The organism is Candidatus Mycalebacterium sp. (assembly GCF_977828045.1).
Genome location: NZ_CDWCUL010000017.1, coordinates 1 through 57,671 on the forward strand (window position 1 = coordinate 1; position 57,671 = coordinate 57,671).

General features: G+C 50.6%; 54 protein-coding genes (1 of these 54 running past the window's edge). 20 read left to right on the forward strand and 34 right to left on the reverse strand.

Annotation, left to right across the window (positions count from 1 at the left end; genetic code table 11):
- Positions 1-66: 66 nt before the first annotated feature.
- Genes ACY430_RS05605 through ACY430_RS05620 form a run of 4 tightly spaced genes read left to right on the forward strand, consistent with a single transcriptional unit; the run spans position 67 to position 5,162 of the window.
- Entirely contained in the window at positions 67-1,650 is a 1,584-nt protein-coding gene (locus ACY430_RS05605) for an MFS transporter (protein ID WP_462137969.1), read from the forward strand.
- A gap of 48 nt (positions 1,651-1,698) precedes the next feature.
- The gene (locus ACY430_RS05610) at positions 1,699-2,910 is read left to right on the forward strand and encodes an ABC transporter permease (RefSeq protein WP_462137909.1); all 1,212 of its coding nucleotides are present in this window, start codon (positions 1,699-1,701) and stop codon (positions 2,908-2,910) included.
- Between the two features lie 3 nt (positions 2,911-2,913).
- Complete coding sequence (locus ACY430_RS05615) at positions 2,914-4,023, forward strand: glycosyltransferase (RefSeq protein WP_462137910.1); 1,110 nt, start codon at positions 2,914-2,916, stop codon at positions 4,021-4,023.
- On the forward strand, positions 4,020-5,162 hold the full coding sequence (locus ACY430_RS05620) for a glycosyltransferase (RefSeq protein ID WP_462137911.1): 1,143 nt from the start codon (positions 4,020-4,022) through the stop codon (positions 5,160-5,162). Before ACY430_RS05615 ends, ACY430_RS05620 begins: the two co-directional genes overlap by 4 nt.
- A gap of 33 nt (positions 5,163-5,195) precedes the next feature.
- Here ACY430_RS05620 and ACY430_RS05625 read toward each other — a convergent pair whose 3' ends face one another.
- Positions 5,196-6,506 carry an oligosaccharide flippase family protein gene (locus tag ACY430_RS05625; RefSeq protein WP_462137912.1) on the reverse strand — a complete coding sequence of 437 codons (1,311 nt, stop codon included), beginning with the start codon at positions 6,504-6,506 and terminating at the stop codon, positions 5,196-5,198.
- A 17-nt stretch (positions 6,507-6,523) separates the two neighbouring features.
- Positions 6,524-7,717, reverse strand: a complete 1,194-nt coding sequence (locus ACY430_RS05630; protein ID WP_462137913.1) for a glycosyltransferase — start codon at positions 7,715-7,717, stop codon at positions 6,524-6,526.
- 89 nt (positions 7,718-7,806) lie between these two features.
- Here ACY430_RS05630 and ACY430_RS05635 point away from each other — a divergent pair, with 89 nt between their 5' ends.
- Genes ACY430_RS05635 through ACY430_RS05655 form a run of 5 tightly spaced genes read left to right on the forward strand, consistent with a single transcriptional unit; the run spans position 7,807 to position 10,331 of the window.
- On the forward strand, positions 7,807-8,901 hold the full coding sequence (locus ACY430_RS05635) for a glycosyltransferase family 4 protein (RefSeq protein WP_462137914.1): 1,095 nt from the start codon (positions 7,807-7,809) through the stop codon (positions 8,899-8,901).
- Positions 8,898-9,149 (forward strand): methyltransferase domain-containing protein, encoded by a 252-nt coding sequence (locus ACY430_RS05640; RefSeq protein ID WP_462137915.1) that lies wholly within the window; start codon positions 8,898-8,900, stop codon positions 9,147-9,149. Before ACY430_RS05635 ends, ACY430_RS05640 begins: the two co-directional genes overlap by 4 nt.
- Positions 9,136-9,660 (forward strand): hypothetical protein, encoded by a 525-nt coding sequence (locus ACY430_RS05645; protein WP_462137916.1) that lies wholly within the window; start codon positions 9,136-9,138, stop codon positions 9,658-9,660. Before ACY430_RS05640 ends, ACY430_RS05645 begins: the two co-directional genes overlap by 14 nt.
- 18 nt (positions 9,661-9,678) lie before the next feature.
- On the forward strand, positions 9,679-10,041 hold the full coding sequence (locus ACY430_RS05650) for a cytochrome c-type biogenesis protein (RefSeq protein ID WP_462137917.1): 363 nt from the start codon (positions 9,679-9,681) through the stop codon (positions 10,039-10,041).
- 59 nt (positions 10,042-10,100) lie between these two features.
- Entirely contained in the window at positions 10,101-10,331 is a 231-nt protein-coding gene (locus tag ACY430_RS05655; protein WP_462137918.1) for a type II toxin-antitoxin system HicB family antitoxin, read from the forward strand.
- 78 nt (positions 10,332-10,409) lie between these two features.
- Here the strand turns inward: ACY430_RS05655 and ACY430_RS05660 are convergent, their stop codons facing one another.
- From ACY430_RS05660 to ACY430_RS05715, 12 genes are all read right to left on the reverse strand, one after another.
- The gene (locus tag ACY430_RS05660; RefSeq protein WP_462137919.1) at positions 10,410-10,688 is read right to left on the reverse strand and encodes a hypothetical protein; all 279 of its coding nucleotides are present in this window, start codon (positions 10,686-10,688) and stop codon (positions 10,410-10,412) included.
- Entirely contained in the window at positions 10,681-11,418 is a 738-nt protein-coding gene (miaA, locus tag ACY430_RS05665; protein WP_462137920.1) for a tRNA (adenosine(37)-N6)-dimethylallyltransferase MiaA, read from the reverse strand. Before miaA ends, ACY430_RS05660 begins: the two co-directional genes overlap by 8 nt.
- Entirely contained in the window at positions 11,337-13,439 is a 2,103-nt protein-coding gene (locus tag ACY430_RS05670; protein ID WP_462137921.1) for a polyribonucleotide nucleotidyltransferase, read from the reverse strand. The genes miaA and ACY430_RS05670 overlap by 82 nt, the downstream gene beginning before the upstream one ends.
- Positions 13,440-13,467: 28 nt before the next feature.
- Positions 13,468-13,737 carry a 30S ribosomal protein S15 gene (gene rpsO, locus ACY430_RS05675; protein ID WP_462137922.1) on the reverse strand — a complete coding sequence of 90 codons (270 nt, stop codon included), beginning with the start codon at positions 13,735-13,737 and terminating at the stop codon, positions 13,468-13,470.
- Positions 13,738-13,757: 20 nt separating this feature from the next.
- A complete protein-coding gene (gene truB, locus ACY430_RS05680; protein WP_462137923.1) occupies positions 13,758-14,669 on the reverse strand; it encodes a tRNA pseudouridine(55) synthase TruB in 912 nt (303 codons plus the stop codon).
- Positions 14,666-15,643, reverse strand: a complete 978-nt coding sequence (locus ACY430_RS05685; protein WP_462137924.1) for a DHH family phosphoesterase — start codon at positions 15,641-15,643, stop codon at positions 14,666-14,668. Before ACY430_RS05685 ends, truB begins: the two co-directional genes overlap by 4 nt.
- A complete protein-coding gene (gene rbfA, locus ACY430_RS05690; RefSeq protein WP_462137925.1) occupies positions 15,640-16,002 on the reverse strand; it encodes a 30S ribosome-binding factor RbfA in 363 nt (120 codons plus the stop codon). The genes ACY430_RS05685 and rbfA overlap by 4 nt, the downstream gene beginning before the upstream one ends.
- A gap of 25 nt (positions 16,003-16,027) precedes the next feature.
- On the reverse strand, positions 16,028-18,409 hold the full coding sequence (infB, locus tag ACY430_RS05695) for a translation initiation factor IF-2 (protein ID WP_462137926.1): 2,382 nt from the start codon (positions 18,407-18,409) through the stop codon (positions 16,028-16,030).
- Between the two features lie 18 nt (positions 18,410-18,427).
- Positions 18,428-20,221 (reverse strand): transcription termination factor NusA, encoded by a 1,794-nt coding sequence (nusA, locus tag ACY430_RS05700; RefSeq protein ID WP_462137927.1) that lies wholly within the window; start codon positions 20,219-20,221, stop codon positions 18,428-18,430.
- Between the two features lies 1 nt (position 20,222).
- A complete protein-coding gene (locus ACY430_RS05705; RefSeq protein WP_462137928.1) occupies positions 20,223-20,723 on the reverse strand; it encodes a ribosome maturation factor RimP in 501 nt (166 codons plus the stop codon).
- Between the two features lie 137 nt (positions 20,724-20,860).
- Positions 20,861-22,873: an excinuclease ABC subunit UvrB gene (gene uvrB, locus ACY430_RS05710; RefSeq protein WP_462137929.1), complete on the reverse strand. Its 2,013-nt coding sequence runs from the start codon at positions 22,871-22,873 to the stop codon at positions 20,861-20,863.
- Complete coding sequence (locus ACY430_RS05715) at positions 22,870-23,472, reverse strand: Spy/CpxP family protein refolding chaperone (RefSeq protein ID WP_462137930.1); 603 nt, start codon at positions 23,470-23,472, stop codon at positions 22,870-22,872. Before ACY430_RS05715 ends, uvrB begins: the two co-directional genes overlap by 4 nt.
- Positions 23,473-23,573: 101 nt before the next feature.
- Between ACY430_RS05715 and cobA the strand changes: the two genes are divergently transcribed.
- Positions 23,574-25,124: a uroporphyrinogen-III C-methyltransferase gene (gene cobA, locus ACY430_RS05720; RefSeq protein WP_462137931.1), complete on the forward strand. Its 1,551-nt coding sequence runs from the start codon at positions 23,574-23,576 to the stop codon at positions 25,122-25,124.
- A gap of 1 nt (position 25,125) precedes the next feature.
- On the opposite strand, the gene ACY430_RS05725 is transcribed toward cobA, so the two are convergent.
- The 10 genes from ACY430_RS05725 to ACY430_RS05770 form a co-directional block, all read right to left on the reverse strand.
- Entirely contained in the window at positions 25,126-26,517 is a 1,392-nt protein-coding gene (locus ACY430_RS05725) for a DNA methyltransferase (RefSeq protein ID WP_462137932.1), read from the reverse strand.
- A gap of 196 nt (positions 26,518-26,713) precedes the next feature.
- Complete coding sequence (locus tag ACY430_RS05730; protein WP_462137933.1) at positions 26,714-27,937, reverse strand: c-type cytochrome; 1,224 nt, start codon at positions 27,935-27,937, stop codon at positions 26,714-26,716.
- Complete coding sequence (locus tag ACY430_RS05735; RefSeq protein ID WP_462137934.1) at positions 27,938-29,842, reverse strand: heme lyase CcmF/NrfE family subunit; 1,905 nt, start codon at positions 29,840-29,842, stop codon at positions 27,938-27,940.
- The gene (locus tag ACY430_RS05740) at positions 29,839-30,252 is read right to left on the reverse strand and encodes a cytochrome c maturation protein CcmE (protein ID WP_462137935.1); all 414 of its coding nucleotides are present in this window, start codon (positions 30,250-30,252) and stop codon (positions 29,839-29,841) included. Before ACY430_RS05740 ends, ACY430_RS05735 begins: the two co-directional genes overlap by 4 nt.
- A 23-nt stretch (positions 30,253-30,275) precedes the next feature.
- The gene (locus ACY430_RS05745; protein ID WP_462137936.1) at positions 30,276-30,404 is read right to left on the reverse strand and encodes a hypothetical protein; all 129 of its coding nucleotides are present in this window, start codon (positions 30,402-30,404) and stop codon (positions 30,276-30,278) included.
- A gap of 91 nt (positions 30,405-30,495) precedes the next feature.
- The gene (locus ACY430_RS05750; protein WP_462137937.1) at positions 30,496-32,289 is read right to left on the reverse strand and encodes a M3 family oligoendopeptidase; all 1,794 of its coding nucleotides are present in this window, start codon (positions 32,287-32,289) and stop codon (positions 30,496-30,498) included.
- Positions 32,286-32,654, reverse strand: coding sequence for a dihydroneopterin aldolase (locus tag ACY430_RS05755; RefSeq protein ID WP_462137938.1), 369 nt, complete (start codon positions 32,652-32,654; stop codon positions 32,286-32,288). Before ACY430_RS05755 ends, ACY430_RS05750 begins: the two co-directional genes overlap by 4 nt.
- Positions 32,651-33,370, reverse strand: a complete 720-nt coding sequence (locus ACY430_RS05760; RefSeq protein WP_462137939.1) for an SDR family oxidoreductase — start codon at positions 33,368-33,370, stop codon at positions 32,651-32,653. Before ACY430_RS05760 ends, ACY430_RS05755 begins: the two co-directional genes overlap by 4 nt.
- A 21-nt stretch (positions 33,371-33,391) precedes the next feature.
- On the reverse strand, positions 33,392-34,360 hold the full coding sequence (locus ACY430_RS05765; protein ID WP_462137940.1) for a hypothetical protein: 969 nt from the start codon (positions 34,358-34,360) through the stop codon (positions 33,392-33,394).
- Positions 34,361-34,381: 21 nt separating this feature from the next.
- Positions 34,382-35,827: a hypothetical protein gene (locus tag ACY430_RS05770; RefSeq protein ID WP_462137941.1), complete on the reverse strand. Its 1,446-nt coding sequence runs from the start codon at positions 35,825-35,827 to the stop codon at positions 34,382-34,384.
- A gap of 160 nt (positions 35,828-35,987) precedes the next feature.
- Between ACY430_RS05770 and tkt the strand changes: the two genes are divergently transcribed.
- The 4 genes from tkt to ACY430_RS05790 all read left to right on the forward strand — a co-directional run bounded on the left by tkt (position 35,988) and on the right by ACY430_RS05790 (position 41,240).
- A complete protein-coding gene (gene tkt / locus ACY430_RS05775) occupies positions 35,988-37,967 on the forward strand; it encodes a transketolase (protein ID WP_462137942.1) in 1,980 nt (659 codons plus the stop codon).
- The gene (locus tag ACY430_RS05780; protein ID WP_462137943.1) at positions 37,964-39,673 is read left to right on the forward strand and encodes a hypothetical protein; all 1,710 of its coding nucleotides are present in this window, start codon (positions 37,964-37,966) and stop codon (positions 39,671-39,673) included. Before tkt ends, ACY430_RS05780 begins: the two co-directional genes overlap by 4 nt.
- A 71-nt stretch (positions 39,674-39,744) precedes the next feature.
- The gene (gene rpiA / locus ACY430_RS05785) at positions 39,745-40,473 is read left to right on the forward strand and encodes a ribose 5-phosphate isomerase A (RefSeq protein WP_462137944.1); all 729 of its coding nucleotides are present in this window, start codon (positions 39,745-39,747) and stop codon (positions 40,471-40,473) included.
- Positions 40,473-41,240, forward strand: coding sequence for a sulfite exporter TauE/SafE family protein (locus ACY430_RS05790; protein WP_462137945.1), 768 nt, complete (start codon positions 40,473-40,475; stop codon positions 41,238-41,240). Before rpiA ends, ACY430_RS05790 begins: the two co-directional genes overlap by 1 nt.
- On the opposite strand, the gene ACY430_RS05795 is transcribed toward ACY430_RS05790, so the two are convergent.
- The 4 genes from ACY430_RS05795 to ACY430_RS05810 form a co-directional block, all read right to left on the reverse strand.
- Complete coding sequence (locus ACY430_RS05795) at positions 41,237-43,114, reverse strand: ABC transporter ATP-binding protein (protein ID WP_462137946.1); 1,878 nt, start codon at positions 43,112-43,114, stop codon at positions 41,237-41,239. The genes ACY430_RS05790 and ACY430_RS05795 overlap by 4 nt on opposite strands.
- A complete protein-coding gene (locus ACY430_RS05800) occupies positions 43,111-44,844 on the reverse strand; it encodes an ABC transporter ATP-binding protein (protein ID WP_462137947.1) in 1,734 nt (577 codons plus the stop codon). Before ACY430_RS05800 ends, ACY430_RS05795 begins: the two co-directional genes overlap by 4 nt.
- Before the next feature lie 38 nt (positions 44,845-44,882).
- The gene (gene sucD, locus ACY430_RS05805; protein WP_462137948.1) at positions 44,883-45,758 is read right to left on the reverse strand and encodes a succinate--CoA ligase subunit alpha; all 876 of its coding nucleotides are present in this window, start codon (positions 45,756-45,758) and stop codon (positions 44,883-44,885) included.
- 90 nt (positions 45,759-45,848) lie between these two features.
- Positions 45,849-46,721, reverse strand: coding sequence for a YicC/YloC family endoribonuclease (locus ACY430_RS05810; protein ID WP_462137949.1), 873 nt, complete (start codon positions 46,719-46,721; stop codon positions 45,849-45,851).
- 98 nt (positions 46,722-46,819) lie between these two features.
- Between ACY430_RS05810 and dapB the strand changes: the two genes are divergently transcribed.
- From dapB to dcd, 6 genes are all read left to right on the forward strand, one after another.
- The gene (dapB, locus tag ACY430_RS05815) at positions 46,820-47,602 is read left to right on the forward strand and encodes a 4-hydroxy-tetrahydrodipicolinate reductase (protein WP_462137950.1); all 783 of its coding nucleotides are present in this window, start codon (positions 46,820-46,822) and stop codon (positions 47,600-47,602) included.
- 117 nt (positions 47,603-47,719) lie between these two features.
- Positions 47,720-48,088 carry a preprotein translocase subunit YajC gene (gene yajC / locus ACY430_RS05820; protein ID WP_462137951.1) on the forward strand — a complete coding sequence of 123 codons (369 nt, stop codon included), beginning with the start codon at positions 47,720-47,722 and terminating at the stop codon, positions 48,086-48,088.
- A gap of 3 nt (positions 48,089-48,091) precedes the next feature.
- Positions 48,092-49,678 carry a protein translocase subunit SecD gene (gene secD, locus ACY430_RS05825; RefSeq protein ID WP_462137952.1) on the forward strand — a complete coding sequence of 529 codons (1,587 nt, stop codon included), beginning with the start codon at positions 48,092-48,094 and terminating at the stop codon, positions 49,676-49,678.
- Positions 49,679-49,688: 10 nt separating this feature from the next.
- The gene (gene secF, locus ACY430_RS05830; RefSeq protein ID WP_462137953.1) at positions 49,689-50,606 is read left to right on the forward strand and encodes a protein translocase subunit SecF; all 918 of its coding nucleotides are present in this window, start codon (positions 49,689-49,691) and stop codon (positions 50,604-50,606) included.
- 14 nt (positions 50,607-50,620) lie between these two features.
- The gene (gene pheS, locus ACY430_RS05835; RefSeq protein WP_462137970.1) at positions 50,621-51,640 is read left to right on the forward strand and encodes a phenylalanine--tRNA ligase subunit alpha; all 1,020 of its coding nucleotides are present in this window, start codon (positions 50,621-50,623) and stop codon (positions 51,638-51,640) included.
- 24 nt (positions 51,641-51,664) lie between these two features.
- Entirely contained in the window at positions 51,665-52,228 is a 564-nt protein-coding gene (dcd, locus tag ACY430_RS05840; protein ID WP_462137954.1) for a dCTP deaminase, read from the forward strand.
- A gap of 16 nt (positions 52,229-52,244) precedes the next feature.
- Here the strand turns inward: dcd and argF are convergent, their stop codons facing one another.
- The 6 genes from argF to xerA form a co-directional block, all read right to left on the reverse strand.
- Entirely contained in the window at positions 52,245-53,171 is a 927-nt protein-coding gene (argF, locus tag ACY430_RS05845; protein ID WP_462137955.1) for an ornithine carbamoyltransferase, read from the reverse strand.
- Positions 53,168-54,367 (reverse strand): aspartate aminotransferase family protein, encoded by a 1,200-nt coding sequence (locus ACY430_RS05850; protein WP_462137956.1) that lies wholly within the window; start codon positions 54,365-54,367, stop codon positions 53,168-53,170. The genes argF and ACY430_RS05850 overlap by 4 nt, the downstream gene beginning before the upstream one ends.
- Positions 54,364-55,236 carry an acetylglutamate kinase gene (argB, locus tag ACY430_RS05855; RefSeq protein ID WP_462137957.1) on the reverse strand — a complete coding sequence of 291 codons (873 nt, stop codon included), beginning with the start codon at positions 55,234-55,236 and terminating at the stop codon, positions 54,364-54,366. The genes ACY430_RS05850 and argB overlap by 4 nt, the downstream gene beginning before the upstream one ends.
- A 63-nt stretch (positions 55,237-55,299) precedes the next feature.
- Complete coding sequence (gene hslU, locus ACY430_RS05860; protein ID WP_462137958.1) at positions 55,300-56,676, reverse strand: ATP-dependent protease ATPase subunit HslU; 1,377 nt, start codon at positions 56,674-56,676, stop codon at positions 55,300-55,302.
- Positions 56,676-57,224 (reverse strand): ATP-dependent protease subunit HslV, encoded by a 549-nt coding sequence (gene hslV / locus ACY430_RS05865; RefSeq protein WP_462137959.1) that lies wholly within the window; start codon positions 57,222-57,224, stop codon positions 56,676-56,678. Before hslV ends, hslU begins: the two co-directional genes overlap by 1 nt.
- Position 57,225: 1 nt before the next feature.
- Positions 57,226-57,671, reverse strand: partial view of a site-specific tyrosine recombinase/integron integrase gene (gene xerA / locus ACY430_RS05870; protein WP_462137960.1) — the final stretch only. The gene runs 475 nt beyond the window's last position; the window shows 446 of its 921 coding nt (coding positions 476-921); its start codon lies beyond the right edge, outside the window; it ends in the stop codon at positions 57,226-57,228.

A 57,671-nucleotide genomic window follows, 5' to 3' on the forward strand; every position in this document is an offset into this window, starting at 1 on the left:
CCTCCCTTTACAACCCCCGTTCAACCTCATAACATTCACTATCCACCCCGCCTGAATCAAAGACGTATGGACACGCTGAGGAAGTTTTTCACCAAAGATTTTGTTGGGATTTTTAAACAGTTGCGGCTGAGCTACATACCGCCGCTTCTGGTTTATCTGGCGGCCGGAATTTCCGGGCTTACGGGGATTGTCGCCACTTTTTTTGTCAAAGACTATCTCGACTTATCCGCCGCATTTCTCGCGACACTCGGCTTCTGGGCCGGGCTTCCGTGGGCTCTCAAAATGCCGGTCGGACATCTGGTTGATCTGGTTTGGCGCTGGAAATCCGTTCTTGTTTTTATCGGCGCGGCTCTCATCGCGGTGGGGCTGCTTATCGTTTACGCGCTGATAGCCCACACCGAATATATGCAGGAAATCTGGCCCGTTTCCAACTGGTTTATCGCAAGCGTAATTATCAGCCCCGTTGGTTATGTGCTTCAGGACGTTGTTGCGGACGCAATGACGGTTGAAGCCGTTCCCACCGTGGACTCCCGGGGCGAAAAAATCAGCGAAGAGGAACTCAAATCCGCGCACACAACAATGCAAACGCTCGGCAGATTTGCCGTTATCGGCGGCACGGTTCTGGTTTCAATCATCAACATAGTCGCCTTTAATGACACATCGGAACTTTCCCAGCCGGAAAAAGCGCGGGTTTACGGCGAAATCTACCTTATGGCTCTCGCCATTCCGCTTGTGTCCGTCATAGGCGTTGTTCTCGCCGAAATCCTGAAAAAAACCGGGCATATAACCGGCGAGCAGGAACTCCGGCCCCCAACCGCGCCGAACTGGTGGATTCTGTGGGGAAGTCTCGCATTTGTCCTTTTCAGCATCGGAACGGGGCTTTCAAAAATTCCCTATTCGGAGGAAATAGTGTTCACGGGCTCAATGGCGATAGTGATTTTCCTTATGCGGAAACTGCTCCCCGAACTGCCCAAAGATAAACACGCCACTCTGATAGGAACGGCAATAATCATTTTTTTCTTCCGTGCCGTGCCGACTGTGGGTCCGGGAAACGGCTGGTTCCTAATAGACCAAATTGGATTTGACGAGCAGTTTTTCTCATATCTGTCGCTCATCGGCTCCACTCTCACACTCGCGGGCATATTTATTTTTCTGCCCGTTATGAGCAGATTCAGAATAGCGTGGCTTATCGTTTTTCTGTCTCTGGTGTGGGGCGTTTTGTCGCTTCCGGACATCGGGCTTTTCTACGGTCTGCATGAATGGACTGCGGCGCGCACGGACGGCATCGTGGACGCGAAATTTATAGCGATTGTGAACACGGCACTTGAATCCCCGCTGGGACAGGTGGCGATGATTCCGCTTCTCGCGTGGATAGCTAAAAACGCGCCGAACCACCTCAAAGCGACTTTTTTCGCCGTGTTCGCGTCTTTTTCAAATCTCTCACTTTCAGCCGCAAGCCTCGGCTCAAAGTATCTGAATGAAATCTTTGTCATAACGCGTGAGGTAAGAGACGAAGCGCAGAAAATCATTACCGCCGCGGACTATTCGGAACTGGGAACACTCCTGATAACCGCCACAGTAATTGGCGTGGCGGTGCCGTGCCTAACGGTTGTTATCATTCAAAGAGGACGCTATCGCAGTTTGGATTGAAGCACGCCCTCTTTTTTCCTCAAACTTCTCCCTTTATAATCAACTCCAATGCAGCCATTCAGGTCTTTAACAATCGCTTACAGGGCAATCATGTCCAACAAGGCGCGCTCAATGCTTACCTCACTCGGCGTGATAATAGGTGTGGCGGCGGTGGTTGCGCTTGTCTCAACAACACAAGGGGCGAGCAAAATGATAAACGAGCAGTTTGAGCGCCTGGGCGGGAAGTCAATGCTTATCACACCCGCGCACTCGGGCGGCGGGAACCTGCTCAAGTTCACCGCCGGCAAGCCGCTCACCGTCAAAGACGCGGACGCCATAAGGGAGTTGCCGGATGTTGAGTTTGTTTCGGAAATCATCGGCACGAACAAAACGGTCATACACGGCAAAAACCAGTGGAACGCGCGTATTGTCGGCGTGTCGCGCGATTTTACATTTATCAACGACTGGTTTCCGCAGGTGGGCACTTTTTTCAGCGCGGACGACATTGAAAACTCGCGGCCGGTGTGCGTGATAGGCAAAACGATTGAGGAAAAACTGTTCACCGCGACATCGGCCATCGGCAAAAAAATCAGAGTGGCAAATGTTTCATGCGAGGTTGTCGGCACAATGCAGAAACTCGGAACAAAACCGAGCGGCGCGGACCAGGACGACATAATTCTTATGCCCTACTCAACCGTGCAGAAGAGAATCCTTTCGGTAAGAAACATCTCAAAAATCTCGCTCGCGGTCAGAAGACCGGAAAGCATAGAGACGGCTTTGAGAGAAATACACGGGGTTTTGAGAAAAAATCACAAAATCGGGTTGGACGAAAAAGACGATTATTCCATCAGAAACAACGCGCAAAACCTTGAACGCATAGCGGACGTAACGAGCATTTTGAAAATCCTGCTTGTAAGCATAGCGTCAATATCGTTGATAGTCGGCGGAGTGGGAATTATGAACATAATGCTTGTTTCGGTAACAGAAAGAACAAGGGAAATAGGGATCCGAATGGCGGTCGGCGCGAGGCAGATAGACATACAAAAGCAGTTTCTGGTTGAAGCGCTTGTCCTGTCACTCGCCGGGGGAGCGATGGGCATAGTGCTTGGAGTTATAATTTCCAAAACCGCAGCCCTGTTCACCGGTTGGCCCGCCGAAATATCACTTTCAGCCATTGTGGTCGCCTGCCTTTTCTCCGCGCTGGTGGGAATTTTCTTCGGTTTATATCCGGCGCGCAAAGCGGCAAAACTCAACCCCGTTGAAGCGCTGAGGCACGAGTAACGAATGAAAATTATGCTTGTTTCACCTCACCTGAATCTCGGATACGGGGGTGGAAGTGAAAAACAGATAATCGCACTTGCAGGCGGTTTCGCCCGCAGTGGATGCGAAGTTACCGTTTTTCTCACGGACGGAGAGGGAGACTTAATCGCCGACCTGCCGGAAGGCGTTGAAACCGTTCTCGGCAGGGCAAGCGGCTTTTTCTCAAGGTTGTGGGCGATATATCAAACGGCAAAAGCAGAAAAGCCCGACATTCTCTACGGCAGACTGTGGAGAATTAAACCGGCTTTGGTTCTCGCCGGAAAAACTCTCGGAATAAAAACGGTTGTTGTTGAAGACAACAATCCGGAGGAAAAAGCCAAAGCCGTCCGTCCGTTCACAAGAGCAATAAACATTGCGGCAAAATCACTGTGCTATAAAAGCGCGGATGCGGTAATTTCAATATCGGAGGAAGGTAAAAAACAGATACTCAAGGTTTTTGGCGTTGAAACCCGAATGATACACAACGGCATAGATACGGGCGGCATAGAAGAACTGTCGGAAGAAGAGGCAAATCACAGGTGGTTTTCCGATGATATTCCAATCGCGATTGCCGTGGGGCGGCTTGTTGCACAAAAGGGTTATGAAAACCTTGTTGAGTCGGTTGGGTTGGTCAACAAAACAACTCCTCTGCGTCTTTTGGTAATAGGCGGCGGCAACAAAAGCCATATCGTGGACGAGGCGGAAAAACTCGGCATCGGGAAAATGGTTGATTTTACGGGCGCGGTTCGCAATCCCCACAAATACACGACCCGGTGCGACATTTTTGTCTGCTCATCGCTGTTTGAGGGTTTCGGTCTTGTTCTTGCCGAAGCGATGGCTCTGGCAATGCCCGTTGTGTCAACCGACTACAGACACGGGGCGGCGGAAATTGTTGAAGACGGCGCGAGCGGAATTCTTGTTCCGGTGGGAGACTGCGGGAAAATGGCGGATGCCATATTAAAACTGATAAAAGACAGACCTCTTGCCGGAAAAATGGGGGAAGAAGCGAAAAAAAGAGCGGAGAATTTCGGCATTGAAAAAATGACGGAAAAAACTCTGCAAATTTTCAAGGACGTTTTGGGAAAACAGGCATGAGGATTATGTTTGTGAACCAGAGCATGCAGGCCGGCGGAGCGGAGCGGCAAATCTTCACAATGGCGAAACAGTTTGCCACAATACCGGACATGGACGTTTCAATTTTTCTGCTGAAGAAAGACGGAAGTCTCGGGAAAGACATTGGTTCGGAAATGCGGTCCAAAATAACATACTCAGATATCTATCTGACGGAGAAATGGCCTCTAAAACCAATTCTGCGCATAGCAGCGGTAATAAAAGCGGCAAAACAAATAAAGCCGGACATCATATATGCGCGGGTCATGCCCCTGCCCTGCGCGATTGCGGGAAAATTTCTCGGAATACCCGTTGTTGTGGTGGAAATTAACAATCCGGCAAAATCCATTGAATACATCAAATCCGCGCCGAAACGTTTTCAAACTTTCCTTGTCAGGAAAATATCAAGAAAACTCGCGACCTGCGTGGCGGCAAACTCTTCCGCGCTTGCGGACGAGACGAAAAAATACTGGAATCTAAAATCAAGACCGTCTGTAATTCATAACGGACTGGAACTGGAACGGATAGAAAAAAAGAGCGGGGAACAGGCAACTCACCCGTGGATTGCCGATAAAAAAACTCCCCTTATAGTGTCAGCCGGAAGGGTCGTCCCGGCAAAAGGTTTCGGGGATTTGATTGACGCTTTCGCAATCGTGCGAAAAACGGTGCAAACCCGTCTGATGATAGTCGGAGGAAGGGAAGACTGGAAGGAAAAAGAAAGACTTAAGGCAAAAATTGAAAAACTGAGCCTTGCGGACTGCGTTTCATTCACGGGAGATATACCCAATCCCTACCCTCTGATGAAGGCAGCAGATGTTTATGTCTCTTCATCGCTGTTTGAGGGCTTTTCAAACTCAATTCTTGAAGCCCTCGCTCTGGGCGTTCCGGTTGTCAGCACAGACCACAAATTCGGAGCGAATGAGATTATTGAAGACGGCAAAAGCGGACTCCTTGTTCCGGTTTCAAACCCGGAACAAATGGCTGAGGCAATTTTGCGAATTCTTGGTAACGGGGAAATTGCCCGGAATCTTTCCGTCAATGCGAGAAAAAGAGCGCAAAACTTTACGATTGAAAAAACCGCTACTGAATACGCAAAACTTTTCCGGGAAATTGCCGGGAGTTGAGAACCCTCAAATAAACGCCGCTTGAAAACGACCCTATCCGGCTCTTCTTTTTATATCCCTGAAAAGAATTACTGCGACGGGCAGGAATGTCAGAGGGAGAACCAGTTTTGCCAGAGCCGCTCCCTCAATGGAGTGGGCGGATGCCAGGTAGAACAGCGCGGCAGTATAAAGCAGTGTGCTCACAAGTGTCAGCCCCGTTCTGAACCATGTCCTTCCCAGAGCCAGACAGACGGAGCCAACCCAGAAAAAAAGTAAGGCGAAAGTCTCCACGACAATAATTATTCTCATTGCGGTGGCGGCGGGGACATATTCCGCGCCGAAAAAAATGAGGAGAATTGTGTCAGCGAATATAAAAAACAACCCCGCGACCGGAACAAACAACTTTGCCAGAAACCGGACTGAATAGGAGATAATCCGCTTGAAGTCTTCGTAGGACTTTCTCTCCTGGAGGCTCACAAGAGCGGGATACAGGGCTCTTGACGCCGGAGTTTTTAATTTTCCAATTATTTTCAGGAAAACGGTGGCAGTTTTATACAGACCCGAAGCCTCGCTTCCGGAAAAATATCCGAGAACCAGTATCGGGAAATTTCTGCTGAACACATTGCTGGCAAAACCCACAAAGGTTGAATTCAGAACAAAAAGCATTACGTCTTTAATCTCATTTTTCACCATGCCGACTTCGGCGGAAAACCATCTGCCGAGCCCCTCGGCTCTGAGAGTGCGGTTGACAAAAAACTGAAGAAAGCAGAAATTCGCAAATTTCCCGATAACATAAGCGACAAAAACGCCTTTTATACCGAATCCGGAAAGAAGAGCGGCAATAACAAGAGAAACCCTCAAAACAACTCCGGCAACTTCGAAAAGCGCGACACTGTCAAACTTTTGAAAAACTTCCAGAAGCGAGCGGGAGTTCACATTGACGGTTGAAACAAAAAGACTGAATGAGTAGATAAAAACCAGCTCAATGGCATTTTCCGACTTGATGAAAAGACTGTTTGCTATGCCCGCGAGCAGAACAGCCGCGACAAAAGCCACCGCGCCCGACAAAAAATCAATCAGATAGAAAAGTTTGACAAAAGAAAGAGTTTTAACACTGTCTTTTGCCTCCCGATATTTTCCGACATATCTAATAACCGCTTCGCGAACATTGAAATCCACAATGCCGTTGACGATGTTCACATAAGAAACGACTATGCTGAAAAGACCGAACTGCTCCAGACCCAGAAAACGGGCAAGAACTATCACCTCCAGCGCTGCGAACACCGAACCGATAATATCGCTGCTGAAAAGCCATGAGGCGTTTTTCAGCAGTCTCTTTTTTTCATTTGAGAATGAGTTTGACATTGTGGACAAACAACCGTTTACAAGAGAGAGTCCATAAAGTTTTTAATTTTCACGGCTCTGTTATCCCAACTGTTTGAGCGGGCAAGGTTGAGGGCATTTTCCGTTATTGAACTTACAAAGCGGGAATCGCTCAAACACTTTTTTATTCCCTCCGCAAGAAGCCGGGTGTCGTCCGGGGGAACCAAAACGCTGTTCTCTTCGGACAGAACTTCCCTGATGACGGGAAAATCGCTTGAAACAATGGGGTTCCCGGAAGCCATATATTCAATCATTTTAATCGGTGAAGCGCTCTGTTGAAGATTCCAGTCTTTGGAATAAGGCATTATGAGAACATCCGCCCCCATCTGATACGAGGGAATTTGGTATGACGGCTTGTGCCCCTCAAGTTTCACTCTGTTCTGCAAATTGTTGTTTTGAACTATTGCGCCGAGCCGTTTCAAATCTTCCGGCAATCCTCCCACAATCAAAACCAGCGCGGAGTCGTCAAGAAACTTTGCGCTCTCAATCAAGGTTTCCACCCCTCTTCCTTCGTATGGCTTGCCCGTATAGACAACAAGACTCTTTTCAAGTGGAAGAGACAGTTCCTTTCTGATATGCTGTTTGGAAACCCGCCGTTTTTCTTCATATGTTCCAAAGTTAACGCCGCTCGGAGCAGTTAACACTTTTTCGGGTTCCAAGCCCACATCAATCAACTGACGGCGCAACGTTTCTGTAATAGCAATAACCCCTCTCATCTTTTTCAGAAAGTTAATTTCCTGCGCAGCAGATTTCAGTGGCACATGAACTTCACAGAAAAAAGGAATTCCGCTCTTGCAAACGTAATTAGCCATTACCCTTCCCGATACTGCGGAATATCTGTAATAAACCGCCGCTCTTTCGCCATATCGTTCGCAAAGTTCGGAAATTTCCCTGCCAAGCGAGCGTTTGTAGACAAAGTCCAGACTGACAGGCAGAAAACTCAGGGAAAACAGCGTCTTGATATTCAAATCCTTGCTCAGCCCGAAGTAGTCTTTGATTTTATCCGTCAATCCCTTGTCATACCTCCTCAGCAGGAGAGAGACATCCATACTGTTGTTTGAGAAAGCGTCTATCATCATTGCAATCGCGACGTGATGGGCTTTCGGACCCGGAAACCGGGCGCGGTGAACATATGCCAACTTCTCTATGGAGTTCCGTGCGGTTTTGATATGTGTGTTGTTGAAATCCGTCATTACTTAACGGGGTCTGGTGGGCAACTACCTGAAAAAAGCGACATTTATGTTATTATACACTTTAACTTACTCCCTTACCCAAACAGAAAATGAAGATTTCTTTTTTTCAAGTTACTTCCGGAAAACGCGAAGGCGGTGGACTAGAAACCTACTGCTGGGAACTGGGAAAAACTCTGGCACAGCGCGGACACGAAGTAACAATTCTCGCCGGCGGACAGGGTTTCAAGCGCAATGAATTCGTTAATTACGAGGGTTTCCCCTTCCGTTCCCGCGAAGATTTTCCCAATCTTGGACAGGTCTTCCGCAAACTTCTGGAAAGAATCTCTTTTGCAAAGTCCGCCCTTCCCTCGTTGCTTACGGGCGGATATGACATAGTAATAATCAACAAACCCACCGATTTTCCCGCAATGTGGTGGGCAAAACGCAATGGGCTGAAGGCAAATGTCGTATTCAGCTCAGGAGGCAGAGACTTCTATCTGGGAGACGGACTTTTTGCGGGGTCTGTTGACACATGGGTTTCATGCAGCGATGAGAACTCCCGTAAAATCGGGGAACGTTATGGACGCAATGTAACCACCATCTATAACGGAGTTGATACCGGACTTTTTTCTCCGGGACCACAACCTGTGGCGTTGAGGAAAAAACTTGGGTTGGGGGACGGATGCAAAGTGATAATGAGTGTTGGACGGCTGGTTGACTGGAAGGGGCTTGATACAGTAATTCGCACTCTCGCACATATATCAGACATATACTATGTGGCTGTGGGCGGAGGACCCGCCCGTAACAGACTGGAAAATTTGGCGAAAGAGGTGGGAGTTGGGGAGCGTGTTATTTTCACCGGAGTTGTAGACAACAGCGAACTTGTAAACTTCTACCGTCTCGCCGATATTACTGTTCAGCCGTCTGTGAACAAAGAGGCGTTCAGCATTGCTCTTCTTGAGGCAATGGCTTGCGGTGTTCCGGTGTTGGCGGCCGCGAATATGGGCATGGAGGAAAGTGTCATTAATAATAAGACCGGCAGACTGGTGAATTCCCGCGACCCCCGAATATGGGGCGAAACCATAAAAGAAATGATTAAAAACGGCGGTATTCAAACTATGGGAATAGCTGCCAGAAAGAGAGTGGAGCGGCATTTTACCTGGGATATCAACGCTGACAAACTGGAAAAGTTGATTGCAAAATGAGTCTTGCCAATTTTAAAAAATATGACAGCAAGTTTTACAAAAAGCGTGGGAGCGAAGAATTCCCTTATTCGGCAAATATCATCTTGGGAATCGCCCTTAAAGTGCTCCCGCACGGCAAATCAGTTGTTGATGTGGGATGCGGAACAGGAGTATGGCTCCGAAGTTTGAAAGAAAACTACAAAACCGAAAAAATCGCAGGAATTGACGGCGAATGGATTGATCGCCAATATCTCAATGATTCCCGATGAGAATTTTATTAAAGCAGACATCTCAAAAGAGTTCCCTAAATTCAAAGAAAAATTTGATCTCGCAATCAGCCTTGAGGTTGCCGAACACTTGCCACCAGAAAGAGCGGAGAGTTTTATCAACTATCTAACAACTCTCTCAGATTTTGTTCTGTTTTCAGCGGCAATTCCATTGCAGGGTGGGATAAATCATTTCAATGAACAATGGCAAGACTACTGGGCGGATTTGTTTGAAAAAAAGGATTATGTCCCTTTTGATATTGTAAGGGCGAAGATTTGGAATAACGAAAAAATAAAAAACTGGTACAAGCAAAATATTATTCTTTATGTAAAGAAAAATGAAATCCACAGAATAAAAACTGAATATATACCAAAGAAAAATCTTGCTCTCTCTGTTGTCCACCCCTCCTACTATGAACACAGACTCTCAACAAAAAGTGTTCTTTGGAAAGGACAATTGAGAAACACTCTAAAAATATCCATTAAAAAAATCCTGAAGAATCTGTGGAAATAGGATTTTCCTCAAATCATTATGAAATTTTTATTTTTTATTCTCCTCCTCTCCGCCCCGTCCGCTTCCGCCGTGAGCGTTATAGACCGCACGGACGCAATCGCGCGGCAACTTATGTGCCCCGTTTGCGCGGGGCAGAGCGTTGCCGAGTCAAACTCAGACCTTGCGCGTGATATGCGGAAAATAATAAGAAAGAAGATTAAAAACGGGGAAACCGATGAGGAAATTATCCTGTGGTTTCAGGGAAAATACGGAGACACAATCCTCGCCAAGCCGCCGCTGAAAGGATTTAACCTTGTCATCTGGCTTCTGCCCATCACCGCCGCAATTGCGGGAGGTGTTTTCGCTGTTTTGTATGTGAGGAAAGAACAGAACTTGAATTGATTGATAGCTTGTCTTATTTGTATTGTGTTATTGCTTCAAATTACAAGGGGGTTCCGAGCATGCAACAGTTTTCAGTTCTTGTATGGCAGGAGAAAAATGCTTTCGTTTCAAAGCTTGAGGGGACAAACATCTCAAGTTACGGTGGAACGGTTGAAGAAGCGATAGAAAGCCTCAAAGAAGCGGTTGAACTCTACTTTGAAAATATGGCTGAAGATGAAAAACAAGAAGTCCTTGAATCTGCCGAACCCTTTGATGATAGAGAAAACACTTACCCTCTGTCTATTCATTAACAAGGCATAAACATTGAGTAAAAGACTTGTTCCTTGAAACAGTCGGGACTCGCAAGAAAATATTTCCTCAAATAGTCCTCACAAACCGAAAAATTCCCGGCACTCCTCAACCGCTTCATCAAGATTTTCAACTGGAAACCACCTGATGTCTTTTTCTTTTCTGAGCCATGTCATCTGTCTTTTGGCAAAACGCCGGGTGTCCGTGGAGGCGTCTTCAACCGCTTGCGTTTTCGTTATCTCCCCGTCAATCAGCATATTGGCCTGACGATACCCTATCGCTTTCATCGGCTTTACGTCCTTTGAATATCCCATGCCGCGAATTTGTTCGGTTTCTTCGACAATTCCCTTGTCAAACATCTCTTGCGTTCTGCTGGTTTATTTTTCCGACAAGCGCGTCCCTGTCAGTCGCGAGACCGATTTTGAGGCAGTCAAAACTGCCGTCCGAAAACCCGTGAGCGCGCCGAATTTCCGAAGCGGGCGCGCCTGCGGAATAAAAAATCTCAAGCGCGCGCCGTATGCGCACGGAATCGCGCTGATGAATCGCGGCGGCGGAAACGGGATCCGCATCGCGCAATTTTTCATAAAGCCAGTCGATTCCGTAGGTTTTTTCCTCGTCTTCAAGCCGCTTTCTTATTTCCGGGTCTGAAGGGCTTTCTATCAGCCCTTCAAGCAGGGCTCGAACATAAAGAAAGGTTCCGCCAACCACAATCGGCGGCGTTTTTTCCGCGCAAAGTTTTTCAAGTATGGGATTTGCCAGAGTCCGGTAGTCGCCCGCGTTAAACTCATCGTCCGGCTCGGCAACATCAATCATAAAGTGCGGAAACGCGCTCATCAAGTCGGCGGACGGCTTAGCGCTTCCTATGTCAAAATGTTTGTAAACCTGAAGGGAATCCGCGCCAACCACGGCTCCGGACAGTTCAGAGGCGAGGCGGAACCCGAAATCGGTTTTTCCCGATGCGGTAGGACCAACAACCGCGATAATCCGCCCGTTTTCGCACTCCGCGGTTATCTGTAATCCTCTATGTTTTCTCCCAACGCTTCCCTGCGGCTGAGCCGTATCTTGCCGTCTCTCTCTTTTGAAATGCACTTGACGAGAAGCTCGTCCCCTTCGTTTATCACATCGGTGACTTTTTCAACTCTTCCCTCTTCCAACTCCGAAATGTGCACAAGCCCGTCCCTGCCGTTGTCCATCTCCACAATCGCGCCGAAATCAAGCAGCCGTTTGACCTTTCCGAAATAGACTTTTCCGGGCTCTATCTCCTCAATGATTTTCTCTATGCGCTTAATCGCCATCTCGCATGACTCTTTGTCGGGAGAGGAAATAAGCACTTTTCCGTCGTCCTGAATGTCTATCTGAGCGCCGGTTTCTTCAATGAGTTTGTTGATTACCTTGCCGCCCGAACCGATTACATCGCGTATTTTGTCGGGATGAATTTTTATTGACATTATGCGCGGGGCGTGGGCGGAAATATCCGAACTGGGAATGTTTATTGTTTTGCCCATCTCGGCAAGCACGTGAAGCCGCGCTTCTTTCGCCTGCATGAGGGCGTCTGAGAGAATTTCCTTTGTAACGCCATCTATTTTGATGTCCATCTGCAACGCGGTGATCCCGTTCTCCGTGCCGGCAACTTTGAAATCCATGTCGCCCAAATGGTCTTCATCACCGAGAATGTCCGACAGAATGACGAGTTTATCCCCTTCTTTTATAAGCCCCATCGCTATTCCGCCAACGGCGGCGCGAAGAGGAACTCCCGCGTCCATAAGAGACATTGAAGCACCGCAAACGGTCGCCATTGAGGACGAGCCGTTTGATTCAAGAATTTCCGAAACAACCCTGATTGTGTAGGGAAAATCCTCTTTTGAGGGAAGAAGCGGCTTCACCGCCCTTTCCGCAAGTGCACCGTGCCCTATCTCCCTGCGCCCCGGAGCGAGGCGGAAACTCGTCTCGCCCACCGAATACGGCGGGAAGTTGTAATGAAGCATAAAACTCTTCTTCAAATCACCTTCAAGGGAGTCAATCCTCTGCTCGTAATATGAAGTTCCCAGCGTTGTGGCGACAAGCGCCTGTGTTTCGCCGCGAGTGAAAAGCGCGGAGCCGTGAGAGCGGGGAAGAAGCCCCACCTGTGAATCTATGTCACGTATGGTTTTGTGGTCGCGCGAATCCGGACGCACGCCGTCATTCACAATCAAAGAGCGGACGACCTCTTTGGTGGCTTTGTTAAAAGCGTCCGAGATGCGCCCTTCGCTTTCGGGGAAATCATGCCCGACCGCCTCAACTGTTTCGGCGCGCAGTTTTCCTATTTCTTCACTGCGCGCCTCCTTGGACGGCTTGACGACCGCGCCTTTAAGACGCTCCGAGGCAAAAGCCGCGACCGCCGAAGCAACCGCTTCATCCGCCGAGGGGTCATCTTCGTCAAGAACGCGTTTTTCGGCGGCAATGCCAGAAGCAAGCTCCTCCTGCATATTCACAAGCTCCTTTATGCGTTCGTGAGCGAACATAAGCGCGTCAATCATGTCCGGTTCGGGAACCTCGTTCGCTCCGCCTTCAACCATTACAATCGCGTCTTTTGTTCCCGTAACCACGATTTCCATGTCGCTTGATTCAAGATCCTCGTATGAGGGGTTACAGACCAACTCCCCGTCTATTCTTCCGACTTTCACTCCGGCGATGGGTCCTTCAAACGGCACGTCCGAAAGAACCAGAGCGGCCGAAGCGGCTGTCGCTGAAAGCACTCCGGGGTCCGCTTTTGAGTCCGCCGAAAGAACAGTAATCATCACCTGCGTGGAATAGGTGAACTTCTTTGTGATAAGGGGCCTGATTGAACGGTCTATTAGCCGTGAGGTAAGAATTTCCTGCTCACTGGGCCTGCCTTCCCTTCTGAAAAACCCGCCCGGAATCTTTCCCGCGGCGTATGTTTTTTCCTGATAATTCACGGTCAGCGGAAGAAAATCTTCATTGATTTTTTCGCTTTCCGCGACCACCGTGGCGAGAACAACGGTGTCTGAACAACTCATCAAAACCGAGCCGCTTGACTGTTTCGCCATTTTTCCGGTCTCTATTTTGTAGTTTGAGCCGAAAAGTGTTTTTTCAACTGTTTTGTGTGCCAAATTAAATAGTCCTCCGATTCACTCTTAATTAATGCCTGAGTCCGAGTTTGTTAATCAACTCGGCGTATTTGCGGGGGTCTGAACTTTTCAGGTAGTTCAGCAATTTCCTTCTTTTCGCCACAAGCCGCACAAGCCCCCTGCGCGAGTGAAGATCTTTTTTCATTTTGTTCGTATGGGCGGATATCTGCTCTATCCTTTTGGAAAGTATGCCAATCTGCACTGTGGAAGAACCGACATCTCCGGGTTTTTCCGCGAACTCCGCGATAACCTTCTGTTTTTCATCTTTGTCCAAAGTCAAATTAAAATCCTCCGAATTTTTTAATGCGAACCGAACACCCTTATCTGTTTGAGCGCCGGTGCGTCTTTCAAATTTTCAACTTCCCGGGTGTCCGACACAAACTCCGCTATGGACACCACTGCGCCGTTTCTCATCAGTTTTACAACCTCTCCTTTGCGGAAATCGCACTCGCACTCGGGCAGATGCTTCGTACTCAAAAATCCACCGCTACGGACAACCCGCGCGGCATCTTCATCTATGCAAACCAATTTCATATGCGAAAGAGCGTTATCAACGCTTATCAAAGTAAAATTCCCGGCTTCAAGGTCTTGCAAAGTCGCTGATTCTTCAATGGAAAACCTTCCGCTGCCGAGCCGCCTGAGCTGAACCAGATGAGCCATACAACCGAGAGTCTCGCCCATTTCGGATGCCAGCGCCCTGACATAAGTCCCGCGCGAGCATTTTACGAAAAACCTCACCAGAGGCGGTGAAAACTCAAGCAAATCCAGAAACTCAACCGTTACCCTTCTGGCGTTTCTCTCAACCTCCTTGCCAAGCCGGGCAATCTCTGAAAGCCTCACCCCGTTCTTCTTGACTGCGGAAAACATAGGCGGAACCTGCAAAAAAGTCCCCGTGTTTTCCTTGAAGCATGAGACTACATCATTACGCGAAACTTTTCCAACATCGCCCTCGCGCGTAATTTTTCCGGAAAGGTCAAAGGTGTCAGTCGCAACTCCCAAACGCATCGTCGCCTCGTACTCTTTGAACGATTCGTCAAGGTGGGGAATCACCTTTGTCGCCTCTCCCAGACAGACGGGAAGAACCCCCGTGGCGAACTTATCAAGCGTGCCCGTGTGCCCCGCTTTGCGGACTTTGAGGATTTTTTTAACCCTGTTCACAACATCGCTTGAGGTCATGCCGTCCGGCTTGTCAATTATAACCATTGCGTTCATGTCAACTTTATCTCGCCAAGTATTTTTCCGATTACACCGTCAAAATTGCCGTCAAAATTAAACCCCGCCGCGTTTTTATGCCCACCGCCGCCGAACTTCGTCGCCACCGCGCAAACGTCAATATCGCCGCGCGACCTTATGCTCCCCTTCCACGCCGGAGATTGCCCGCGCGCGGAGGTTTCCCTGAAAAACATCGCGACCTCAATCCCCTTCAAACTCATAGGATAATCAACCATTCCCTCGGTGTCTTCGCTTGATGTTCCAGTCGCTTCAAACATTTCACGGTCAACACAAACCCACGCGATCTTTCCCGTTTTATCGGTTTTGAGACTCCCCAGAACGCGGGAGAGAAGGTCTATTTTTCCGGTGGACTGGTTTTCGTAAACCGCGCTTGAAATCCGTTGCGGGTCGGCGCCGCACGAAACCATCTCGGACGCTATGGCGAAACACTGCGCCGTGGCGTTGGAAAACCTGAACGAGCCCGTGTCTCCCGAAATCGCGGCAAAAATGCAAGTCGCGCTCTGCTGCGTGAAGTCAGCGCCAAAAGATTTGAAGATTTCATAAACAAGAACGCCGGTCGCCGGCGCCGAGGTCTCAACCCATTTCACTCCGCCGCTCTCCATTTTGGTGTGGTGGTCAATGATGACAACTTCCGAGCCCGAATCTGCGGCGTATCGCTCAAAATCCGCACCCGCGCGCGAAACAACGGGGCAGTCAAGAACGATGAGCGCGTCAAAACCGTCTTTCGGGGTGTCCGTGAGCGTTGTCCGCACCCTCTCCGAATCCGGAAGAAACTCAAGGAATGAAGGAGCGCTGCTTGCGTTATAGAGAAAAACGGACTTGCCAAGCGATTCAAGTAAATTCGCAAGCGCGAGCATTGAGCCCAAAGCGTCCGAATCGGGATTTTCGTGAGAGGTCAGTAAAAAACCGCTTCCTTCCTCAAAAATATTCTTTATTTGAGCGGGGAAATTCAACTGTCAAAACGCCTTATGATGTCATCAACCCGGTGAGCGGAAAGCAAAACTTCATCGGGTTTAAACTCTATTGAAGGGACTTTTTTGAGATTGAGGCGGGACGCTATCTGTTTGCGGAAAAATCCCGACAGTTTATTCAGCGCCTCAAGCATTGGTTCGGACGAGCCGCCTTTGAGGTGGGTAAAAAACACTTTCGCGGAAGACATGTCTCCTGACAGCGAAATACGGGTTACCACGGCGCGCGCGACCCGTGTATCTCTGATGTTTCCCTCGCTAATTATGAGCGCTATCTCCCTGAAAATAAGATCTTTCACGCGCTCGCGCCTCTCGTAACTGAATTCGTGACCTTTTGTTCCCACAACAACCCTCTGCCGCCACGCCGTCCTACAACTGCTGCGCGGTCTCCTTTAGTAAATAAATCTCAAGCACATCGCCCACTTTCACATCGCTGAAATTCTCTACGGTAAGACCGCACTCAAAGCCCGACTGCACCTCTTTCACATCGTCTTTGAACCTCTTGAGAGAGCCGACCTTGCTTTCGTAAACCACGGAACCGTCACGCACAACCCTGACGCTTTCACCCCTCAACACCTTACCGTCATCAACGAAACAGCCCGCGATTGTCCTCTGCCCGGACATGCGAAAAATCTCCATAACGCGCGCGTGCCCAAGCGTTTCCTCCTCAACCAGCGGGTCAAGCAGACCCTCCATAATCCGTTTTATCCTGTCAATCACCTCATACACAATCTGATATGTCTCAACCAGAACCCCGCTCTCCGCGGCATCCGAAGCGGCTTTTGAGTCCGGTCGGACGTTAAACCCGAGAATTGATGCGTTTGTAACATTAGCGAGTTCAACATCGGTGCCGCTTATACCGCCGACCCCCGAATGAACGATTTTGACCGAGCATTTGTCCTGATCAATCTTCTCAATGGAATCCTTAACTGCCTCAACCGTGCCACGGGTGTCGGCTTTGATTATGAGAGACAACTCCTTCGCGGAGTCCTCCGCTTCCTCCTCCGTATTCTCAGGAGCGTCAAAGGAAATCTGAGACACATGCGGAACCTGAGGCGTCTCGCTCCGCACCAACTCCAACTTTCTGTTTTCAACTATCGCCCGCGCTGTTTTCTCATCGCGCAGAACGTAAATATTCTCGCCCGCTTCCGGCACGCCCGAAAGCCCCATAACCTCAACGGGAATTGACGGTCCCGCGCTTTTGAGTTTTGCACCGTTCTCATCTGAAATAGCCCTGACCTTGCCACTAAAAAGCCCCGCTATGACATAGTCGCCCACTTTCAAACTGCCCTTTGTAACAATCACATTGGCGAGTGCGCCGCGCCCTTTGTCAAGCCGCGATTCAAGAACAATCCCTCTGGCAAGCCCCTTTTGCGGCGCTTTGAGTTCAAGAATATCCGCTTGAAGAAGAATCAGTTCCAGCAACTCTTTGAGGCCCTGCCCCGTTTTTGCCGAGATCTCAACAAAAAGCGTGTCGCCTCCCCATTCATCGGAAACAAGCCCGTGCTCGGAAAGCTGTCTTTTCACGTTTTCGGAGTCGGCAGTGTCTTTGTCAACTTTGTTAATCGCCACAATGGCGGGCACGCCCGCGGCTTTGGCATGATTTATCGCCTCAACGGTCTGCGCCTTCACTCCATCATCGGCGGCGATTACAAGAATCGCCATGTCATTGATTTTCGCGCCGCGCGCACGCATTGAAGTGAAAGACTCGTGACCGGGCGTGTCAATGAAAACAACCGTTCCACTACCCGAAGCGACCTTATACGCGCCGATATGCTGTGTGATTCCGCCCGCCTCCCCCGAAGCAACATTTGACTTGCGCAGGTTGTCAAGAAGGGTTGTTTTTCCGTGATCAACATGCCCCATAACACTGACAACCGGAGGGCGCGGAGCCTCGTCTGAAAAGCCCGCCTCTTTTTCGTCCAAAAATGCCGCTTCGTCAAACCTGTCAACATCAACCTCAAGTCCGTATTCGGCGGCGACAAGCGTGGCGGTCTCATAATCAATGGAATCCTTCGGAGAGGCTTTCAGCCCGATGCTTCTAGCCTTTTCCCTCACATAGCGCATTTTTACATCCATTCTGTGTGCGAGTTCTTCAAGCGTTATGGTTTCGCCGATTTTGACGCTTTTTTTGCCGGCCGGCGGAGAATCCGTCACCTTTTTGGCGGCAGAGGGGGAATGGCGAGGCAATTTTTTCCGTCTGATGTCCTGTCTTCTGCGGAAACTCTTTTCGTCAACAACGTATTCCTTTTTCTTGGCGACAAGTTTTGGTGCGAGCGAGTCCTGAATCTGCTGTGCGAGTTGCTCCTTCTCGGGGTCGGGCGCGGCGGGCTTTTCTTTTTCGGCTTTTTTCTGCGGCACAGACTCGGGTTCTTCGGCGGGTTTCTTTTCAGGTTCTTCGGGTGTGGGCTCGGCGGCGGCTTCAGACTCAAGTGCGGCTTGCGGCTCGGCGCTCTCTTCGGGCTTTTCCTGTTTCTTTCTGCGCCTTACGACCCGCTTTGTGCCTCTGATTTCAGTAACGTCCCCGGATTTGGATTTGACAACCTTTGTCTCGCTTTTGGAAGGTTCCGCGTCGTCCTCATCGTGTTTGGACAGAGAAGAAAAAACGCGTCTGATTTTTTCAACAGTCTCCAAATCCACCGTGTTTGAAGCGGTTGAAAGGTTGACGCCCATCTCATTCGCGGTTGCCATAATCTCCTTGCTGGAAACGCCGAGATCTTTAGCCAGTTCGTGTACTCTTGTTGACTTCATCTTATATGCGGTGCGCTATCAGGACTGCCCGTCTTCCTCCGGTTTCTTTTCGGCTTCTTCGGTTTCTCCGGCGGACTCGGACAATTGTTCGGGTTGCTCTTCGGTGGTTTCGGGTTCAGACGCCTCTTGTTCGGGCTCAGTTTCCGTTTCAGGAACAGATTCAGAAGACGCCTGTTGTTCGGGCTCAGTTTCCGTTTCAGGAACAGATTCAGAAGACGCCTGTTGTTCGGGCTCAGTTTCCGTTTCAGGAGCAGATTCAGACGCCTCTTGTTCGGGCTCGGATTCCGTTTCAGGAACAGATTCAGAAGACGCCTGTTGTTCGGGCTCAGTTTCCGTTTCAGGAACAGATTCAGAAGACGCCTGTTCAACCGGCTTTTGCGCGGCTTCGGACTCAGGTTTTTGCTCAGACGCGGCGGATTTGAATGCCTGCCCGGTTTGCTCTCCGGCGGCTTCAGACTCCGGAACAAGCTCGGACGCCTGCTGCTCGGTCTGCTCCTTCACGCTCTCCTGAAATGCCATTCGCGCGAACGCAATTATTTCCTCAATCTCTTTACCTTCCATCTCACTGAGAACAGTTTTTATGCTTTCGGGATCGGCGAACACAATATCTTCAAGCGTGCGAAAGCCCTCGTTGAAAAGAAGAGTTGCCACCACATTACCAACCCCCGGAAGTTGATTGAGCATCGCGAGCGACTGCTCTTTCTCTTTCTTCATCTGATCCTCGGTCTTGATATCTATTTTCCAGCCGGTCAGGTTTGACGCAAGACGCACATTCTGTCCGCCGCGCCCGATGGCGAGCGTAAGCTGGTCTTCATCAACAACGACCTCCATCTGGTTATCGGCTTCGTCAATGATGACTTTGTTCACAACCGCAGGGGAAAGCGCGTCCGAAACAAAACGCCCCAGATTCGCCGACCACGGCACAATGTCTATCTTTTCGCCCTGCAACTCCTGAATCAGATTCTGAACCCTCGCACCGCGTATTCCCACGCACGCACCGACGGGGTCAACATCGGGATCGTGCGAATAAACTGCAATTTTCATTCTTGAACCGGGGTCCCGCGCAATGGCTTTAACTTCGATTATGCCGTCCGCAATTTCGGGAATCTCGCCCTCAAAAAGCCTTTTGACAAAATCCGGCGAGATACGGGAAAGTATGAGGCGCGGCACTCTTTTTTCCGTATCAATTTCAAGCAGAAGCGCCTTTATTCTATCTTTGGGCTCGTAAAACTCTTTGGGGGCTTTGTGCGAATACGGCAAAATTGCTTCGGCTCTGCCGAGGTCAATCACAAGCGTTCTCCTCTCAATCCGCCTAACAATCCCGTTCACGAGCCGCCCTTTGTAGTTTATGAACTCCTCATAAATGACCCTGCCTTCGGCTTCCCTGACCTTCTGCAGGATTTTCTGTTTTGCGTTGTGAATTGCAACCCGCGTGAACCCTTTGTGGGAAAACATGCCGTCGCCATCGCCGCTTTCAGAATCGTCTTTGTCCGACATGGCGTCCGAAGTCCAGACCATTACGCCGATTTCTTCGCCCGCTTCAACTTCAGGGTCAAGCTCCTTCGCCTTGCCAATCTCTATCTGCGTTGCGGGGTCGGACACTTCAGCAACAACGTCCTTGTAGCGGAAAAGCTCCACAACGCCGTTGTCGTAGTTGTATTGCACCTCAAAACCACTCTCTTCATATTCCTTCTTTGTGATGCTTTCAACCGCACTTACAACCGCCTCTTCAATGGCTTTGACGACTTCCTCTTTCTGGAGATTTTTCTCCTTTACCACTGTCTCAATGACTCTGTTCAGTTCAGTTGACATTTTACAACTCCCGTTTCAGATTTGCCTTTTCTATACCGTCAAAAGGTATTGAAAAAACTTCTCCGTCCGACTCCTCGCCAAGCAGTTTTACAAAACCGCTCTCAATTCCTTCTATGCGCCCCGTAAAAACCCTGCGTCCTTCAAGGGCGTCTTTCGTTCTGATTTTCGCCCTTTTGCCGTTGAACCTGTCGTAATCACCGGGTTTTACAAGCGGTCTTTCCACCCCCGGAGACGACACTTCAAGCGTGTATGGTGATTGCATAATCTCCTCAATATCTATCAAAACACCTATTTCCCTGCTGAGTTCGGCGCACTCACCGACGTTTACCCCGCCCGGTTTATCAATAAAAACAGACACCTTTCCGCCTCCGGCAAGGCGCAAATCCACAAGTTCAAGCGGGCTCGGCGCGACAACTCTCTCAACGATTTCAGATAGTCTGGCAGCCGTTCCACCCAAGTCCGAATCCGCATCCGCCCGTGTTTCAATACGGTTTTGCATCATTTTCTTCCCGCTACCAAACAAAAGCGGGCTCGGAAGCCCGCTTCTGCAAAAACCAGTAGCTGTTACATGGGCATTTTACAGAAAGACGGGGTTTTAAGCAAGACGCGCGGGCTCTAAAACCCTGAAACGCGGCAGTTTTAGCGGTGGTTTTTCATTTCCGCGATGTATTCCGCTTCCATATCTTTGAGTTTTTTTATACGTTTTTTCAAAGACGCCGCCTTTTCAAACTCCAAATCTTTTGCGCTTTTTTTCATCTCCAAAGTAAGCGACTTGATTGTGCCCGGAATCTCTTCCGGAGCAATTTCACCGGGCAAAACCGCTTCCGCCGAAATGTCAACATAATCCGCTTCGCACATAAGCCCCATCGCGCCTTTAAGGTTTTTTCTTACGGCGGACGGCGTTATGCCGTTTTCTTTGTTGTATTGAATCTGTATTTTTCTACGCCGTTCAGTCTCGTCCATCGCCGCCTTCATTGAGCGCGTTACCTCATCGCCATACATAATCACCCTGCCCGCGGTGTTTCTTGCCGTCCTGCCAAACATCTGGATCAGAGAGGTTTTACTGCGCAAATACCCCTCGCTGTCTGCGTCAAGCACGGCGAACAGAGCGACTTCGGGAATGTCCAGCCCCTCACGTAGAAGGTTGATTCCCACAAGCGCGTCAAACTCACCGGCGCGCAAATCGTGAATTATGCGAACCCGCTCAAGAGTCTCTATTTCCGAATGCATATAGCGCACCCGAACACCCGCGTCCCTGTAATAATCGGTCAGATCCTCAGCCATTTTCTTCGTGAGCGTGGAAACAAGAACCCGCTCGCCCGCCTTCGCGGCTTTACGGATTTCGCCGAGCAAATCGTCAACCTGTCCGCGTGCGGGTCTGACCTCCACCTCCGGATCGGCAAGCCCCGTGGGACGGATTATCTGTTCCGCCACCTGCCCGGACGATTTTTCAATTTCATACTCCGCCGGAGTCGCCGAAACATAAATTGTCTGCCCTTTCTTCTCTGTGAACTCTTCAAAATTGAGCGGGCGATTGTCAATCGCGGACGGAAGCCGGAAACCGTGCTCAACAAGCGTTTCCTTGCGGCTTCTGTCCCCCGCGTGCATGCCGCGAATCTGCGAAACGGTCTGGTGGCTCTCGTCTATAACGCAGATAAAATCGTCCGGAAAATAGTCAAGCAGCGTGAACGGCGGCTGTCCCTGCGCCCTGCCCGCGAGGTGGCGCGAATAGTTTTCTATTCCGGGGCAGAACCCCATAGTTTCAAGAAACTCCAAATCCCTCAGGGTACGTTCCCGGATTCTGTTTTTTTCCTCATCCATTCCGCGCGATTCAAACAGTTTGATTGTTTGCCTGAGTTCGTCTTTTATGGATTGGACGGCGGCAAGAAGTTTTTCCCTCGGAGCAACATAGTGAGACGCGGGGTAAAAAGACGCTTTTTCAATTGCGCGGAGAACCGAGCCCGTTTCGCGGTCAACCACACTCACCGAATCAATCTCATCGCCGAAAAACTCAACCCTTACCGCCTCGTTATCGCCGTGCGAAGGTATAACGTCAACAACATCGCCGCGAACCCTGAAGGTGCCCCGTTCAAGCGCGTGATTGCTCCGCTTGTATTGAATATCGGCGAGTTTTGACAGAAAAACATCCCTTTCCATCCGCGCGCCGACCTCAATAAAATTCATCATTCCGTAGTAGTCCTCTGGCGCGCCGATGCCGTAAATCGCGCTCACGCTCGCCACAACAACAATGTCGCGCCGCTCAAAAAGCGCGGTGGTTGCCGCGTGGCGCATTTTGTCTATGTGCTCGTTAATCGCGACATCTTTCTCAATGTATGTGTTGCTGTGCGGAATATACGCTTCGGGCTGATAGTAGTCGTAATAACTTATGAAGTAGTGAACGGCGTTTTCGGGAAACAACTCGTGGAACTCGCCATAGAGCTGGGCGGCGAGGATTTTGTTATGCGCAAGAATAAGCGCGGGGCGGTTCACGCGCGCTATGGCGTGAGCGATTGCAAAGGTTTTTCCGCTACCCGTTACTCCGAGCAGAACCTGATCCGAAATGCCGTCATCAAGCCGCGAGACAATCTGCTCAATCGCTTCGGGCTGCCCCCCGGCGGGGTTGAATTCACTGTGAAGTTTGAAATCGCTCAATACCGTCCGCTTTTCCCCTCAAACCCGCAACCTTTGCGCCTTTTGTGCTTCAAAACGGATAAATCCTTTCTTTGCTCCGGCGTGAGAACATCGCGCATGGCGAGAAGCATCTCCAACCGCGCGGATTTTTTCTCCGTCATCGCGGCGTATTTCTTTTTCGCCGCCGCTTTGATTTCATCGGCGGACGAATCAGGATTTTTCATAACCTTTTTGAACCGATGTTTCGCTTCGGCCCCTTTTTCGTATGCATCCGCGATTTCTTCATAGCTTGAAGCGGCAATTTCGTCCAACTGCGCAATTTGCCCGTCGCTGAGACGCAGACGCTCCGCCATGTCCGCGCTTCTCCACCAGAACGCGCCCATGCCGTGCTTGCCGTGTCCGTATTTTTTGTGCCCGTATTTACCGTGCCCGTATTTACCCTTGTGGCAACCGGATTTTCCTCCGTGCTCTTTGTCTCCGCCGGTGATTTTGTTCCGAAAACTCTTTTCACCGCCTTTTTTTGAATAGGGGCAATCCTCGTTCGCGAGGGAAAATGACGGCGAAAACACGACGGCGCAAAAAACCGCCGATGCCACATAAAGAATAGTTTTCCTGCTCATACTTCTGACCTCCGGTAACTGTCCAGATGCCGTAATGGTAAAAAAAAGTTGCGTGTTGTCAAGCGCGTATCTTGACAACATCGCGCTCGTTGTTATTGCTAATGGGTCAGATGAAAAACAGCAAAACAGCAAAAAACAGACCGGCGGTTTATCTGGTCGGCGCGGGACCGGGAGACCCGGGGCTCATAACCGTCAAAGGGATGGAAACCCTGGCGTGCGCCGATGTGGTTATTTACGACGCGCTGGCAAACAATTCTCTTCTGGAATTCGCCCCGCGCGGCGCGGAGATGATTTTCGCGGGCAAGAAAAAAGGGTTCAAAACTCTTGAACAGAAAGAAATCAACCGCTTGATGATAAACAGGGCGCGGCGGGGCAAAACGGTTGTGCGCCTCAAAGGCGGAGACCCTTTTGTGTTCGGAAGGGGCGGCGAGGAAACCGAAGCGCTGCTGTCCGCCGGCATTGTGATTGAGATTGTTCCGGGGGTGAGTTCGGTTCATTCCGTTCCGGCGTATTCGGGGGTGCCTCTTACTCACAGGAATTTCAATTCGTCTTTTACGGTCGTAACCGGGCATGAGAAGCCCGGCAAAAAATCTCGCTTGAAATGGAAAAATCTCGCGGGAATGGAGACCATCATTTTCCTTATGTCGCTGAACAATATTGAGGAGATAACAAAAAAACTCATACAAAATAAAAAACCGCGCAAAACCCCTGTTATGGTTACCTCGCGCGGAACAACGGGAAAGCAGAAAACCATTGTGGGAACGCTTGAAAACATAAGCGCGAAAATACGCGCCGAAGGAGCGGATTTCGCTCCGGCGGTCGTGATGGTGGGCGGCACGATTGGAATGAGGAAAAAACTGAACTGGTTTGAAACAAAGCCGCTTTTCGGCAAAAAAATTGTCGTTACGCGCCCGGCCGGGCAGTCGGCGGATTTTGTAAAACTGTTGCAGCAGCGCGGCGCGGAGGTTATCTCGTTTCCGTGCATTGAGATTGTTCCGCCGCGTTCGTGGACGGATGCCGACCGGCTTATTAAAAATCTTTCCCTGTGCGATTTTCTCGCGTTCACAAGCGTGAACGGCGTTGAGCGGTTTTTTGAGAGAATGAAAAAGAAGGGGCTTGATTCAAGGGCGCTTGCCGGGGTTCAAACCGTGGCAATAGGAAGCAAAACCGCCGAAGCCCTGAACGGCTTTGGCGTGGCGGCGGACATAATTCCGAAAAAATACACCGCCGAGGGAGTACTTGTGGAGATGAAAAAGCACAAAATTCGCGGAAAAACCTTTTTCATTCCGAGAGCCGAAAAAGCCAGAGACGCGCTTCCCGAGGGCTTGAAAAAAATGGGCGCAAAGGTTCAAACCGCGCCGTGCTACCGCACGCGGGTTCCGAAACACAGCTCCGCCGAAATTAACACAGTCGGGCGCGAAATGCTTGATGGCGCGGTGGATATGGTTGTTTTCACAAGTTCGTCCTCGGCGACAAACTTTCTCGCCATTTTCAAAAATGCGAAAGAGATTTTGAGCAAATCCGCAATCGGCTGCATCGGACCAATAACCAAAAAAACCGTGGAAGACGCGGGCTTCAAACCGTCCGTTGTCGCGAAAAAGCACACCGCCGAAGGTCTGGCGGACGCGATGAGCAGGTTTTTTGAGAAATAAATCAGCGGTATTGAACGCCCGCGTCTTTGAGTTTGACGATTAACTGCTCCTGAGTTCCCGCACCTTTCGTTGAGTTGCACGCTCCGCAGAGAAGTTGCAGATTTTCTATTTCGTGTCCACCGCCGTCGCTTTGCGAAACTATGTGGTCAACAGTCATATTGCGATAAGGAAATAAAACACGGCAACCGGTGCATTTTCCCTCTTGCCGTCCGTATAAAAATTTTTTCTTGTCGGGGTCTCTGTAATTTTCCGCGCCTGTTTTTCTTTTTGGTATATCCGTGCGATGAATCAAATTAAACCTGTCAAAAAGCGTGGTTTCTTTTTTCATCCGTATTTTTACAAGGTCAACGGCTTTTTCCGAAAGGTCTATGCCAATCCATCTGCGATTTAACTTTTCGGCGGCGATGAGAGCCGTAGCGCAACCACAAAACGGGTCAAGCACAATGTCGCCTTTTTTACTGGAAGCCAAAATTATGCGTTCCAAAAGAGCAAGCGGTTTTTGCGTTGGGTAACCGATTCTTTCCTTTGACTGAGATGACAAACGAGCAATATCGTCCCATAGATTTTTCAAAGGGTGTCCTTTGTTTTCTGACGGACGCAGTTTGCGAAAAGGATTGCCTTTGTTGTTCCATCCGAGATTTCCTGCAACATCAAGTTTTTCAAGACTTGACCTTACCATCCGCCACCCGTAATCGGGTCTGTAGCCTTTGTATTCGTATTCCTGATTAGGTCTTCTGCCCATACTGCCAGAGAGCGTTATTGGTCCCGGATAATAATTTCCATATTCGTCTTTGTGTTTGTACTTATCAGACATCTCTTTTTCAGACAGTGGTTTTCTTGCGTTGTCAAGATAAAGAACACATTCATCGCTTTTTGCGTAGCAAAAAATCGAATCTGTATCAACTCCGTAGGATTTTCGTCCTGTTTTCAAACCTTTCGGGTTGTCTGTTCTCTTCCACACAATTTCCCCTCTGAAATTGTTTTTCCCAAACACCGAATCCATCAACATTTTCAAATAATGGCTCGCGGTCGGGTCGCAATGCAGATAGATGTTTCCGGTTGGTTTCAAAATCCGCTTCATTTCCATCAGGCGAACCGCCATCATAATCAGATATGACTTCATTCCCTTGCTATGCGTAAGCTCGCTTGCGGAAATTGCTTCATAAACGGCGGGGGTTTTTTCGGCGATTTCGCCGTGCCATGCGTTATCAACATCAGAGAGCGTCCAAGTGTCTTTGAACGCCGCGCCTGCGGCTTCGCTTCCGATTGGAGCGGAATATGTGCGGTTGGAGTTGAAAGGCGGGTCAAGATAAATCAAATCAACGCAATCGTCTTCAAGTCCGCGCAAAATGGGCAGATTGTCGCCCGTCCAGATTGTCTGGTTTTTGAACATCGGTTGTTGCTGAACCGACTTTTAGGAGCCGGGTCCAGCAACAACTCAACAGAAGTTAAGGAGTTCCGCTTATTTCCCGAATGCAGGGGATCAAGCCCACATTTTAATCAGGTCTTTTATTCAACGGAAGACCCGACAACGGGTCTTCTGTTGAGTTGTTGCTAACCCTTATTATAAAAAGTATTGGGAAGGCAGTTCAATCGGTTTTACGCACTTTGCGGAATAAAACCGCAAATGCAAGAACAAGCGCGAACACCATCGCGGGCAACAGCCATACGGGTTTATCGGGCGGGGGCGATTTGACTGAAATTTTAACTTTTGCGCCTTTGACAAGTTTTTTTGATTCCCATCGGAGAAAAACCCTTCCGTCTTCGCCACTTACCTGTTTCTTCTCTCCAAGCCCTCGAACCTCAACGCCTTGCAGAGCGGACGAAATCACGACAAATGACGAAGTGTTGTATTCAAGCGTTTTTGTGAACGCGGTTTGTTTCGTGTTTTGGAACGGAACAAGGTAGGAAAACACAATTTTTTTCAGACCCGGAAGCACCGGCAACACAAATGAACCGGTTCGCGCCGAAACACTTGAGGAATCCGCGCCGTGAATGAAATTCAGATTTTCCGCGCCTTCGGGAATGCCGAAACGCAAAGTTGCGGAGTTTTTATCATCATTGTCCGCGACAACGGCGAGTTTGTTTCTGTTCACAAATTCAACAAATTCGGCGACCCTGATTCCGCCCTCAAACGGCTCAACAATCATGTGCGCGAGCTCAAGCCCTATCGCGCCGCCGTCCGTTGTGGTTTCGTATATCGGCAAAGTGGTTTCAATCTCGCGCCGGCGCGGAGCGAAAACCATTTTGTCCGTTTCGTATAAAACGCCGTCTTTTTGGATTGAGATTTTGTGAGAGGCGCTCCACGACAGCCCTTCAAAGCGAAAACCACCCTGTTTGCCGCTGGTTTCGGAGCGCTCTGAAATCAGACGTTCGGCAATGAATGAGGAGAGCAAAATGTTTACGTCCGCCGCCGGTTTTCCGGTTGTTTCGTTCACAACTTTTCCGGAAAACACTCCGCCGTCCGGCGCGTCAGAGGAGACATTGCGCAGGGAAAACAGATAGTCCGCGATTTTTTCCGCTTCGCGCGGGCTTACATTGGTCGGGGGCATCGGAGGATAGCCCTCGTTCACCGGAGCGCCGCCGCGCGCTTCGTAAACGGCGGAAGGGTCTGTTATCCAGAGGGCAATTTCATCTTTTGAATACCTGTCAAAAACGCCTTTAAGGTCGGGACCGGCGAACCGCCCGCGCCCGATTGTGTGGCAACGGACACAGCCGCGCTCAACAAAAAGCGCCTCGCCCCCGTTCGCTCCGCTTTCGCCCGAAAAAAGAAACAGCACGGCAAAAAATGCGGAAAGGATGACAAATCTCATTCAAACCCGCCCCCGCCGCGCGCGCAAAAATGACATCGCCGCGCCAAGTAGCGCGACAACGCCGCCCGCCCAAATCCACGACACCATCGGGTTCAAAACCGCGACCATCAAAACAGAATCGTCATTGTGCTCTTCCGCAAGAACGACATACAAATCGTCTTTCCATGTTGAGATTAACCCCACTTCCGTTTCGCGGTTAATCTCCCTGTTGCCCTCGTATAGATACAGATTTTTTTCAGCCGTTAGAAATCCCGTGGGAGAGCCGTTTTTTGAAACCTTAACGCGCACGGATATAACCTTTTTGGCGGGCGTGGAGCTGCGATTGATTGAACTGTATTCCAACTCGTAGCCGCCGACCGAAAAACTTTGCCCCGGAGCGAGGAGCGCTTCGCTTTTTGTCGCAAATACCGAAGACGCCGTAATGCCCGCAACTATGAGAGCGACCCCTATGTGCACAACGTATCCGCCGACGGCGCTCGCTGATTTCGTGCCTTTGTATATGCCGCGCACGGCGGATGACGCCGAAAAAACGCAGAGCGAAAACGCGGCGAGCGCGGTGATTTCAGTCATTCCGTAAAACAAAAGAACCGCAAGCGTTGCCGCCGCCAAAACAAGCGGAACGGCAAACGCGCGCAAAAAAGCGGGAATCGGGGTTTTGCGCCACGGCAGGAGGGGCCCTATGCCCATCAGTGTTATCAGCAAAAGCCCTATGGGGACGTTAAGCCGATTGAAATACGGGGGGCCTACGAGTATGCGGTTTCCGGTTACGGCTTCGGAGAGAATGGGGAAAACCGTTCCGAAAAAAACCACAAAAGCCGCCGCAAGAAACAGCACGTTGTTGAACACAAACGCGCTCTCGCGCGAAAGCGCGGAATCAAATCCGCTCTCGCGCTTAAAGCCGTTTTTGCGCAGGAAGAACAGCGCGGACGAAAAAACCGCTATAAAAAGCAGAAAGCCCGCGAACAGGGGCCCTATGTCTGAAACGGCGAATGAGTGAACGGATGAAATAAGACCGCTGCGCGTTATGAAAGTGCCGAAAATTGAGAGGAAAAAAGTGATTGCGAGAAGCCAGATATTCCATTTCATAAACATATTTCTTCTCTTTTGAACCATTATGGAATGCAAAAAAGCCGTTCCGGAAAGCCACGGCATAAACGCCGCGTTTTCAACGGGATCCCACGCCCAGTAGCCGCCCCACCCAAGCTCCAGATAAGCCCACCGCGCTCCAAGCAACAGACCAAGGCTGAGCGCACCCCATGAAAAAAGCGTCCACTTGCGTGACAGATTTACCCACGCATCGTCCACCTTGCCGCAAAGCAGTGCGCCCATGCCCAAAGCGTATGGAACGGTTATGCCCACGTATCCGATATACAACGCAACCGGATGAATCGCCATATATGGGTTTTGGAGAATGGGGTTGAGCCCCCTGCCCTCCTGCGGAGAAAACGGAAGCGTTTCAAACGGACTTTCAACAAAAGCGATTAGAAAAAGAAAAAACGCGGACACACACGAGAGAACTCCCGTAACGTTCGCCTTGAGCGGCTCGGGCGCGTCTGAACGCAGAACAAACACGGCGGCATACGCCGCGAGCACAAAACACCAGAGCATCAGCGACCCCGCCTGCCCCGCCCACAAAGAGGTGAAGCGGTAGATAACGGGCAGGTCTGAACTCGTGTTCATAGCCACGTATTTCAGTTCAAAGTTAAGCGAAACAAGTTCGGTGAGCAAAAGCGCGACCGCCGCGCAAAGCAGAACAAAACCGGCGACCACGCCGTTTTCCGCGCTTTTCACCAGAGCGCGGCCGCGACCGCGCAAAGCACCTCCGGCGAATGAGCAGACGGCGCAGTAAATGGAAAGCAGAAAACAGAAAATGACCGCGGACGAGCCCAGCTCAGGAAGGTTCATCTGGATTTGCCACTCTCCGGATATAAACCGTCCGCCGATTCATATTTTGTGGGGCACTTTGCCAGAAGAAGGTCGGCTTCAAAACTTTCAGAGCCGCGATAAATCCCCTCAACAACGGCTTCAACCCCTTCGGTGAAAGTGTCCGGAACCTCGCCCCGGTAGGAAACTTTAAGACTGTCCGCGCCGCCGTTTATGGAAAAACGCACCTCTCCGTCCCGTTTCCTGACTATGCTTTTTTCCTTAACGGGTCCCGAAACTCTGTATCTTTTTCCTTCCTCCGCACTCCGTTTGAGTTCGGGAACGGTCAGATAGTAGACCATTGTGTCGGTAACGCCGTCATAGACGAGATATGCGGTTGAAAGCAGAACCGTTAATACCAGAACGGCAATTTTAATTCCGGGGGATAACATCGCGGCATACGGGGAACAAACTTTTAGTCCTTGCTCGAAAATCCGCCTTCAGAGGCGCGGGAGCGCAAACGGCGGCCACGGGAAAACAGAATCAGAACATACGCTCCGAGAACCAACCATGTAACAACGCATGAAGCGATAAAGTATCCCAATTTCAAAAACCTCCGGCGGGAGACCGCACTAAACTAACATAGAAGCGCGTTGTTTCAATGCGGACGGCGCCTTTTATTTCCGCGCCCGGTCTCAGGCGAGGGAAACGGCTTCTTCAAGCAGTTCTTCAAGCAACACGACCCCTTTGCGCCAGAAACCCGGCGCGTTTATGTCAACTCCGGTTTTGTGAATAAGCGCTTCGGGGCTGTCGCTTCCGCCTGAAGACAGGAGATCCATATAACCCGAAACAAAATCGCTTCCGCGCCGCGTGTATTCCTCGTAAAGAGACAGAACAAGAATCTCCCCGAACGAATACGAGTAGCAGTAAAAAGGCGAGTGTATGAAGTGAGGAATATACATCCACCACAGCCCGTAATCCGCCGTAAGCGTAACGGAATTGCCAAACATCGCACGGTTGGCATCCAGCCACAACCCGCTCACGCGCTGAGGAGTGAGTTCACCCTCATCGCGCCGCGCTGAGTGAAAAGACTGCTCAAACCGCGTCATAACGGTCTGGCGGAAAATGGTCGCGAAAGACTCTTCAAGTTTTCCGCATAGAAGAGCGAGGCGGTCTTTTTCGGAACATTCGCGTTTTAGTTCCTGAAAAACAAGCATCTCCGAAAAAACGCTCGCGGTTTCCGAAGTTGTAAGAGGCGCATCGCAGTGGAAATATCCGTTTTTTCGCGAAAGAAACTGGTGTATTCCGTGTCCGAGTTCATGCGCGAGAGTCATCACATCGCGCGGGGTTCCCTGATAGTTCATCAAAATATACGGATGCGCGGACGGAACGGTTGAGTGGCTGAACGCGCCTCCGTATTTGCCGTCGCGGCACTCGGCATCTATCCAGTTGTTTGTGAAAAAAGTCCGCGCCACGCGCTCCATTTCCGGGGAAAATCTTTTGAGGGAGCGCAGAATAATTTCCCTCGCTTCGCCGTAGCCGATTTTCCCACGCGCCGCCGCGACCGGAGCGTAACGGTCATAATCGGCAAAACTTTTCAACCCCAGCAGTTTTTTCTTGAAGCGGTAGTAACGCTTCACAATTCCGTAGCCCGCTTCACACGCTTCAAGCAGACTCTCAACAAGTTTGCCGTCAACTTCGTTGCCCAGGTTCCGGGACGACATGGGGTTTTCATAAGCGCGCATTCTGTCATCCAGCCAGTGGTCAACGGCGAGCGTGTTGAAGATAAAAGAGAGGGTTTTTGAGTTTTCACCAAGCCCTTTTGTCAGGGCACGCGCGGCGGACTGTCTTACTTTTCTGTCAGGATTGTAGAGCAACGAAAGGGTTTCAGTTTCGTTGAGTTTTTCGGTTTTTTTGCCCATTTTGACCTCAAAACGCATGTCGGCGAGGAGTTCGTCAAAAAGCCGCTTGAACGCCGATGAGCCCGTAATGGATTTCTCCATAATAATTTTTTCCTCTTTCCCGCTGAGAATGTGGGATTTGTAGGCGCGTTTTGTTTTGAGAAAATGGCGGTAAGGCGAGAGTTTTGAGTTCGTGATAAGCGCTTGCGCCTTTTTTTCGGGAGTTTTTACCCACTCAATATCAAAGAAAAGCAGGTGTCCGCGTATGTCAGCATACTGCTCTCGCACGTATTGGAGAAGCGCACCCGCTTTGGGGTCGCCGGTGTTTGACGAATGAAGGAGTTGGGCGTAGCAGTAAATTTTCGCGGCGGATTCGCTTATTGACTCTAACTCCTTGAGAATCGCGGAAAGCCGCACGGCGGACAGTTTCGCACTCGAAACGGCGTTTTTGTATTTCTTCTCAAAATCATTGGCACGGCGCAGGCACCTCCGGGCGGACTTGCGTATGTGCGGGTCGTCCGGTCCGCAAAAGAGGTCGGATAAATCCCATTTTACACCTTTGGCTTTGTAGTTTTTTACGCTTTTCAATTCCCCGTTTTCTCTCTTGAAGCCGTGTGCGTTACCGAAACCGAATCGGCAAAGCGGAGTGCCCCGGGCTTGTCAACCTTGACCGAAACTTTGAGAACCTTGTCTTCGGCAAGGGCAAGTTTTGCTATTCCGCCCACGATTGTTTCCACAAGTGAAAACTTTCCGCCTTCCACGAATTTGACGATTTTTTTGTTCAGTTTTTTGTAATCCACGGTGCCGGAAATATTGTCCCCAATCGCCAGAAGATCGGGACAGTCAATCTCCATTTCGGTGTTGATGATGACTTCCTGCAATATCTTTTTTTCCCACTCAAAGATGCCAACAACGGTTCTGACGCGGAGATTTTCAATTTTAATTACGGTCAAAGGTGCTGACCTCCGTCAACGAAAAGCGCTTCGCCGGTTACAAATGAGTTTTTCACAAGGTACTCAAGCGCGAGATTAATGTGCTGAGTCTCTCCGCCTTTTTTCAACGGGATTTCCCGTGCGATTTTTTCAAAAGCCGCTTCCTCCGTCTTCGCCGTTTTCATAATGGGTCCGGGGCAGATTGCGTTTATCCTTATGCCCGGAGCAAGCGCCCGCGCGGCGGCAAAGGTGAAATTATAAAGGCATTTTTTGCTGATGTTATAGGCAAAATGCGCGGTGTGGTTTTTTGTTACGCGGGAATCAATGATGTTCACGACAAGCCCCTCTTTTGTCAGGCGCGCGAACGCCTGCGCCGCAAAAAAAGGCGACTTAAAATTGACCGCAAAATCGTCTTCAAGCGCGCGTTCGGTGATTTTTTTGAAATCAGACCTCCGGAAAACTGAAGCGTTGTTTACAAGAACGGAAAGCCCGCCCATTTTGCGGCTCGCCTTCTCCACAAGTTTTGCCGCATTAGCAGGACGGGAAAGGTCTGCGCGGAAAAGCTCGCAACGCCTCCCTTTGCTTTTGACGAGTTTTGCCGTTTTCCGGGCGGCTGATTCGGAGTTGCGGTAGTGAAGCGCTATGTCAAAACCCATTTCCGCAAGGTGAACGCAGACACTCGCGCCGATGCGCTTTGCTCCTCCGGTAACAAGAGCCGTTTTATTTTGATTTGACAAGACAGTCCCGTACCACAGGCGTCATAAGAATGGGTCGGGCTCAAATTCGGGTTCAAGAAACGTTACATCGCCTGCAACGTAGTCAATAAAGTAATCTTCCCAGAAAGTCAGCAACGAGGAGTCTCTGATGCTTCCCTCTCCCTGCTCCCTGTAGAGAATCCAGAGTTTGATATCCGTTTCACCCTTGAATTTGGGCTTTATTTTTCTTTCAAGATAAAACTCGTTCGCACGCTTGCTTTTCACATCCTTAAAAGAAGGGCATTTCCAAACGCTTTTGTAGCGGGAATACGCAAACCCCTGCCTGTAAATCCGCTTCACGCAGAGCTTGTCAAGCGGCAGACTTTTGGAATTGTGATACATGTTTGAAACAATGAGGAGGGTCTTTTTCTCGTATTTGTCGTCAAAATCAATCGCCGAAGAGCGCGTTATTTCGTGAATGGCTTCCATCAGCGGGGTTTTGTCGGTCGGTTCGCGGTTTTTTTCCGCCTTTTCCTGAATTATTTCAACCACCTTCTCCTTAATCCTGCGCAGGTAGCCAATCCTGTATTCAAGATCAAGTCTCTGGCGGCTCTCAATCAGCAGGTCAAAGTGATCTCTTTTGTCCTTGGAAGTATTGTTGCCGTTTTTCGGACGGCAGACGGAAAGCAGAGGCGTTAGTTTTGTAACCGGCTCATTGCCGTCCATTACGATGAGGGAAACCTTACCGTAGATCTCCACGTTTTCCAGCAACTTCTCGGTGAGGATGTCGTTTTTCATGAGGTTTATCTGCTGTTCGGTAAATCCGTCCGTAACGTCAATGAAAATCAGCAGATGCTCATTTGAAAAACCGGGCTGGTATGGGCAGAAAGTTCTGGGATCTCTTTCAGTTTCCTGCACAATTGGCAAATCCGCGGACCCCGTCGCTTGCCCGGACTCCGCCATTTGCCCTTGCGCGGAAGCGGGCAAAACGCAGAAAAACAGGAACAAAACTGAAACTAAAAATTTTTTCATGGCTTGCAAAAACACAAAAGATTATTCTTTGCTGTCATAGTCATCCTGAATTCCCTGAAGAAACTTGCGAAGACCCTTATAACTTTCATCGCGGACGGAAGTCATTTCACTCTGTATCTGATAAAACTTGTGCTTAACATCCTGCATGTCGGAGTTAATCAGATACGCCAAATGAGAGAAAGTTTTTGAAGGGTCTTTCTCCTCCTCGGAAAAAGTCCACTTTGCCTGAAAATATTCCGGCGGTCTTTTTGTACTGTAACTTGAGTGCCTGCCTTTTATGTTGGCGGCTCTGTAGTCGTTAAGAAACTTGTTTGAGTCCTGCTCCAATTGACCTATCCAAACCGCATAGCTTGAAAACTGCTGGCGAACCGTGTTTTGCATCGTTCCCCAGCGTGTGAGCCTCTCTTCAAACTCTCCAAGCCGTACTTCCATTACTTCGCAAGATTCGTCAATAATGTTAAGCACTTTATCGGCGAGTCCTTTCTTCGCCTGGTCAAGCGGTTCCGCCGCCTCGCGAAACTTTCTGAAAACCTCTCCGTAGCCGGGATAGGAATCGTCAGAAAGATATCCGTCAATCAATGCCATTATCGCGAAACAGATTCCGACTCCGATAACAAAAAGCGAGGGGATATCGTCGACTTGAGAAAGAGTTTCCCATGGCTTCAGAGCGTTAATAGACACGGCGGCGGACTCCACTTCTTCCCACGACCTGATGTTGCTTGTTGACAGAGCGGTGCTTCTGAATATTCCAAACACAAGGTTGACGTAAAGAATCACAAGGCCATAAAATAATGTGGTCGCCGAAATTGCCAGTTTGCGCACGGTGCTCTGTATTCTGTTGAGTTCTCTAATCAGAATTTTGCCCGCCAGAAAGGAAAGGAAAACATTGAGGGTCGCGACTGTGATGGCAACCGCAACTCCACCTATGAGCCCTTCAACAATACCGCTCACAAGAGCGCCGTTGAGAATCACCTCTGCAAAAAACAAAAACCCGATAATGCAGGGGCCCCAGAACTTTCTCCACGAGTCTGAATAGATGGGCTCTCTGTTCAAATTGTGCTTCTGTTTGAAAACCTGCACATTTTTTTCCGCGATTTTCTTTTGCGTGGACAACTCATTCATGCGCACGCTCGCGTCCGTGAACTCTTTTTCAACTCTGCTTTTGAGCTGAACCGGCATATACCTCAAATCAAATCTTTCCAAAAAAAGCTTGGTATTGGCGGTCTCTTCGCCGAGTTTGATAAACGTGTTTGACACACCCTCAAGAACCGACACGTAAAAACGCCGCATTCTTCCGATAATCTCATTTTCCGTAGTCGAAAAAATCATGGACTCCGGCTCCGGAAAACCATCTGCGCCCTCTCTCATCGCGACTTCGGTTATTTTAAGTTCGTTCTCTGTTTCGTCCTTTGGAAATACGGGCCACTCAAAGGAGTACTCCATACCAGTTCCTGAAGATTTACTCAATTTTTACACGCCTCCCTCTAATATGAATGCCTGCGAACCTAAAATTAACCTAAAAAAACAAAAAAGCAAAACTTTCCCCTCTATTGCAAGTGGGCAAATTTGTGGTTTCATATATGTTTTCCTGCAAAACTTGAGTTTCAAAATGAGAAAAACCGCGACAATGAAAATTGTTAATTGCGTCAGAACTCTTTCAATGGACGCCGTTGAAAAAGCGCAGTCGGGGCATCCCGGCACGCCCATGGCGCTTGCCCCCGCCGCCTTCAAATTGTGGGACAAATTTATCAGGCACAACCCGTCGAACCCCGCGTGGAGCGCACGCGACCGCTTCGTGCTCTCCGCCGGACACGCCTCAATGCTTTTGTATTCAATGCTTCACATATCCGGCTACGGAGTTTCCATTGAGGACATAAAAAAATTCCGGCGGCTCGGAGGCAAATGCGCGGGCCACCCCGAATACGGGCTTATTTCCGGAGTTGAAACCACAACGGGCCCCCTCGGGCAGGGAGCGGCAACCTCGGTCGGAATGGCGGCGGCGGGAAAATGGCTTTCAAACCGCTTTGACAAGCCCGGTTTTCCGGTCGCGGGATACAACGTTTTCTCCATACTCAGCGACGGCGACATGATGGAGGGAATCACCTCCGAAGCGGCCTCGCTTGCGGCGCATCTGAAACTGGACAATCTGGTCTGGATTTACGATGACAACAGCATCACGATTGACGGCAAAACCGACATTTCGTTCTCCGAAAACGTCAAAGACAGATTTGCCGCTTATGGATGGAAGGTTTTCAGCGTGGCGGACGCGAACAATCTCACGGCTCTTGAAGATGCGTATTCCAAAGCCGTAAAAAGCAAAATGCCCGCGCTTGTTACGGTCAAAAGCCGCATAGCCTTCGGCAGTCCCGGCAAGGAAAACACTCCGGAAGCGCACGGCGCGCCGCTCGGCAAAGAAGAAGTGGCTCTGACGAAAAAGTTTTACGGAATCAAATCCGCGCCGGATTTTTATGTTCCGAAAGAGGTCGCCGCCTACCGTTCATCGGTCATAAAAAAGGGAAAGAAACTTGAAAAACAATGGAAGGCGCTTTTTGACAGATATGCGAAAAAACACCCCGCCGCCGCCGCCGAATTAAAAGCGATTTGCAAAGGCTCCACACCAAAGGGCTGGGCACGGGACCTGCCCGTTTTCAGCGATGGCGACTCGGTTGCCACGAGAACCTGCAACGGCAAAATCATGGAGGAGATAAGCGCGAAAATTCCATGGTTTGTCGGAGGCGCGGCGGATGTGGCGGACTCAACAAAAACAAATATTAAAGCCGCCGGAACTTTCAACGCCGCACAGTGCGGCGGAAGAAATTTCCGTTTTGGAGTACGCGAGCACTCAATGGCGGCGTTCTGCAACGGTCTCGCTCTCAGCGGACTCAGACCCTACGCTTCGTGCTACTTCGTTTTTTCGGACTATCTCAAACCCGCATTGCGTCTGTCCGCGCTTATGAATTTGCCGGTCGTCTATGTGTTTTCACACGACAGCATCGGGGTCGGCGAAGACGGGCCCACGCACCAGCCCGTTGAGCATCTGGCCTCACTGAGAGCCACTCCGGGGCTTAATGTCATAAGGCCCGCGGACGGGAATGAACTCAGCGCACTGTGGCCCGTAATAGTTGAATCGCGCAAACCGGCCGCGCTCGCACTGACGCGGCAGAACGTTCCGGTTCTGGAAACGGAGGGGGCGCGTTCGGGTGGCGCCGTGCGCGGCGCGTATATCGCGGCGGACTGCGCGGGCAAGCCGGAAATCATAATTATCGCGACCGGCTCGGAAGTCGCGCCGTGCGTGGGCGTTCACAAAAAGCTTCTCAAAGCGGGCGTGAAATCGCGGGTCGTCAGCATGCCCTGTTGGGAAATCTTTGACCGCCAGCCCGCAACCTACAAAAACCGCGTGCTTCCACCTTCGGTAAAAACGCGCCTTTCGGTCGAGGCGGCTTCAACACTCGGCTGGGAAAGACACACGGGGGCGGGAGAACGAACCTTTTCTCTCGGAATTGACACTTTCGGTGAATCTGCTCCCGGCGGCGATGTTATGAAGGAATTCGGATTTGATGAAAAAAATATATTCTCCATCGCGAGGAAACTCATTCGGAAAAAATGACGGGCAAAAACATCTGCGCGAACTACATTGAAATACCCGGCGGCTCATCCGGAGAATTTGAAAAGGCACTGAAAAATTCCACGGACGGCGTCATCATAAAACGGCTTTGGGAACGCGACCCCTCGCTGTGGAAAGGAGACGCCGATTTGATTGCCAGCCGGCTCGGATGGCTTTCGCTTCCTGAAAACACCGCGCGTGCGCTTGAAAAAATCAACGGCTTTTCCGCGCACCTGAAAAACGGCGGAATTAAAAACGTCATTCTCATCGCGATGGGCGGCTCAGCCCTGATATCAAAGGTCTTCGCGCGCGCGTTCGCGGATTCCGGCGGCGCGCGCCTCACCGTTATTGACACAACGGTTGCGGACACAATCGCACGGGTTTGTAAAAACACGGACTGGAATAAAACTTTTTTTATCGTCTCGTCAAAATCAGGTGAGACCGTTGAAACCGTCTCGGCGGCGTCTTTCTTTTTTGAGCGTCTCTCCGAAAAACTCGGAGCGGACGGGGCGGCGCAAAGGTTTGCCGCGATAACGGATGAAGGCACGCCGCTTTTTGAGAGCGCAAGTGAACGCGGATTTGCCGAAATTTTCACCGGAGACAAAACGGTCGGCGGGCGTTTTTCGCCTCTTTCCGTGTTCGGAATGGTTCCCGCCGCAATTGCAGGGGCGGATGTGGGCGCGATTCTGTCAAGCGCGCGGGATATGGCCCGGGAACTGCGCGGCGAGCGCGCATTGCCGGAGGGCAACACCGCTCTAAATCTCGCGGGCGCAATTGATTTTTTCAGCAAAAACGGAAACGGCGCGTTTTATGTCCGCTGTTCGGACGCCATCGCGGGCTTTGACAAATTTGTGGAGCAGATAGTCGGCGAAAGCGTGGGCAAAGACGGGATGACAGTTCTGCCGGTCGCTCACCCGATTGGGACGGACTGCGGCGCGGGCGGCGCGTTTTTTGTCTGTCTGAAAGACGACGAAAAACTTATGGACCGGGCGCGCGCGGTTGCCGGAAGCGGAATGCCGGTTGTGATGACGGTTGTGGAGAACAAAAACGCGCTTGGCGGAGAAATTTTTCGGTGGGAGGTCGCGGTCGCGGTTCTGGGAGCGCTTTGGGGAGTGAACCCGTTTGACCAGCCCGATGTGGAAAGCGCGAAGGCGCAGGCGCGCCGCCTTTTGGAAATCCACCGGCGCGAGGGCAATCTCCCCACGGGCCCTGCGGATTTCACGGACGGAGATATTGAGTTCAGGACACACATGGCGAAAAACGGCGGGGATTTGCGCGCTTATTTTGAGAAAAAGGCAAAAGAAAAAAAACGCGGCGGATATTTTTCCATTCAGGCATTTCTTGACGGCTCGGATGAAAAACTGCGCGATTGTGTTGAATCTCTGCGCGCAAGTCTGGTAAAAACCTTCGGCATTCCGGTTACGGCGGACTGGGGACCCGCGTATCTTCACTCTTCCGGGCAGATTCATAAGGGAGACGCCGGAAACGGAATCTTCATTCAACTTTGCGGAAAATGCCGCAGAGGGATAAAAATTCCGCCGGATGCGCCCGTAAGCGGCGGCGTGGAGTTTGAAATTCTCAAAAACGCTCAAATGCTCGGCGACCGGGAAGCGCTTGAAAATGCGGGAAGAGAGGTCGTGCAAATAGTTTTCAATTCCGACCCCGCCGGCGCAATTGCGCGGCTTTCAAAACTGTTGAAACTTCTTTAGTGTGTGTGTGTTTGAGCCAAAATTATTGAGACGCACCTGCGCCTCAAGTATAGTAAACCCGTCCATTTCCAATGGGAATTCACAAGAAACATCGCCGCGCGCGAGACATTGATGAACAAGTGGTTCGCAAAGCCGCTTCAATGGCCGTTGATTTTGTTTCATCCGGAATGGTTGTCGGGCTGGGAACGGGAAAAGCCTCCGCATTTGCAATTGAATACCTTGCGGAAAAAGTCCTGTCAGGCGTCATAGAAAAAATAGTGTGCGTGCCGAGTTCAATTAAAACCGCCGCTTACGCAAAATCGCTCGGTCTCACCAGATACGACAAATTCAAGCGCGACTCGGCGATTGACATAACGATTGACGGCGCGGACGAAGTTGACCGCAACTTCAATGTCATCAAGGGCGGTGGTGGAGCGATGTTTCGCGAAAAAATCGTTGCTCAGGAAAGTTCAAGAAACATCATTGTTATAGACAAAAGCAAACTGTCCGAAAAAATCGGACTGAACTGCCGTGTTCCGGTTGAGGTTATACCGTTCGCGGTCGGACCGGCGTGCAGATTTATCTCAACCCTCGGCGCGACCTTTATGGAACTCAGAAAAGACGAAAACGGCAAAACCTTCAAAACGGACGAAAAAAACTACATTCTGGACTGCGATTTCGGCCCCCTTTATGACCCGAAAATTATTGCCGAAGCGCTTGTATGGAGAGCGGGAATCGTTGAGCACGGACTGTTTCTCACGACCACAACGGACATTCTGGTTTCGTCCGATGAAAATGTGGAGCACCTGCGGGTTGAATAATGGCGGAGTTTTTTTCCGCTGAGGTTACGGCATTACTTCCGCCGGTTTCTCTGTTTCTCATCGGAGTTGTGGTCGGAGTCATAAACGTTACGGCGGGCGGCGGGTCGGTGCTGTCCCTGCCGGCTCTTATTTTTCTCGGTCTGGACGGAGGCGAAGCGAATGGAACAAACCGCCTTTCAATCATGATTCAGAACATATCGGCGACAGCGTCTTTCTCAAAAGAGCGCGCGGTGGATTTGCGCCATTCCCTTAAACTGTCGCTTTTGACCTTGCCCGGAATGGTTTGCGGCGTTTTTGCGGCGGTAACGATTGACGATGAGTTGTTCAAAAAAATAGTCGCCATAGCGATTATGGCGGTGGCGGCGTCAATGTTTCTGCCGTCATTGAAGAAAGGCGGAGAGGGTCGCAGCGGGCGGCGCTGGCTCATTTATCCGGGACTCGTGGCGGCGGGTTTTTACGGGGGCTTCATACAGGTCGGAATCGGACTTATGATTATGGCGCTTCTGTTTCATCTGGTCGGCGGAAGCATTGCATCCGTCAACGCGCGCAAAATCATTATCGTGCTGGTTTACACGGTTCCGGCGGTCTGCATATTTTTTTATTACGGCGATGTTGATATTTTCAAAGGACTGAACCTCGCGGCGGGTTCGGCGCTCGGCGGATGGTGGGGAGCAAAACTTTCGGTCAAAAAAGGCGCAAGCGCGGTGCGCTATTTCCTGATGGTCGCCATAGTTCTTTCCGGTCTGAAATTGCTGGAGATTCTTTAGCCGCTGGCGAATTTGTCCAGAGAGCTGTAAACCCCGCGCAGGGCGCTGAGTTCGCGGTGGGTTCCCATTTCAACAATCTCGCCCTTGTGGACAACCATTATTCTGTCCGCCTTGCGCACACTTGAAAGCCGGTGCGCTATGGTTATTAAGCTGAAGCCTCTTTTGAGAGACAAATCCCGGGCTTTTTTGATGGAGTCCCTCTCGGTTTTCGCGTCCATGTTGGATGTCGCCTCGTCCATAATCACAATCGCGGGCTCGCCCGCCAGAACTTCGTCAATGTTCTTAATCTGCTCCTCCCCCGAAGACAGACCGCTGCTGCGCGAATCGTCCTTTTTCTCATAATATTTTCTTTCCTGAAAAACGGGCGTAATCCGGCTTCTGAGCCATTCCAGGTCAGCGTGCGCGATGTCAATGCCGTTAAAAAGTATCTTGCCTCTCTGCGGCTCGTAGAGGCGGAACATAAGGTTGAACATGGTGGATTTGCCCGAACCCGTAAGCCCCACAATCGCCACCCACTCGCCCGCGGACACCTTGAAAGACACATCTTTCAGAACGCTTCTTCCGCCCTCGTAGGAAAACCACACGTTTTGAAACTCCATCCCGCCTCCGCGCGCAGAGGACGACAATTCGCCCGCCCTCTCCGGCTCAACCTCGTTGATGTCGTAAAGGTTTTCAGTCGCCGCTATGGCGGACTGAAGGATGTTGTATTTTTCCGACACCTCAAGCACGGGTCGGAACATCATTCTTGTGTAATAGATAAACGCTATCAGAGTCCCCGCCGTGAACTTTCCGTCAATAACCCCCGTGCCGCCCTTCCAGATTATAATCCCTATCGCTGCGACCGCGGCGTATTCAATAAACGGGCGAAAAACCTCAAAAACCCACAGTTGCTCCATATTGGCGAGAAAATTCTCCTTGTTCGTCTCCCTGAATCTGCGGAAGTTCTGCTCCTCTTTGCCGTAGTCTTTTATGATTTGAATTCCTCTTACGCTTTCCTGCACAAATGAGTTGAGCCGCGCTATTGAGCGCCTTATTCTGCGGTGCGAAAACCTGAGCCGCCTGCGGAAGAAATGCGCCACAAACGCCGCGCCGCCGACTATGGATATCATCATCAGCGCAAGGTCGGAATCAAGGCTGAACATCACAACCGCCACCCCGACGACAAGGAACAGATCTTTGAGCATCTGAACAACCACCGAAGAATACATATCGCTTATGGAGTTCAAATCGTTGGTAACCCGCGTTGTGATTCTGCCGGTCGGGTTTTCGTCAAAAAACTTCTGCGGCAAAGACATTATGCGCCTGAAAGTCCGCTCCCTGATGTCGTGAATTATGTGTTCGCCCGACACTTTGAGTAAATAGTTTGAGAGCGAAGACATGGAAAAAATTCCGATAACACAAAGCATCATGAGAACCGCGAGGCGGACAATGCCGTCCACATCCGCCGCCCTGAGAGTTTTGATTTCGCCGTCCGGCAATAACAGCAAATTCTTTTCGCTTATGTGCGCCGTGCCGCGAGCGCGCTCAAACAGTTCGGGGTTGCGCGCCGCTATTTTTGATGATTCCGAAGCGGGGTCGCTTGTGTCAACCACAAGGTATCTTTCGGTCTCCCCGCTCCGGGTCGGGGGCACAGAAGAGGCGACATCAACAATTTCGCCTGTGGAGTCTTTTTGCCACAAAAGCGAAATATGGTTGTCAACCGCGTGCCGTGCGATATATGGCACGGCAATTTCAAGCGCGGCGGTGCAGGTCATAAGAACAAAAGCCGCCGCGAGAAAACCGCCGCGCCGCCTGATAAATCCCGCGAGCCACGACAGCATCTTTCTGTCGCGCAAGGCGATGAATATATTTTTCTCTCCTCTGTTGCCGTTCATTGCGTCTGTATCCTGCGCATTCCGGCGTATATGCCGTCTCGCGCCGCAAGTTCCGAATGTGTCCCCCGTTCGGCGATTTTTCCGCCGTCCAGAACCATAATCACGTCCGCCAGATGCGAGGAATTGGTGCGGCTTGAGATAATAATCAGCACCGTTCCCGTCTCCTTCGCCCAGCGGCATAAGTTGCCCGTTACCTTCGCTTCGGTTGAAAGGTCAACGGACGAAAGCGCGTCATCAAGGATTAAAACCGCCGGCTCAAAAATGACCGAGCGGGCGATTGAAATCCTCTGCTTCTGTCCTTCGGAAATGTTGATTCCCCGCTCTCCGAGAACCGAGTCAAGGCCCTGTTCAAACCCTTCAACCTCTTCGGTCATTCCGCATATTTCCATCGCGCGGCGGGTTTCCCCGTCAGAGCGGAGTTGCATAAAGTTGATATTTTCCCTCACCGTACCGCTGAAGATAAACGCCTCGCGGTCAATGCGGACGAAATCTCTTTTAAGTTGCGAGCGTTTTATTGACCGCGTGTCGGTTCCGCCGATAAGCACCGAGCCGCCATCGGGTTCGGTTTCTCCTCTGATTATGTTCGCGAGCGTGGTTTTGCCCGACCCCGTTACGCCCACGATGCATGCGGTTTCGCCCGTGCGCGCTGTGAACGAACAGCCGTCAAGAATCTTCATACTTCCGAACGAAACGCCGATTTCGCGCACTTGCAGGTCGCCCTTCATTCGCGCAAACACCTCCGGCCCGTACGACCCGGCACTGAGTTTTAAAATGGAATTGAGACGTTTGATGGAGGAATTGCCCCTGCGCAAAATGTCCTGCGCCCAGCCCATGGCCATCATGGGCCAGGAGAGCATTGACAGATAGACAAGCAGCGCGGTGAAATCGCCAAGCGTCATTGAGCCCTCTATCGCGCGCGCGCCGCCAAGCAGAAGAAAAGTGACTCCGGCGATTCCAACACACAGCGAAATGGCGGGCTGATATACGGCCCAGAGCCGGGCGAGGTGGATGTTGCTTTGCGCGTAGTGAAGGCTTGATTCACCGAAGTTCCCGGTTTCGGTCTCCTCCATGCGCAAAGATTTGACCGCTTTGATGCCGAGAATCGGTCTGCGGGCGCTTTCGGTCAGAAGCGAAAAAGAGTCCTGGGTTTTTCTGAACCGTTTTTCTATCTCCCTTCCGCCTTTTATGACGAAAATCATCATCACCGCGAACGGCACGCACAGCGCCGCCGCGACCGGGGGCGATATGTAAAACATCGCGCCCAGTATGAAAACCAGAAGAAACATTCCGTCATAGGCGACCAGAACGCCGAGCCCGCAGGCGTACTTGAGAGTTTCCACATCGTTGACGGCGTGAGCCATTAAATCCCCCACTTTGCGCGAGGTGATTTGAGATATGTCAAGCCGCTGGAGATGAGAGAAAAATTCGTCTCTGAGGCTGCGCTCTATCTTGCGCGCCGCGCCCATTATGAAATAGCGCCATCCGAAGCGGAAAAGCGAAATGGCGACCCCCATGCCCAGAATGTAAAAAGCGCAGAGTTTGACGAAATCCGCCGCGCCCGGCCCGCCGCGCACAAAAGCGTCAGTGGCCTGCTTGATTACCAGCGGTATCGCCATTTGAAGCAGATCAACCGCCGAAAGCGCAACAATGCCCGATATAAGTTGTGGCTTATGCCTCTTAAGCAGAGACAGGATGCTTGTCTGTTTTGAAATCTGTTCGCGATTTTCCATCCACTACCACGCCCATAGAAAAAGGCGGAGCGGAAAACTCAACTATTTTCCATCTTCCCTTTCAACGTTTCACCCATTTCCGCGGGGCTTCTGCAAATCGCCGCGCCGGCAAGCTCAAGAGCTCTGAACTTGTCCTCCGCGCCGCCCAAACTTGACGAAATAATAGCTCCGGCGTGCCCCATTCTTTTGCCCGGAGGAGCGGTCGCGCCTGCGATAAAAGCGGCAACCGGCTTGGTAATGTTGTTTTTAATATAATCCGCCGCTTCTTCCTCATCGCTGCCGCCTATCTCGCCGATAAGCACCATCGCGTCTGTGTCGGGGTCGTTTTGGAACAGTTCAAGGGCGTCCGTGAAAGTGGTTCCGATTATCGGGTCTCCGCCTATTCCCACGCACGAGGACTGCCCTATACCGAGGTTGGAAAGCTGCCACACCGCCTCGTATGTCAGAGTTCCGCTGCGGGATATGACTCCCACTCTGCCGGGTTTGTGTATGTATCCGGGCATGATTCCGACCTTCGCCTCTCCGGGGGTCATCACGCCGGGGCAGTTAGGTCCCACAAGTCGTGAGCGCGACCCTTTGAGAAAGTTTTTCACTGTCATAACATCGCGGGTCGGAATACCCTCGGTTATGCAGATTATAAGTTCCACTTCCGCTTCGGCGGCTTCAAGTATGGAGTCAAGGGCAAAGGGAGCCGGCACAAAAATAAGTGAAGCGTTCGCCTGCGTCTCGTCCACTGCTTGCGAGACCGAATCAAAAACCTTGAACCCTTCAACCTCGGTTCCACCCTTTCCGGGGGTTACGCCCCCGACCACCGAAGTTCCGTATTCCCTGCACTGGGTCGCGTGGAAAAGCCCCTGGCTTCCGGTAATTCCCTGTACTATCACTTTGGTGTTTTTATCAACAAGAACACTCATATTTTTTATTTCTCCGTTATGAATTCGGGCTTTGCCGTTACCCCTGAGACCCTCAAATGGTAACACAACCGGATTTGCGTTTCAAAACCGCTATTCCACATTTTGAACCTGCTCGCGCATTTTTTCTATCTCCGACCTCAAATCCACCGCCAAATGGGAAATGGCCGGGGATTTCGATTTTGCCGAAATGGTTCCGGCTTCGCGGTTCATCTCCTGAGTGAGAAAATCAAGCTCTTTGCCCACGGAAACATTGGACTTGGAAATAAACTCCGAAAAACGGACGAGATGGGAGTTCATCCTTACTATCTCTTCGGTTATGTCACTTTTCTCGGACACGGCGGCGATCTCCTGATAGATTCTTGCCTCGTCCGCGTTTTCGCTTTTGAGAGAGCGTGCCTTCTCCGCGAGTTTGCGCTTAACCTCTTTTTCGTGCTTACCGCGCTCATTGCCGATTTTCAGCACAATCCGTTTACATTTCGCTGTGCGCAGAAGCAAGTCCTTGTGAAGAAGTTTTCCCTCGCGGCTTTTGCTTTTGTCCAGTTTTTCAATCGCGCTCCCCGATGCCTTTGTTATAAGTCCCGCCTTTTTCCGCCCCGGCTTATGTGCGGGCGCGGTTTTTGTAATCAATTCCCCGAAAGACAGTATGTGGTCAACCGTTATGTCTCCTTTGAGACCGAGACGGTTTTTAAGTTTTTTGAGGCTCTCAAGCGCGGCGCGGGCGGCGCGGAAGTCAATTTCAGGACTGTCCGCCCGGTCGTTCTCGTATATGACGGTGATTTTTACCTTCCCTCTCAGCGCGACCTTTTTCAACTGTTTGAGAATGTCGTTCTCAAGAAATCCGACCGCTTCGGGAAGCTGAATGCGCGCGTCAAAAAACCTGTGGTTTTCGCTTCGCGCCTCAACAATGAGTCGGCCGCCCTCAACTCCCATTTCGCTTCTTCCGAAGCCCGTCATGCTTTTCATTGCAAGATGTTTTACGGCGTTTCTTGAAACTGCCGCATCCGGCGTTTAATCTAACCGGAAACAAACTGATTCTACTTTAATTTTTCACAGTGTAAAAGATGAAAACCATTCAAATATCTATAGCGGGAGCGGGGGGGCGTATGGGCTCGGCGATAATCTCTGAAACCGCGAAAACGCGCGACATAAAGATTGCGGGGCTTTATGAAAAAGCCGGACACGTTCTGGTCGGGCGGAAAGTCGCGGGTGTTGAGGTTTTTAAGAACATAAGGAAAGCGTCTGAATCCGCCGATGTGATTGTGGACTTCACATCGCCCGAAGCCGCTCTGTCTCACGCACGGTGGTGCGCGAAGACGGGCAAAGCGATGGTTATGGGAACAACGGGCTTTTCCCCGAAACAGCGCAAAGAGATTGAGCGCACGGCAAAGTCCTTTCCGTGCGTAATCGCGCCCAACATGAGCGTTGGAATAAATCTGCTTGAAAGCATTGTCGCGGACGCGACGCGCAAACTCGGCGCGGATTTTGACATAGAGGTAGTGGAGACGCACCATTCGGCAAAAACAGACGCGCCAAGCGGAACAGCTCTCGCACTCGCCCGCGCCGCCGCCGAAGCAATGGGCAAAACGCTTGAAAAAACCGCCGTGTGCGCAAGAGAGGGGACGAACAACAAGCGCGGGAAAAACGAGATAGGAATACAGTCAATCCGCGGCGGCGACACTCCCGGAGACCACACCGTTTTATTCCTCGGACGCGGCGAAAGGGTTGAGTTTTCGCATAAGGCGCACGGCAGGGAAATTTTTGCCGTGGGAGCAATAAAGGCGGTGAGATGGATTTGCGGCAAACCCGCCGGAATATACGGGATGAAGGAAGTTCTGGGACTTTAGGAAACCACGGACGGCAAATTGCGCGGCGCGGTCTCTTGAAAACAAACGGCATAATGGTTATAAAATCGCAGGTTTTGCTTTAAAAAAAACGCTTTCTTGGCGGAGGAGTTTCAAATTTTGAAAAATTTCAATTTTCACATCTTGGCGGTTACCGCCTTATTTTTTGTTCATGTCCCCTCAGAGGTTTTCGCGCAGGAGGGAAAAGGAGGCGGACAGTCCCTGCTGACGGGTCTGCTGCCTTTTGTTCTTCTTTTCGTGATTTTCTATTTCTTAATCATACGCCCGCAACAGAAACGTTCGCGCGCACGCGATGCGATGCTTAAAAACCTCAAACGCGGCGATGAAATCATCACAAACGGCGGCATCTACGCGACAATAAACGACAGAGACGGGGAAACTATCACGCTTGAAATAGCGAAGGGAATAACGGTGAAGGCGACGCTGTCCGCGGCGGCTTCCAAAACAGGAAAAGAGGCTGGTAACTGACTATTGGGCGGAGTTTCAAAACTCTGGCTTGTCATTGTTGGAGCTCTGATTGCCCTTTCGGTAATTTTTCTGGCTCCGAACATCTGGGGCGACGCGTTGCCCGGCTGGTGGTCAAAGGCGTTTCCGGCGCGGGGAATCCGTCTCGGGCTTGACCTTCGCGGCGGCGTTTTCATTCAACTGGCGGTTGAAACCGACCAGGGCGTCAATAGACGGCTTGAAGGCGTTCTCGCAACAGTCAGGGAAGAGTTTGAAAACCCCGCCGAGGCGATAACAAAAACTGAAATAAAAGATTTTGCCATCTCAATGAAGTTCTCAAGAGCGGATTTTTTCTCAAAAGCGCTCAGAGCCATAGAGATAAAATTTCCCGAACTCACAATCCGGCCCGAACCCGAAAAACTGAGTATCAGGACTTTTCCGAACAACTACGGCATCTCCGAAATACGCGACAGTTCAATTGATCAGGTTCGGCAGGTCATAGAAAACCGCGTTCTTGATTTCGGTCTGGTGGAGCCGTCAATCACGCGGCTGGGAGACAGCAAAATCGTGATACAGGTTCCCGGCGCTTCGGAGAAAGACAGGGACAGAATTGTTGACATCATCAAAAAAACCGCAGTTCTGAAATTCAAAAAAGTGCACGGGCAGGGGTTTTCGCGCTCCGAGGCAATCATCAACGCGGGAGAGGCAACCGAAAGAGATTTGAAAGAAAAAAACCTGTCAATCCATCAAAGTTTTGAGGGCGGCAATGAAAACTTCTTCGTAACCGAGTCCGGAAGTTCGGTTACGGGAGAGCATATATCGGACGCGCGGCTCACGTTTGACAATTTCGGCGCGCCTGCGGTTTCGTTCAGTTTTTCGGGGGCGGGCGCGGGGAAGTTCGGAAAACTAACCGAAGCGAACATAGGAAACCGGCTTGCGATTGTTCTTGACGGCATTGTGAAATCGGCTCCGGTTATTCAAAGCCGCATAAGTTTCGAGGGGCAGATAACGGGCTCTTTTACGCAAGAGGAAGCCAGAGATTTGGCGCTTGTTCTGCGTTCGGGAGCGTTGACTGTTCCGGTTGCGGTTGAACAGGAGCGGCTCATAGGCCCTTCGCTCGGAAAAGACTCAGTGGAAAAAGGAAAACTCTCAATGATAGTGGGCGGCGCACTCGTTATCATGTTCATGATTCTCTACTACGGCACGCACGGAGTGGTCGCCAATCTGGCGCTGGGAATTAACATGTTTCTGATAATGGGGTTGCTCGCCTCTCTGGGCGTAACTCTCACTTTTCCGGGCATCGCGGGAATGATTCTAACTCTCGGAATCGCGGTTGACGGAAACATAATCATTTTTGAGAGAATTAAAGAGGAGATGAGAGCGGGGAAATCCCATTTTCACTCCATTGAAACCGGATACAAAAGGTCAATCAGAACAATTTTGGACGCAAACGTTACCACTTTGCTCGCGGGGCTTGTGCTTTTCTGGTTCGGCAACGGGCCAATAAAGGGCTTCGCGGCAACCTTGTGCGCGGGAATCGTCTGCACGGTGTTCAGCAATCTGATAGTGGCGCGCTCTATTTCAGGATTTATATGGAGAGAAAAAGGAACGTGAGCGCGGCGTTATGAGAGTTTTCAACTTTACATCGCGGTTCGGCTCCGCGGCGGTTTTTTCAGTGTTGCTGATCACAGCGTGCGTTGCCGCTATTGTTATGGACGGGGGGCCCAGGCCCGGAGTTGAGTTCACGGGCGGGACCGAAGTTCACATAAAGGCGCCCGCTTCGGACAATCAGATAACGGAGGCGGAAGTCAGGCGGATTTTCACCGTTTCGGGATACGAGCCGGTTTCAGTTCAGAGATTTGGAATAGCGTCTGACAAAGAGTTTCTGGTTAAGTTTACCGCGGTCGCGCTGTCATCGGAAAAAGTCAACACATTCAGAACCTCTTTCACCAAAACCGCCGGAGAAAGCGCTCGTTTCGCGGAGGCGCGCATTCTGCGCATTGACTACATAGGTCCCAATGTCGGAAAGGAGTTTGTTAAAAAAGCGATTATCGCCCTGTTACTCGGCTGCGCCGCCGTTCTTTTGTATCTCATTTTCAGGTTTGAACTCGGCTACGCGACCGGAGCCGTGGTCGCGCTTGTTCATGATGTTGTCATAACCATGGGTTTTCTGGCTTTTACGGACAAAGAGATTACGCTTTCAATAGTCGCCGCGCTTCTTATGGTGGTTGGATATTCGGTGAACGACACAATTGTCATATTTGACCGCATACGTGAAACTCTCAAAGCCGAAGACGACTTTTCAGGCGACTTCAAAACTGCGGTCAATACGGGAATTTCGCGCACTATGTCGCGAACAATTCTTACGACCATCACTGTTTTCATCGTCCTCATTCCTCTTTTCTTTCTGGGAGGCGCAATCATTCACGATTTCGCGTTCACTCTAATGATCGGCGTGATAGCGGGAACATATTCCTCAATTTTTGTCGCGACCTATTTCGTGGTAAAAATGAGAAAACAGGACGGCGCAACAGCAACATGAGCGGCAACAAGGAAATCCGTGAGCGTGCGAAAAGCGAAACAGAGCAGGCGCGCGCGGAAATTGCGGGGGCGGAAAGCGAGTCCGCCGTTCACAGGATTAAGTCTCACTACACCGGGAAAAACGGCTCCATAACCTCAATGATGAAGTCCCTGAAAGACCTTTCTCTTAAGGAAAAACGCGATCTGGGTACAGCGCTCAACACGGCAAAAGACGAGATTGAAGGGTTTGTCCGCGACAAAATTTCAAGCCTCAGGCACAGCAGCGCGGAAAAATCGGTTTCCGAGGAAAAGATAGATGTTACTCTCCCCGGACGTGGAACGGAGACCGGCTCGCTTCATCCCGTAACACTTGTAATGAGCGAGATTTCGGGGATTTTTGAGCGTCTGGGTTTTTCCATTGTGGATGGCCCCGAAGTGGAGCTTGATTACTACAATTTTGAGGCTCTCAATATTCCCAAAGACCACCCTGCGCGCGACATGCAGGACACTTTTTATATTTCGGACGAGATGGTTTTACGCACTCACACCTCGCCGGTTCAAATTCGGGTTATGGAAAAACAGCCGCCCCCGGTGAGAGTTGTTGTTCCCGGCAAGGTTTACAGATGCGACAGCGATGTTTCCCATTCGCCGATGTTTCATCAGATTGAGGGGCTGATGGTTGACAGAAACGTGAGTTTTGCGAACCTCAAATCCGTCATAATAAATTTCATCAACATGTATTTTGACGGCGAAACCAACGTCAGATTCAGACCCAGTTTTTTCCCTTTCACCGAGCCGAGCGCCGAAGTTGACATAGAGTGCGCCATATGCGGCGGGAAAGGTTGCAGGGTTTGCAAAAAAACCGGATGGGTTGAAGTGATTGGCTGTGGAATGGTTGACCCGGCGGTGTTCAAAAACGTTGGATACGACCCCAAAGAGTATTCGGGCTTCGCGTTTGGAATGGGTGTTGAAAGAATGGCAATGCTCAAATTCGGCATTGACGACATAAAACTTTTCTTTGAAAACGACATAAGATTTCTGCGGCAGTTTTCGTAAAAACGCCGCCAAAAGGAGAAAGAAATGGCAGGAATTAAATCCGACAAATGGATAAGAAAAATGGCCCGGGAAAACAAAATGATAGAGCCGTTTGTGCGGTCGCAGGTAAGCAAGGGGAAAATCTCCTACGGGCTTTCCTCTTACGGCTACGACATCAGGGTGAGCGACGAGTTTCAGGTGTTTACAAATATTCACAGCACCTTTATTGACCCGAAAAACTTTGACAAAAAATCGTTTGTTTCAATCAAGGGCGATTGTGTTATTCCGCCGAACTCATTTGCGCTGGCGAGAACGGTTGAATATTTCAGAATTCCGCGCAGCATACTGACAGTGTGCGTGGGCAAATCAACATATGCGCGCTGTGGAATAATAGTGAACGTAACGCCGTTTGAACCCGAATGGGAAGGGTTTGTAACCCTTGAGATTTCAAACACAACCCCGTTGCCGGCAAAAATCTACGCCGGAGAAGGCATAGCACAGGTGCTGTTCTTTGATGGCGATGAAGTGTGCGAAAAATCCTACGCGGACAAAAAAGGGAAATATCAGAAACAGAAAGGAATTACGCCGCCTAAGATTTCGAAAAGATAGGAACCCGATTCCTTAATCAGTCCTCTTTCCAATCCAGCATGAACTCCAGAACCGCTTTTGCCGCGTGCAGTTTATTCTCCGCCTGTTCAAAGGCGATGAATCTCTTGTCGTCCATAACTTCGGCGGTGATTTCCTCCCCTCTGTGTGCGGGAAGACAGTGCATCACAACGGTGTCTTCGGGAGCGTGTGAAAGCAGTTCGGAATTAACCTGATACGGGGCGAATTTCTTTTTGACATCGTCTCCGCTCTCGCTTCCCATGCTGACCCACACATCGGTGTAAATAACATCGGCGTCCGTAACGGCTTCAACCGGATTGTCCGTTATGGTAATATGCGCCGCTCTGCCGTTGCTGTTTCCGCTTTTTTGCAAAACAGTTTCGTCCGGCTCGCAACCGACGGGGCATGCAACCGCAATGTCAAAGCCAATAATTGATGAAATTCCAATCAGCGAGTTCGCCACGTTGTTGCCGTCTCCGACATAGGCGAGTTTAAAACTCTCCATATCAATGTCATGGGTCGCCACGGTGAGAATGTCCGCAATCGCCTGTGTGGGATGTTCCAGTTCGCTCAAAGCGTTTATCACGGGAACCGACGAAACGTCCGCAAAACATTTGAGCCGGTCATGCCCGTGCGTTCTAATCACAATTATATCAAGGTAGGACGACAAAACTTTTGCCGTATCTTCAAGGGATTCGCCGCGATTTATCTGGCTTGAGCCCGAATCTATGAAAATCGGATGAGCCCCCAGCAGGGAGGCGGCCGCTTCAAACGAAACTCGCGTGCGGGTTGACGGTTTTTCAAAAACAATCCCCACGGCTTTGCCCTGAAGCGACTGACCCACCGCTCCGGTTTTATGCATCTCTTTGTGTTCAATAGCGCGCGATATTATTTGGTAAATGTCGCTTTTTGAAAGGTCAAAAATACTTAAAAAATGACGGCTCACTTTCCACAAACCTCCTCAACGGATTCTTTTATTATGTTCACGGCAAAATCAATCTCTTCATCCGTAACAATAAGCGGCGGCAGCATCCTCATAACCGTTTGAGCTGTAAGAATTGTCAAAAGTCCTTTCTCCGCGCAAACGGCGGTAATATTTTTTGCCGCCTCGGGCGATGTAAATTCAAGCCCGGCCATCAACCCCATGCCCCTCGCCTCTTTCACAGTGCCGGAGGCAAAATTCGCCGCCCGCAAGCCACCGAGCAAACGCTCTCCGCGCTTGCGCGCGTTCTCAATCAGACCTGAACGCAGTATCTCCTCAATCACCGCCACGGCGCAAGCGCAGGCAAACGGACCGCCGCCGAAAGTGCTTCCGTGCGAGCCGGGCGTTAAATGCTCTGAGACCTCTTCAGTCGCGAGCACCGCGCCGCACGGCACCCCGCCGCCGAGCCCTTTGGCGATTGCCGCAATGTCCGGCGCGGCATCCGAGTGTTCATAACAAAACATCTTTCCCGTCCTGCCCATTGCGGTCTGAATTTCGTCAAGCACAAGCAACGCGCCTTTTTTCGAGCAGATCTCCCGCGCGCGCGCCATATAGTCTCCCGGCGGGACTATAACGCCGTTCTCCCCCTGTATCGGCTCAACCATAAAAGCGCAGGCGCGGTGCGTGTCCAGCGCTTTGGCGATTTTCTCCGGCTCGCCGTAGGGAACAAAAACAAACCCGTCCGGAAGCGGGTCAAACCCGTCCCGGTAGCTCCGTCCGCTCGTTGCCGCGAGCGCTCCCAGAGTTCTGCCGTGAAACGAGCCGTCCGCGCAGACAACGGTTTTTTCGCGCCCGTTTTTTTCAGCCCACCTCCTCGCGAGTTTTATCGCGCCTTCAGAGGCCTCCGTTCCGCTGTTGCACAGAAACACCCTGTCCGCAAAAGAATGTTCGGTCAAAAGAGAAACAAGCCGCGCCTGGGGAGCCGTGTAAAAAAGGTTTGAGGTGTGAATGACTTCATCTATCTGCTTTTTCGCCGCTTCCACAAGAGCCGTATGGCAATGCCCAAGAGTCGTTACGGCGATGCCGGAAGTGAAGTCCAGATATTTTTTCCCCTCCGTGTCCCAAAGCCACGCGCCGCGCCCTTTGCTTATGGCGATGGGAAAACGCGAATAAGTGTTCATCGCGTTTATGTCCGTGGAAGAGATTATTTCGCGGCTCATTTTTTTATTTCTGTTCCAACTCCGGCGTCCGTAAAGATTTCAAGTATAAGCGCGTGGAGCGTGCGCCCGTCTATTATGTGCGCTTTGCGGACCCCTTCGGACAGGGCTTCCATGCAACAAACGGCTTTTGGACGCATGCCGTCCGCGATGGTTCCATTTTTTATCAGTTTCGCCGCCTGCTTGAAGTTGAGGGACGGAATCAGTTTGTTTTTTCCATCCTTTATCCCGCGCACGTCCGTGAGCATAATGAGTTTTTCCGCTTTGAGCGCCGAAGCCACTTTGCCTGCGGCGTGGTCGGCGTTGATGTTATAAGTGTCGCCGTTTGAGTCCCGTCCGATTGGAGCCATAACGGGTATGTATCCGTCTTTTTCGTAAAGGCGCAGCAGTTTTGCGTTGACTTTTTTTATTTCACCCACCATTCCCAAATCGGCGTCCGGCGGAATCTTCACGCCGCTCCCCCCGGCAATTTTCTTGATGTCCGCCTTGCAAACCGTCAGCATTTCCAACTCATTGCCCGATATGCCAATCGCTTTGGCTCCCTGCTTTTTTATCGCCGCGACTATGGTTTTGTTGACCCTGCCGGCAAGCACTTTCGCAACTGTTTTTATCGCCTTTTTGTCCGTCACCCTCAAGCCCGCTATAAAGCGCGACTCAATGCCCTCTTTCTCAAGTTGCGCCGCTATCTGCTTGCCGCCGCCGTGAATCACAACCGGCTTGATTCCAACAAACTTCATAAGCGCGATGTCCCGGGCGAACCCTTCAAGAGACGGTCCCACAAGGCTGCCGCTGTATTTTACGACAACATTTTTGCCGTAAAACTGTTTTATGTAAGGGAACGCCTCGGCAAGAATTGTCGCTTTGTTCATCATCTGACTTCCCTGTCGGAAAAAAACACTATAACACCTTGCCCGCACGGCACAGGCGTCTTTTTTCTACAATATGTATTTGCTCAAATCTTTGTTTGAAGCGATGTCGGATATTTTTTCCCTGACATATGCGGCGTCTATTTCAACCTTGCTCCGCGTCATATCAGGAGCCTGAAAGGATATTTCGTCCAGAATTGTCTCAAGTATTGTGTGCAGCCTGCGCGCGCCTATGTTCTCGGTTGTGCTGTTCACCTCCATCGCGATTTTGGCGATTTCTTCAATAGCGTCTTTTTTGAAAACAAGGGTGATATCCTCGGTTTTGAGTAACTCCACATACTGTTTTGTCAGGGCATTTTTTGTTTCGGTAAGTATTTTGACCATCTCTTTTTTCCCGAGCGCTTCAAGCTCAACGCGCACGGGAAAACGCCCCTGAATTTCCGGTATCAAGTCTGACGGCTTTGAAACATGAAACGCCCCCGCACCGATGAACATAATGTGGTCGGTTTTGACCATTCCGTGCTTGGTGTTTACCGTGGAGCCTTCTATTATGGGCAGCAAATCGCGCTGGACTCCCTCGCGCGAAACATCGGGACCGGAGTTTGACTTGCCTCCGGCGATTTTGTCTATCTCGTCAATGAAAATGATTCCCGTATTCTCAATCCTCTCAATGGCGAGAGTTACAACCTTGTCCATATCAACAAGTTTTTGAGACTCCTCCCGTATAAGGATTTCCATCGCGGCGGGCACATTCACCTTTTTTCTCTTAGTCTGCCGGGGCATGAGGTTTCCGAGCATTTCGGGTAAATTCAAGTCTATTTCGTCAACACTCTGTGTTCCGAGAATCTGGAACGGCATTGCGGCGGCCGAAATTTCCACCTCAACGGTTTTGTCATCCAGCTTGCCCTCGCGCAGAAGTTTTCTGAGCTTTTCCTTCGTCCTTTTTTTCTCTGACTCTTTGCGGGCTTCCGAGGCGGGCGATTGCGCGGACTGCGGCGCATTTTCGGGAGCAGGTTCGGGAGAGGACGGCAGAAGAAGATCAAGCATTCTCTCCTCGGCAGATTCCTCCGCCTTGGTGCGAACCGCTTTAGACTCCTCATCGGAGACCATCTTGACTCCAATTTCGGTCAGGTCGCGAATCATGGACTCAACGTCTCTGCCCATGTAGCCGACTTCGGTAAATTTTGACGCTTCAACCTTTATAAAAGGCGCCTGTGAGAGTTTAGCGAGACGGCGGGCGATTTCAGTTTTACCAACGCCTGTGGGACCCATCATCAGAATGTTTTTCGGAACAATTTCATCGCGCATCTCAGAACTCACGTTCTGGCGGCGCCACCTGTTTCTGAGCGCGATTGAGACGGACCTTTTGGCTTTGTCCTGCCCGATTATGTATTTGTCAAGTTCGGAAACTATCTCGCGCGGAGTGAAGAATGAATTGCCGTTCATCAAATCGTCTCAAGGCGGATTTTGTCGTTTGTGTATATGCAAATCTCTGAAGTTATCAAAAGCGACTCGCGCACAATCTTTTCAGCGCTCAAATTCGAAAACCCCACAAGGGCGCGCGCCGCCGCCCTCGCGTATGTGCCGCCTGAACCTATGGCTATTATGCCGTCATCGGGCTCAAGAATGTCTCCGGCGCCGGAGATTATAAACATATTCTCCTTGTCGGCAACGGCGAGAAGCGCTTCCAGACGGCGCAAAACCCGGTCGGTTCTCCAGTCTTTTCCAAGTTCCACCGCAGCGCGTTTGAGGTTTCCGCTGAATTCCTCAAGTTTTGCCTCAAACCTGTCAAAAAGCGTTATCGCATCCGCCGTTGAGCCGGCAAAACCCACGCAGACCTTGTCCAAATGAATCTTCCGTATCTTGTTAGCGGAATGTTTCACCGACACATCTCCGAGCGTAACCTGCCCGTCTCCGCCCATCGCGGTTTTGCCGTCCCTGTTTACACAGAGGATTGTCGTTCCGTGAAACTGCCCCGTAGTGTTGTTACTCATATCAAGCCCTTGGATGAGTATTGTCATAGATACTCATCAACTGTTCAACAGATATGTGCGTATATTTTTGAGTTGAAGAAAGGCTTGAATGCCCAAGTATCAGTTGGATAGCCCTCAATTTGTCTTTACTGGCGCCCTTGTCGTTTTTGTCGTCAGCGGCAAGCAGATGGGTGGCGCAACTGTGCCGAAGAGTATGCGGAGAGATGTTTTTGTTTACTCCGGCGGCAAGCGCGTAGGCTTTGAGAATTCTTGAAACGCTACGCGAAGTTATACCGGTTTTTTTTGACCCGACAAAGATATGAGCGGTTCCGGGTTTGAAAGTGTCTCTGATCTCAAAATACCGCTTGAGCGCTTCAGTGGCTTTTGAACCGAACGGAACCATTCTCTCTTTTCCACCCTTGCCGAAAACCCTGACCAGCGATTGCTCAAAGTTAAGGTCCTCAACCT

Excerpts from the sequence above, each read along its gene's own strand:
- ACY430_RS05650 (WP_462137917.1), top strand. The coding sequence starts at position 9,679 with ATGAAATTTTTATTTTTTATTCTCCTCCTCTCCGCCCCGTCCGCTTCC.
- ACY430_RS05645 (WP_462137916.1), top strand. The coding sequence starts at position 9,136 with ATGATTCCCGATGAGAATTTTATTAAAGCAGACATCTCAAAAGAGTTC.
- ACY430_RS05635 (WP_462137914.1), top strand. The coding sequence starts at position 7,807 with ATGAAGATTTCTTTTTTTCAAGTTACTTCCGGAAAACGCGAAGGCGGT.
- ACY430_RS05620 (WP_462137911.1), top strand. The coding sequence starts at position 4,020 with ATGAGGATTATGTTTGTGAACCAGAGCATGCAGGCCGGCGGAGCGGAG.
- ACY430_RS05610 (WP_462137909.1), top strand. The coding sequence starts at position 1,699 with ATGCAGCCATTCAGGTCTTTAACAATCGCTTACAGGGCAATCATGTCC.
- ACY430_RS05605 (WP_462137969.1), top strand. The coding sequence starts at position 67 with ATGGACACGCTGAGGAAGTTTTTCACCAAAGATTTTGTTGGGATTTTT.
- ACY430_RS05740 (WP_462137935.1), bottom strand. The coding sequence starts at position 30,252 with ATGTTATCCCCCGGAATTAAAATTGCCGTTCTGGTATTAACGGTTCTG.
- ACY430_RS05640 (WP_462137915.1), top strand. The coding sequence starts at position 8,898 with ATGAGTCTTGCCAATTTTAAAAAATATGACAGCAAGTTTTACAAAAAG.
- ACY430_RS05850 (WP_462137956.1), bottom strand. The coding sequence starts at position 54,367 with ATGAGCCGCGAAATAATCTCTTCCACGGACATAAACGCGATGAACACT.
- ACY430_RS05630 (WP_462137913.1), bottom strand. The coding sequence starts at position 7,717 with ATGACGGATTTCAACAACACACATATCAAAACCGCACGGAACTCCATA.
- ACY430_RS05655 (WP_462137918.1), top strand. The coding sequence starts at position 10,101 with ATGCAACAGTTTTCAGTTCTTGTATGGCAGGAGAAAAATGCTTTCGTT.
- dcd (WP_462137954.1), top strand. The coding sequence starts at position 51,665 with ATGGCAGGAATTAAATCCGACAAATGGATAAGAAAAATGGCCCGGGAA.
- nusA (WP_462137927.1), bottom strand. The coding sequence starts at position 20,221 with ATGTCAACTGAACTGAACAGAGTCATTGAGACAGTGGTAAAGGAGAAA.
- ACY430_RS05625 (WP_462137912.1), bottom strand. The coding sequence starts at position 6,506 with ATGTCAAACTCATTCTCAAATGAAAAAAAGAGACTGCTGAAAAACGCC.
- ACY430_RS05730 (WP_462137933.1), bottom strand. The coding sequence starts at position 27,937 with ATGAGATTTGTCATCCTTTCCGCATTTTTTGCCGTGCTGTTTCTTTTT.
- ACY430_RS05800 (WP_462137947.1), bottom strand. The coding sequence starts at position 44,844 with ATGGAAAATCGCGAACAGATTTCAAAACAGACAAGCATCCTGTCTCTG.
- infB (WP_462137926.1), bottom strand. The coding sequence starts at position 18,409 with ATGAAGTCAACAAGAGTACACGAACTGGCTAAAGATCTCGGCGTTTCC.
- argB (WP_462137957.1), bottom strand. The coding sequence starts at position 55,236 with ATGATGAACAAAGCGACAATTCTTGCCGAGGCGTTCCCTTACATAAAA.
- ACY430_RS05735 (WP_462137934.1), bottom strand. The coding sequence starts at position 29,842 with ATGAACCTTCCTGAGCTGGGCTCGTCCGCGGTCATTTTCTGTTTTCTG.
- ACY430_RS05795 (WP_462137946.1), bottom strand. The coding sequence starts at position 43,114 with ATGAACGGCAACAGAGGAGAGAAAAATATATTCATCGCCTTGCGCGAC.
- ACY430_RS05715 (WP_462137930.1), bottom strand. The coding sequence starts at position 23,472 with ATGAGCAGGAAAACTATTCTTTATGTGGCATCGGCGGTTTTTTGCGCC.
- rpiA (WP_462137944.1), top strand. The coding sequence starts at position 39,745 with ATGGGAATTCACAAGAAACATCGCCGCGCGCGAGACATTGATGAACAA.
- cobA (WP_462137931.1), top strand. The coding sequence starts at position 23,574 with ATGGGTCAGATGAAAAACAGCAAAACAGCAAAAAACAGACCGGCGGTT.
- ACY430_RS05615 (WP_462137910.1), top strand. The coding sequence starts at position 2,914 with ATGAAAATTATGCTTGTTTCACCTCACCTGAATCTCGGATACGGGGGT.
- sucD (WP_462137948.1), bottom strand. The coding sequence starts at position 45,758 with ATGAGTGTTCTTGTTGATAAAAACACCAAAGTGATAGTACAGGGAATT.
- secF (WP_462137953.1), top strand. The coding sequence starts at position 49,689 with ATGAGAGTTTTCAACTTTACATCGCGGTTCGGCTCCGCGGCGGTTTTT.
- dapB (WP_462137950.1), top strand. The coding sequence starts at position 46,820 with ATGAAAACCATTCAAATATCTATAGCGGGAGCGGGGGGGCGTATGGGC.
- ACY430_RS05790 (WP_462137945.1), top strand. The coding sequence starts at position 40,473 with ATGGCGGAGTTTTTTTCCGCTGAGGTTACGGCATTACTTCCGCCGGTT.
- ACY430_RS05810 (WP_462137949.1), bottom strand. The coding sequence starts at position 46,721 with ATGAAAAGCATGACGGGCTTCGGAAGAAGCGAAATGGGAGTTGAGGGC.
- ACY430_RS05765 (WP_462137940.1), bottom strand. The coding sequence starts at position 34,360 with ATGAAAAAATTTTTAGTTTCAGTTTTGTTCCTGTTTTTCTGCGTTTTG.
- ACY430_RS05705 (WP_462137928.1), bottom strand. The coding sequence starts at position 20,723 with ATGATGCAAAACCGTATTGAAACACGGGCGGATGCGGATTCGGACTTG.
- truB (WP_462137923.1), bottom strand. The coding sequence starts at position 14,669 with ATGAACGCAATGGTTATAATTGACAAGCCGGACGGCATGACCTCAAGC.
- tkt (WP_462137942.1), top strand. The coding sequence starts at position 35,988 with ATGAAAATTGTTAATTGCGTCAGAACTCTTTCAATGGACGCCGTTGAA.
- ACY430_RS05660 (WP_462137919.1), bottom strand. The coding sequence starts at position 10,688 with ATGTTTGACAAGGGAATTGTCGAAGAAACCGAACAAATTCGCGGCATG.
- hslU (WP_462137958.1), bottom strand. The coding sequence starts at position 56,676 with ATGAACGGCAATTCATTCTTCACTCCGCGCGAGATAGTTTCCGAACTT.
- ACY430_RS05725 (WP_462137932.1), bottom strand. The coding sequence starts at position 26,517 with ATGTTCAAAAACCAGACAATCTGGACGGGCGACAATCTGCCCATTTTG.
- hslV (WP_462137959.1), bottom strand. The coding sequence starts at position 57,224 with ATGAGTAACAACACTACGGGGCAGTTTCACGGAACGACAATCCTCTGT.
- ACY430_RS05780 (WP_462137943.1), top strand. The coding sequence starts at position 37,964 with ATGACGGGCAAAAACATCTGCGCGAACTACATTGAAATACCCGGCGGC.